Below are 57,671 nucleotides of genomic sequence, written 5' to 3' on the forward strand. Positions count from 1 at the left end.
CAGTATTGAATTTGCTAAGGAGGATGACAATGGGAATTTTAAGCGGTAATCCGCAAGAAGAACCGATGCATTATGGTGAGGTATTCAGCTTGTGGAGTTATGTGATGGCGGGAAATAAAATGATCGGCAATTATCAGATGTTATTGCATCATGTTGGTGATGCCGACTTAAAGAAGCTGCTTCATGAGTCCATTGAGAAGTGTCAAGATGAAATCAAACAGGTCAGCAATATCCTGAAAGAAAACGGCGTGGGGCTTCCGCCCGCTTCTCCTGAGCCGCCGGATGCAGATCTTAACGACATCCCGCCGGGCGCGCGGTTTCTCGATCCGGATGTGGCCGCATCTGCAGCGGCGCAGAATGCTGCGGGTCTTGTAACATGCAGCAAAATTATGGGGCAGTCGATCCGCGAAGACATTGCCATGATGTTTGGGCAATTTCATATGAGCAAGGCAGCAACAGGAGCAAAATACTTAAGGCTGCTGAAAAACAAGGGCTGGCTGATCCCGCCGCCGCTTCACCTTCATAAACATCAAGATGATGAGTAAAAGATAAAAGGCATATACAGCTATCTGTATATGCCTTTTATGATTAAGACGTAAGACGCAGGCCGATGACACCGGCAAGGATCAGGCAAAGAGAAATCAACTGAGAAAGCTGAAACCGTTCCTTAAACCAAATCAGGCTGACTGCTGTTACGCCTATGCTGCCTATACCGGTCCAAACGGCATAAGCAACACCGGATGGCAGGATTTGCATGGCCTGTGAAAGGCAGTAAAAAGATAAAGCAAATCCGGCAGTCATCACAATAATCGGCCATTTTTTCTTTGTGCCGTCTATATATTTCATGGCGATGGCAGCTATAATTTCTTCTATACCCGCAATGAATAATAAAAACCACGCCATTATTTTTCACCTCTCGGCTGAGTTTTACTTTCTTTTGTGAAAAGCTTCATTCCTAAAATGCCGGCTAGCAGCAGCATTAAAAAGAAGATTTGGGCTGCTGAGAAGGATTCGCCTAAGTAGATTCCGGTCGTGTAGGTTCCGACCGTTCCAATTCCGACAAATACAGTATACGCTGCGGCCATAGGGATTTTTCGATAAGAGCGGATTAACAGTATAAAGCTTATCGCTATTAATAGAAATACGATGATCCAATCAAAAAGCGTATCCGCATGTTTGAGGGAGGAGGCCCAAACCACTTCTAGAAGCCCTGCTATTAAAACAAGCATCCAATACAACATAAACACCTCTTTTTATGAATGAACGTCAGTCATTTTTAGAAATTAAAAAATGAGCGGTGTCACCCAGTCATTTTTTAAGCTTTATCTAAGCTCCGTTTTAAGAATGTAAAAATTTCTTTTTTAGATACTTCAAGATTTTCATCTTGTTCAAACCCGATATAAAACCGTTCTGCTGTGTTCTCAACTAAATTGATGATGGTTCTTGCCGTCCACTTTGCATTGATGCTTTCAATCACATCTTGGTTTTCAACCGCCATATTAATGATGTTCTCCAGCCAGGAATAATAAGGCTGATAAATGGTCTCCCATTTTTCCATGGAATGGTCGATGGCAAGCCCCGAGTAGCAGAGGACAATAATATCTTTATGGCGCTCTGTGATGTGAAACGTCTCATCAATTAAGGTTTGTAAGACGGTCCAAAAATCTTCCTCGCCATTCAGTCTTCCTTTGATTTGCTCTAGCGTGTGAGTGAGAAGGTTTTCCGCTATGGCCGGAATCAAAGCATTTTTGGATGAAAAATATAAATAAAACGTTCCTTGGGCAGTCCCGGCTTTTTTTACGATATCTGAGATGGAGGCCTTATCGAGTCCCTTTTCAGAAATGACTTCAATTGCCGCCTGCAAAATCTTTTCATATTTTCCTGATGTTTGTTTTGGCATGAGGAGCACCTCCTATAATGACTGACTATCATTCATTTTATCTTGAGTGATGGCGTTTGTAAAGCGAAAAAAGAAGCAAGAGAAACTCCTGCTTCTTTATTTATCATAATCAATCGCGGCTTTCGGGAGCCCGGTATACTTTGCCCAATAATAAATCGCAAGCGAGCCGACAGCAACCAAAATGAGATCGATGGGATTGCTGATCAAGCCTAGGCCATGCCCGAAAGAGCCGATATAGGAAAAAATCAGCATCATGACATAAAATCCGACGAGCCACCAGGCTGATTTCAGCTGCTGGGCAAGGCTTACATCTTCTTTAGGCGCGTATTTGCTGAAGCAGAGATAGATCAAAAACATGACGAGCTGTGAGCCGAGAAGCCAGGAAACGGTTGTCCATCCTGACCAGTACACAATAAACGCCGTAAAAATAAATGAAAGCGGCCCGATAATGCTCATTCCTTTTAAATAAAACGGCCTGTTTAAGTCCTTCGCATTTACTCTCAGTGCGGCTGAAGAAATCGGCGCAATCGCATAAGAAAGGATTAAGGCAACAGAACAAACATTGACGAGCGCATTCCATGAAGGAAAGGGAAGCGTCCAGAATATCGAGAGACCGAACGAAAGCCATAGAGACGCCCGGGGGGTACCGGTTTCTTGATTGACCTTTGAAAATACACGGAATAACGTGCCGTTCCGTGCCCAGGCGTAAACGAGACGAGACGTCGTATTCATAAATATATTCCCATTTCCTCCGGGGGACAGGATCGCATCCAGAATGACAAGCGTTGCAAGCCATCCTAAACCGAGCATGACCGCAATATCTTTAAACGGCAATGAAAACTCACGGCCGATTGCCGGCCAACCGTTTTTCAGCGTTTCTGTCGGAATCGCACCGATAAAGGTAACTTGCAAAATAGTATAAATGATGGTGGAGACGATAATACAGATAATTAATGCGATTGGGATGTTACGCTTCGGGTTTTGCACCTCACCGGCAACAGATACGATAGGGTGCAGCCCGAGATATGCAAACATGACACCCCCGGTCGAAATGGCGGCCTGTATGCCTGTAAAACCAAAAGGCGCAAACCCTTCAACCGATAAGTTCCCCGGCTGAAAATGAAAAATCAGCACAATAATGATCGTGACCGGAACGATATATTTAAAAATAGAAATAATGAAATTGGCCTTAGCAAAGGTTTTGACGCTCCAATAATTCAGCAGGAAAAACAAGCAGAGCAAGGCAAACTGCAAAATCCAGCCTGCGATAGTCGGGGAGTCAGAGCCCTCTTTGGTCAGGCCCGGAAACCAATAGGCCACATATTGCCGGACAGCTGTGACTTCAATCGAAATCAGGCTTGTGTAAGCGACAATTGTGACAAATGAAATTAAATAGCCGACCAGATGGCCGTGTGAATAAACGGGATACCTGATGATGCCTCCAGTGCGGGGCAAAGCGGCTCCGAGCTCCGCGTACACCAGTCCGATTAACAGAATAATGGCTCCTCCCATAATCCAGGAAAAAGCGCCGGAGGGTCCTGCTTTTGAAGCGACATTACTGACAGCGAACAGCCATGCTGATCCAAAGATAGCTCCCATCCCGATCAAAATCAGATCAAACAGCGACATCGATTTTTGAAAATTTCCTTGTTTAGACATCCGCTTCCTCCTTAGAAACAAGCCTTATATTTCTTACAATGCCCAATATGAAACAGACAATACACACCTGCTGATGGCTTTCGGCTCTCACAAAAAAAAACAGATGCAGCAAGCGCTGCATCTGTTTTTATTGATGAATCGTATCAAAATGTTTCACTTTTATATTCTTAAAGGAAGCTGAGCCGCCTTCAGAAAAAAGTGTAATGCCTTTATCCTCGGATTTTGGGAACACTTCATTTGAGAAAACGGTTTTCCCGTCACCGACAAACACTTCTATCGTTGTTTTATCAACGAGTATTTTTAAGTGCACATTTTGTTTGCTGCTGTCATAGGGCGCTTTGCTTTCAACGAACCTTTTGCTTTTATCAGGCTGGTCTGTGAAAGCTCTGTTGACATACGCATAGCCGCCTTCAGCAAATATGCCGACATCAATATGGCGTTTTTTGTCTGCCGATTCTCTCAGCCGGACGCCGGCGTTTTTCATGTCTGACCAAGAAAGATCCATATCCAGTTGATACGTATCGCCTGTTATGGACAGGGTTTTGGAGCCGCTGACACTCAGTTCTTTCACTTCGTTAGTGGAAGCGGAAAGCTGCTGCAATGCTTCAACAGGCTGTGAGACGAGGCTGTATGTGCCGTCCTGCTGCTGGAGCCGGATTTCACGCACGATTGAGTCTGTGCCGTTAAAGCCATTTTTTCGGGTCGGCGTGTTATTCGCGTAATCCCAATTATTCATCCAAGCCAGCGCGTAACGCTTATTCAATTGATCTGTGTCTTTCCCGTCCTCAAACGTTACGCCCCCGTACCAGTCAAATCCGTAATCAAGCCATTGGGGTTCGGTTTGATCCGCAGAAAATTCTTTTCCGTCAAAGCCACCGGTCCAGTAGGCGTACGTATTGGGTTTGCCCCACGGTTTCCCGTTTGCGCTTGCGCCGAGAATCCACTTCGTCGTCCCGTCACTTGCCCGCATCATGTATAGGTCGGGGCATTCGATCATGCCTGCCTGCTTCGTAATAAAACCGCTTGTGTACTGCCAATTCTTTAAATTATTGGATTCATAAAAGCCGATTTTTGTTCCTTCGGCCATGACCATTACCCATTTATGATCCTGATCATCCCAAATGACTTTAGGGTCTCTAAAATCATTTGTCCCCGGATTGGGCATAATGGGATCAGCAGTGTAGGGCTTAAATGTCTTCCCTTTGTCTGTGCTGTACCATAAATGCTGCTCCTGCTTTTTGTCTTTGGCTGAAGGCTGAGTCACAATGGCGACAAGTGCATTTTTGCCAAAGCCGGCTGTATTTTCTTTATCGATGACGAATGATCCGGTCCAGATGTCGCCGTTTGGATTTGTGTATTTGGGAATCGCCACGCCTTCATCTGTCCAATGCACCAAATCCTCTGATACGGCATGCCGCCATTCCGTGCCGTTGCCGTTTGGATAATCCCCGTTATACAGATAATAGTAATGATACTTTCCATCGAAATAGATGGGTTTTTGTGGGTCGTTTTTCCATTTGTCAGGAGCCGTAAAATGATATGCCGCCCGGTAGTCCGGCTTATGGGTTGATTTTGATTTTTTGACCGGTTCCTCTTTTGGCCATAGGTCTATAAACAAAAGGATTCCTAAAAAGATAAGGAATACCGCTGACCATTTGCATGTTTTTTTATATGTCATTTCGGTTTCTCCGCTTTAGATTTTAATAAAGAAATAAAAGAAAATGCCAATAGGGTATCGGCATTTTCTTTTGCGTTTATTTGTTAACTGTTAGTTGGCCTTGTTCAAGGATGCTGTTTTTCACAACAGATGTCTTTTTGCCTTTGATGTTCAATAAGAAGCTTGGCGCGAACGTTGCCTGCTTGTCTGCATAGAAGCCTCTGTTTGTCATGTAGCTTGTAATAACGACATTGTTACCTTCAGCTTGCGGTACGGCAAAGTGTGAGTAAGTAAAGGTCACATCGTTAGGATCAAGATCCATTTTCAGCACAAGGCCGGTTTTGTTCAGCGGCTTGTACGGGCCTGTTAAGGAGTTGGAAACATAACCCAGCATGTAAATGTCGTTAGACGTAATGCCGTCGATTGTCATTTTTGATCCTCTAGAGTCAGTGAACAGATACCATTTGCCGTTCATTTTGAAGACATTTGCACGTTCGATTTCGTCAGTCACTGTGTTAGACGTGATCAGCGGCTTCATGACTTTCTTCAATGTGTAGTCATCGTTAAGCTCAATAATGCCAAGTGCGCCGTTAGCTAATTCTGCAGTGCGTTTCTTATCGCTTTGCAGAAGTTTTTGACTTTCTTGACGGAAGAATGATGAGCTTTTGCCATAATAAGCTTTGTTAAATAAAGATTCTTCGCCTTGGTAGCCGTCTTCAGTTCCTGTGTTTGCTTCAAATACTAGGTATTTGCGGCCGTGATCTTCCACATAGTGAGGATCTCTCAGCGTATGGTTATCGCCTGAACTATAGTTGCCCTCATCAATGAACTGTTGAACATTTTGATACGTTTTGCCGTCCCCGTCAAAAATTGATTTGTGATCTTCTACACCGTTAATCGTAAGAGAACTGTCTGAAGTTGACACGTTAACCTGCGCAGTTGTCAGTGTTTGTTTGCCGTAATGTTTACCGGAAAAGTCAGTGTAGAATAAACGGATTTTGCCATCAGATGTAAATGTAGCTGATCCTGACCATTCTTGTGTTTGATCTTTTAAGATGGGATCATTTGCGTCAAACTTGTCACTGTCTTTAAAGACACGGCCTGCGTTTTTCCAGCTGTCAATGGAAGTCTCGCCAACTTTTTGATAGAACATGTAAATTGATGTGTCATCCGCGTTTTTAGGGTCTCCGGCTAATGCAAAGACAATGTGATAGCCGTGATAGTTTGCGACTGTGCCGTCCGCGTTTTGCAATGGCCAGCTGTCCCACACGTCCAAACCTTTTGCGGAAGAGATGTTTTTAATCTTTGATTGGTCAAATTCAGGCACCTGATATTTTTCATTCTTTTGCTGTTCAGGGATTTGCAGCATGTCGTGGCGGGTAATATGGGAAATGCCGTATGTCTCTTTATACGGTTTGTGATCTGCTTCTTTCGCAAACGCTTGAGTCGCGCCTCCTGCCAGCAGTGCGGTTGTAAAGGTTAATGCTGTTGCCTGTTTGGCAAACTTTTTGATGTTCATCGTTCATGTCTCCTTTTTTATGTACTGTGTTAGCTGTCTGCTTTCTTCCAGCCCTCCTGTTGAGTGGCAAGTCGGTTACGTGCAATAAAAAAAGACCTAAAATATGTAAAGGGGTGACGCCAAAGAATACACTTTGCCCTTAACACATTTTAGGTCTTGCCTGCTTTATCAGTAACAAACCTGCGTAATTTACTTTTCGACATTATTCTATTAGACACTGGACCTTATTTCAACGGGTCTATTTTCCTCTTTTGTTTGATAGAAAATGAATAAAAAGATTTTAAGAGTACAGGTCTTATGGACTAATCTGGCTGATTGTTTCTTTGCATCTTCTACAGGTTATCACAAGCTTTCGCATGGGTATAAAGTTCCTTTTTATCAAGCCTAACCGAACAACACAAAAGTGATGAAAAATGTAAATTCATCAATAACGACAGTATAAATAAAGCCATTTCCGTAAAAAAATTTTTAAGCGGAGGTCCTATTTCTTCTATTATATAAGTATTGACTTATATATTCAGTGGATTATACAATGAACGCGGAAGGGAGCTGATGCTTTCATGAAGCATGCCTTGACATCTACTGAAATCAGTCGCTGCCTGAAGCTTCTTCATGATCAAACCAGGCTTTTGATCATGAAGAAGCTGGAGGAAAAAACATACTGTGTCTGCCAGTTTGTCGAGATGTTTGACATGAGCCAGCCAGCTATCAGCCAGCATTTGCGGAAGCTGAAACAGGCTGGATTTGTGAATGAAGAGAAAAAGGGACAGTGGCGGTTTTATTCAATTAATTCGGCTTGTCCTGAATATGGATTGATTCAATCGATTCTCGGTCACATCAGATCAAATGATGACGTGTTGCAGTCTATTCAGAAAAAAGAAACTCAAGTTTCTTGTAAGTAGGAGGTTCTCGTTTGAGTTCAGCGGTTTTAGCAGCAATGATCTTTATTCTTACACTTATTTTTGTTATTTGGCAGCCGAAACACCTGTCTATTGGCTGGTCAGCCTGCGGGGGAGCGGTTTTGGCTTTGCTTGCGGGGGTTGTGAGCGTGAAGGATGTGGCGGACGTTACTGGCATTGTATGGAATGCCACTCTGGCGTTTGTGGCGATCATTCTCATCTCGCTCATTTTAGACCACATTGGCTTTTTTGAATGGGCTGCTTTGCATATGGCAAAGGCGGCTAAAGGAAGCGGCCTGCGTATGTTTATTTATATTTCCGTTTTAGGCGCTGTCGTGGCGGCGTTTTTTGCCAATGACGGTGCGGCGCTTATTTTAACGCCAATTGTGCTTGCGATGATGCGGGCTTTGCGTTTTGAAGAAAAGCTGGTGTTCCCATTTATTATCGCGAGCGGGTTTATTGCTGATACAACATCGCTTCCGCTTGTGGTCAGCAATTTGGTCAATATCGTGTCGGCCGATTTCTTTCACGTCGGGTTCATTGAATATGCGGCACGGATGATTGTCCCGAATCTCTTTTCTCTTGCGGCAAGCATACTCGTTTTATACTTATTTTTCAGAAAAGGGATTCCGAAACATTATGATCTCAGTCAGGTGAAGAGACCGGCTGACGCCATTAAAGATATAAACATGTTTCGTATGTCTTGGCTTGTGCTGGGCATGTTATTAATCGGTTATTTTGTAAGCGAAATATGGTCCATCCCCGTATCCTTTATCGCCGGTGCGGTGGCTGTTTTCTTTCTTATTATGGCGAAGAAAAGCCCGGCCGTTCATACGAAGCAGGTGGTCAAAGGGGCACCGTGGGCGATTGTGTTTTTTTCCATTGGGATGTATGTCGTCGTGTACGGGTTAAGAAACGCCGGCTTAACAGACCTTCTGTCCAGCCTTATACAGACAGCCGCAGATCAGGGGCTATTGGCGGGGACCATTGGAATGGGTTTTATCGCAGCTATTTTATCATCGATAATGAATAACATGCCGACCGTCATGATTGATGCTATTGCGATAGCCGGTACAGATACACATGGAATAATGAGAGAAGCCTTAATTTATGCAAATGTCATCGGTTCTGATCTGGGACCGAAAATCACGCCGATTGGGTCGCTGGCGACGCTGTTATGGCTTCATGTTCTCGCCCAAAAAGGAGTGAAAATCTCTTGGGGGACATACGTGAAAACAGGGATTATCCTGACGGTTCCGACCCTGCTGATTACTCTATTCGGCCTTTATATCTGGTTATTGATCATTCACTAAAACATTTGGGAGATGAACAAACATGCCTACAAAAACCATCTACTTTTTATGTACGGGCAACTCCTGCCGCAGCCAAATGGCTGAAGGCTGGGCGAAACAATATCTAAAAGATGAATGGAATGTATACAGCGCGGGGATTGAAGCGCATGGGCTCAATCCGAATGCTGTAAAAGCGATGAAGGAAGCGGGGATCGACATATCCGGCCAAACATCAGATATCATCGATCCGGCTATTTTAAACAGTGCTGATCTTGTCGTGACGCTTTGCGGAGACGCGGCTGATAAATGCCCGATGACGCCGCCTCACGTCAAGCGCGAGCACTGGGGCTTTGATGACCCTGCAAAAGCGGAAGGATCTGAAGCGGAAAAATGGGCGTTCTTTCAGCGTGTTCGTGACGAAATCGGTGAGCGGCTCAAACGTTTTGCGGAAACAGGTAAATAAGCTGGAAAAGCCGGGAGAATCGTCTTCCGGCTTTTTTATGATGGTGACCGGCAGACAACAGAGGGCGACCTAACGATATTGGCATTGCTGAATCTCGTAATGGCAATTTAAGTGTGGGTGGATCTTATATCTTTTTTATAAATCTTTTAATAGAAACAGTATTCTGTTTTGGAATAGCTGCTTTTATTTCTGTATTTGAGCTTTGTCGGGCAGATACCGTTTCAAAGCCTGTAACGATCAATATAATAATGTATTGTGAAAGCAAATAAATGATAGAAGCGATAGAAAATGTATAGGGAGGAAAAAGTCATGCCGCCAAAGCCAACTAAATGGATTAAGAGGAACGATCGGCCGGAACCTCTTTTATCACCAAGTGTCATGCAAGGAAGAAATGGAAATTTCTCATCCGCTCAACAAAACCAGGGCTTTGCACCAGCTACAGCAAATACGAACCAGCCTATTTCCGCTTTCAGAGCCACCAGCAATACAAATCTGTCAGTGGCTGCAAATGCAGCTAGCGGAGTCTTATTTCAAAATGTAGAATTTGATTTGGCGAATGAATATAACCCCAACACTTCTACATTTTCACCGAGAACAGCAGGCGTATATTCTCTTAACGCATCAGTTGAGTTTCAAACGAATGCGATTGTTGACTTCAACTTAGAAGTCGTATTTCTTGTGAATCAAGATGTGATAGGCGGAAATAACACATTTCAAGCAGGGAATCTCCCGGCTGTCGTAGCCATTACGGAAATTCTTCAGTTAAACGCCGGAGATACGGTGACAGTTGCAATGAGAAGTACTGCCGCCGGAGTCATTCAAGTAACTCCGAGAACCCGTTTTGCAGCCGCCAGAGTTCCTTCTCCGACTGCGTAAAAAGGGATTTTTGATTCGTGTAAATCTAAAGTTGATTTTTCCTGTTTGAGGATTGATCAGCTTTTTTTATATTTTCAAAATAATTGAAACATTAATAGCTCAGTATCGTACAAAAAAGGGGAGGTGAAACAATGAAGCAGGATAAAAGGAATGACCTTAAGATTTTATTTGAAACATTAGGCGAAAGAAATCATTTCAACGGGGCGGTTTTAGCTGCAGAGGATGGCGGCATCTTATACCATCACGCTTTCGGTTATGCGGATTTGCCGGAAAAACGGCTTTTGCAAGAAAATTCTTTGTTTGAGCTGGCATCACTATCAAAGCCTTTTACAGCGCTGGCAGTTGTTTTATTGGAGGAGAAAGGGATGCTTGGTTATGAGGATAAGGTGGAGCGTTGGATTCCCGGATTTCCATATGAAGGCGTTACGATACGGCACTTATTGAACCATACATCCGGGCTTCCGGAATATATAGAGTGGTTTTTTGTCAATTGGGATAAAAGCAGGGTCGCAGTGAATCAGGATGTAGTGGATATGCTGATGAATGAGCAGCCCCCTTGCTATTTTGCTCCGAATGAAGGCTGGCTGTACAGCAATACGGGGTATGTGCTGCTGGCAGTTTTGATTGAGAAGGCATCCGGCATGAGTTATGCGGATTTTTTGAAACAGCATATTTTCACCCCAGTCGGTATGGCGAACACGAGAGTATATAACAGGAGGCTGCGTCCTGAGCAGATCGATGACTATGCGTATGGATATGTGTATGATGTGCATTCCGGCCAGTACGTTCTTCCAGATGACCTGGAGGAAACGAGCTATGTTGTGTATCTGGATGGAATACAGGGAGACGGTACAGTGAATTCTGTCACAAGCGATTTATTTCGATTTGATCAGGCTTTATATCAGGACAAATTGATCAGCAAGGCTTCTAAGGAAGCCGCATTTTCTCCTGTACAACTGAGCAATGGGGAAACGGTTGACTACGGATTTGGCTGGGTGCTGCAAAACAGTCCTGAAAAAGGGCGGATTGTCAGCCATAGCGGAGGGTGGCCCGGCTATTCGACGATGATGATCCGATATATAGATCATGGTAAAACGCTGATCTATTTGAGCAATATGGAACAGGATGCTGATTATGAACAAGCGATACTGAAGGCAGCGGAGAATATTTTATTTGACCAGCCTTATAAGATCCCTGAACGCCCAGCTGATAAAAAGAAAAAAGAAATTGATACAGCGATTTACAGCCGCTATGTTGGCAGCTACTCCTTTCACGATGGTACCGCTGCGACGGTGACAGCTGAGAATGAGCGGCTTTATCTGCAAATCACCGGACAGATGAGGTTTGAATTATTTCCTTCCTCGGAAACCCGTTTCTTTCTGCAATCATTGCCTGTTGAAGTTGAATTTATGTTAGGGGATGATACTGCGAAAAGTTTTATCGTTTATCAGGACGGAACAGAGGGAGAAGCGGTCCGGACGAATTAGAAAGGAATGAATTTGATGATTGGGATATTAGCTGGAATGGGCCCGAAATCGACCTCTCCATTTTTAGATAAGGTCATTGATTACTGTCAGAAGCTATATGGCGCTTCACATGATATCGATTACCCGCAAATGATGATTTATTCCTGTCCGACCCCTTTTTATGTCGATCGCCCTATCGATCATAATGAAATGAAAAAAGCGATTATCGATGGGGCCGTCAAGCTGGAGAAGACCGGTGCGGACTTTATTTCTCTTCCTTGTAATACGGCGCATGTCTATTTTGAAGACATCCAGCAAGCATTGTCGATTCCTTTGTTACATATCATTGAGGAAACGATGAAGGCGCTCCCGGGTTCAGCGCAAAAAGTGTCTGTTTTAGGAACGGACTCAACCATACAATCCTGTATTTATCAAAAAGGCCTGAAGGCGGGCGGATATGAGTTTATTCATGAGGCACATTGGCAGCGGGAAGTCAATCAGCTCATCGCCGCGATCAAACAGCCGAATCATGTTCAGAAAACTCAGGACATATGGCGTGAGTTATACTTGGAAATCAGTAAAAGAGCGGATCTCATCATTTCGGCTTGCACAGATTTAAACACGGTGTTAGATCATGTTCACAGTGATATTCCGATTATCGATTCCTCTGATTGCCTCGCAAAAAGCACGGTCAGCACGTATCTTACCTATCAAAATGAACTATTCAACAAGGGCTGTATGTAATCGGCTCTTGTTTTTTTGAGTTCTTATCGTTTGACAGCCTCATGCAGTGGTGTTAAAGTAAACATGTAAATAGTTACATGATTTCTTCTGAAGATCAGGTGGTGCTTATGAAGAAGCCAGTTTTAAAGAAATTCGTCTCCCTAGACATTAAGGTTGATCCTCCAATCACCATTGGTGAGACAGGTTTAGGGCTGAGACGATGGATTCCGATTCGATCGGGAACAGTAACCGGAGAAGTGGAAGGACGTATTTTGCCTGGCGGAGCTGATTCGCAAATCATTCGCACTGACGGCAGAACAGATTTATCTGCCAGATATGTCATAGAAACAGCAGATCATGAGCTGATTTACATTGAAAACAATGGAATACGGCAAGTCAGCGAGCCGTTCCGAACACGAGCAGCGGCCGGGGAAATGATTGACACCGAGCATGTTTATTTCCGCACGGTGCCGACATTTGAGACAGGCAGTGAAACCTATCAATGGCTGCATGACCGCTTGTTTATCGGTTCCGCAGAAAGAACCCCTGATTACGTTCGATTAGACATTTATGAAGTAGAGTAAAAGACTAAGGAGAGTGTGAAATATGGAAAACTTTATCGGAAGCCACATGATTTATACTTACGAAAACGGTTGGGAATACGAGATTTATATTAAAAATGACCATACAATTGATTATAGAATTCATAGCGGAATGGTGGCCGGACGCTGGGTTCGGGATCAGGAAGTGAACATTGTCAAACTGACAGAGGGCGTATATAAAGTGTCTTGGACAGAGCCGACAGGTACAGATGTTTCATTAAACTTTATGCCGAATGAAAAACGGATGCACGGCATTATTTTCTTCCCGAAATGGGTGCATGAACATCCTGAAATTACGGTCTGCTACCAAAATGACCACATTGACCTGATGAAAGAATCACGCGAAAAATACGAAACCTATCCAAAATACGTAGTGCCCGAATTTGCTGACATTACATTTCTGAAAAATGAGGGCGCCGATAATGAGGAAGTCATTTCTAAGGCTCCTTATGAAGGAATGACTGACGATATTCGCGCAGGGAAATTGTAAGAAAACAAAAACCCGGTAAAGAGAGAATTACTTCTCTTTACCGGGTTTTCTTTTTGCTGAGTATGTGGGCACCATCACAATTCCCGCGAAAAACAGTAGGATCCCAATCCAGCGGATGGGCTGGTAATAGGCGGTGTCTTGTAAATAAACGACTGCTGATAAAATGAAGATACATGCTGCCACAACAATGACGGCACCCATGCAGCCTGTTTTTCCCATGTGATTCTCCTTATGAGTGTAATAGTTTTTTCCGCTTCTCACCATCAGGATCGTGCTCAATAGAAAGTTCGGAATCCAAAATCAAGGTTTCTCGTTTGTCTTCAGTATAAGCCGGCCATTGTACCTCTTTGCAGCTTGGACTTCCTGTTTTTGCGAAGGCAAGCCACGCTGATTGTATCGTGTGTGAAAGCTGTTTGACCTCATCCGTAATGTCTGCTTGTACCATTCGTTTCAGTCCGTTTAGATTGCCGAACACAAACGGCAGTTCCAGTGCGTGAACCGCTTTATTGTACGGCGGCTTGTCCGGGTGCCAATCGAATCGGTACATCCAGACAGGTGCGTAACGGGATTGGGCGGAAGCGCAGGCGACGGCCGGGCGCCAAAACAGCAAATCCGTCATGATATGAATTTGGCTTTCGAGAGAGCGCGGATACAGATCGGCCGCTTTCTTTGCCAGCGGCTGACCCAATAGATACTCAAGCGCTTCATCAATTGTTTCCTGAGAGTGAACTTCTGAATCCGGCGTAAAAAATAAATACCCTTCATCACGATTTGTTCCGATTAACAGCGGAATGCCGTCAGCAGCCCCTTCAGCGATGGCTTTTTCCGGCTCAGCAGGCAGTGTTTTCGGATCAAGGGCAGGCTGGAATAACAGCTGAAAGATATTTTCATTTTCGGTTTTTCGCAGCTGGTCGGCGGCTTTAAGCAAATCTTCCGCAGACATAGTATGAAGCCTGTCCAAATGGTGACCGTCAATTCCAAGGGTTCGTAAAAAAGCATGCGCGGTGCTTGCCGCTTTTTCTTCTGTCATGGTTCGGGAAGAGCCGCTTTCTAAGATTGCTTTCTGGAACAGGCCTTTTGCAGCAGGCATGGCTAGCAGCGCGGCAATGCTCATACCGCCCGCTGATTCTCCAAACACCGTTACATTTTCCGGATCGCCGCCAAACGCAGAAATATTGTCCTTGACCCATTTCAGAGCCGCGGTTTGGTCAAGCAGTCCAAGGTTGTTGGAATACGCTTCATCAATGGAAGACAAATGCAAAAAGCCGAATGGCCCCAGCCGATAGTTCAGTGTGACGACAATGACATCTCCCTGAGCTGCCAGGTTCGAGCTCTCGTATAAAGGCTCACTGCCCGCGCCGAGATAAAATGTGCCGCCATGAATCCACACCATGACAGGACGATTTTTGCCCGGAGTGTCAGGTGAAAATACATTTACATACAGGCAGTCCTCAGACTGGCGGGGGAGTTCAGGGTATGAATATGACAGTAAATCAGGCGGCTGCGGGCAAACCGGGCCGTACGCAGTTGCGTCCAGTACGCCTTCCCAGGTCGCCGGCGGCTCAGGTGCTTTAAACCGCAATTGTCCGACGGGCGGCTTTGCGTAAGGGATGCCTTTCCATATGTGGACACCGTTTTTTGAAATGCCTTTCACTGTGCCGTATTGCGTTTTGACCATTGATTCAGACATAGCATTCTCTCCCTTTTTCCCCCATTATAAACAGATTTGTCCTGATGATGCGAACCTCAGCCCTTCTACGATATTCATTTTCCCATCGTTTTTAAAAAGGATTTGACTTCCTGAACCGTCAGGCCGATTTCTCTCGCTTCCGCCATCAGCGCTTTCCACTCTTCTATATTCGATTCTGTCAGCTTTCGGTTTCGGTAGGAGGCGGTTTCAGGCTCCCCTTTCTTTAGCTTGTTCGTAAAAGTGAACAATTCTTCCTTTTCCATTCCGGCTTGAACAGCTTGTACAAGATGCACACGCCATTCTTCCTCTCCGCCGCTGATTTTTTGATACATCATCGTTTCGGCGTCAAATAATTCTGTTAATTCGACATCCAGGGTTGCTGATACTTTTTTCAAAAATTGAACGGATGGATTCGTATGAACGCCTCTTTCAATCTTGCTTAAATAAGATTTAGAAACGCCTGACTCAATAGCCAGCTGATTAATAGAATAGCCTTTTCTTTTGCGGTACAAGCGGATAATTCTTCCAATCATAATATGAAATTCTCCTCTATTCCTGTCGTTATTTCGTTCATTATAAGGAATTATTCGTTCTTTATAAAATTTAAAATAATAAGGGAAGTGCAGTAAATAAGAGGAAAATCATGATTTTGTTCTCTAAAGAGAACTTATTGGCTTATTTTGCAATTTTTAAATAATAAAGTTTTCTTTTATAATCCAATCATTAACAGAAAGGGGCGCGGGAAGCCAGCCGTGAGAAGGCTGAAGGCTATGAATATATGAATGAGAATATGAGTTTTAAAGAGTTATACGCAATTGTCAGACATAGATTCGTGCTGATTCTGCTCATCACAATAGGCGTCACCTTTATTACAGGTTTTGTCCAATTTAAGGTCATTTCACCGACTTATCAGGCGTCGACTCAAGTGCTGATTCATGAATCAGACGGTGAAGAAAACTCGAATCTCAGTGACATTCAGAGAAATCTTCAATACAGCAGCACGTTTCAATCGATTATCAAAAGCACGGCCTTGATGGAAGAGGTCAAGGCGGAGTTGCATCTTTCTGAATCGGCTTCCTCGCTGAAAGGAAAAGTGATGACCAGCAGTGAAAATGAATCGGAAATCATCACCGTTGCCGTTCAGGATCACAATCCGGAGAGAGCGGCTAAGATTGCAAACACGTTAGTGAACAAGTTTGAAAAAGAAGTAGATGAAAGAATGAATGTGCAAGGCGTACATATTCTTTCAGAGGCGAAGGCTTCTGAAAGCCCAATGATTAAGCCGTCCCGGATGAGAAATATGGTCATGGCTTTTGGAGCGGCCGTGATGGGCGGCATTACACTGGCATTTTTTCTGCATTTTCTCGATGATACGTGCAAAAGCGCACGGCAGCTCAGCGAGAAAACCGGATTGCCCTGCTTGGGCTCTGTCCCTGATGTCAAAAAGAAACGGAATCGCAGGGTTGGATAAAACATTTCGAGGAGTGAAGTGAGTGGTCTTTAGAAAAAAGAAAGCAAGGCGAGGTTTGGCTCAAATATCCGTTTTACATCATAAATCAATTGTTGCGGAACAATATCGCACCATTCGGACAAACATTGAGTTTTCATCCGTACAGACCAACTTGCGGTCCATTCTCGTCACCTCCTCTGTGCCTGGTGAAGGAAAATCGTTCAGTGCAGCGAATCTTGCGGCAGTCTTTGCGCAGCAGCAGGAAAAGAAAGTGCTGCTGGTGGATGCCGATTTAAGAAAACCGACAATTAACCAGACGTTTCAGGTTGAAAATTTGACCGGGCTGACAAATGTGCTGGTCGGCAATGCTTCTCTCAGTGAAACGGTGCAAAAGACACCGATCGATAACTTATATGTGCTGACAAGCGGACCGACGCCGCCGAATCCGGCTGAACTGTTATCCTCGAAAGCAATGGGAGATTTGATATCAGATATCTATGACCAATTCAGTCTGGTGATCTTTGATTCTCCTCCGCTTTTAGCTGTCGCGGACGCTCAAATTTTAGCGAACCAGACAGATGGAAGCGTGCTCGTTGTCTTAAGCGGAAAAACAAAAACCGATACCGTCCTGAAAGCGAAGGACGCACTGGAGCAATCCAATGCAAAGCTGTTAGGTGCTCTTTTAAATAAAAAGAAAATGAAAAAATCAGAACACTATTCCTATTAATTTGTGCTTTTAGGTGATGTCTCCTTACCTGTATCAATGGAGGCACTCGGCTCCGCTGTGGGCAGCTTGAACAGGCTGCCTTAGATGCTGGTCGTCGCTGGCGGGGCGTGAGGACGGGTTAAATGCCCACTTATTTGATATACATAGGAAATGTTATCGGTTTAGCTGCTGTCGATTTTTTAGAAGACGAAAACCGCCGCAGCTAAACCGATAAAAGTATTAGGGGGGAAAAGGTTGAGTTACCGGAGAAGACTGTCAATGATTATCGCGCTGGATACTTATCTCGTTTTAAATTCAGTTATTGCAGGATATCAATTTTTAAAAGATTCTTATCAATTTTATGACTCCGGAGCATTATTGCTTACCGCAGTCAGCTTGCTCCTCAGCTATCATGTATGTGCTATCCTGTTCCATCAGTATAAACAGGTCTGGACATACACCGGACTCGGCGAACTGATTGCTCTGCTTAAGGTCATTACGATTTCAGCCGCTGTGACCGGCATCATACAGTACGCTGTGTATCATACGATGTTTTTCCGGCTGTTAACAGCGTGCTGGGTGCTTCAGCTTCTGTTCATTGGGGGAACCCGCGTTTTATCGAGAATCTTAAAAGAAAGCATCAGAAAAAAACGCAGCACATCGGCCCGCGCATTGATTATCGGAGCGGGATCAGGCGGAACCCTGATGGTCAGGCAGCTGCTGCAAAAAGATGATCCCGACATTACACCTGTCGCTTTTATTGATGACGATCAAACGAAACATAAGCTGGAAATGATGGGGCTGCCCGTCATCGGCGGAAAAGAAAGTATCATGCCTGCGGTACAAAAGCTCAAAATTAACTATATCATTATTGCGATTCCTTCTCTCCGTACCCATGAACTGCAGGCGCTGTACAAAGAATGCGTGCGAACCGGAGTGAACATCAAAATCATGCCTCATTTTGATGAAATGCTGCTTGGAACGCGCACTGCCGGTCAAATCAGAGATGTAAAGGCCGAGGATCTGCTAGGCAGGAAGCCGGTAACCCTCGACACAAGCGAAATTTCAAACCGCATCAAAGGAAAAACAGTTCTCGTCACCGGAGCGGGCGGTTCAATCGGCTCGGAAATCTGCCGGCAGATCAGTGCGTTCCAGCCTAAGGAAATCGTTCTTCTCGGCCATGGGGAAAACAGCATTCATTCTATTTATTCTGAACTGAATGGACGATTCGGAAAACACATCGTGTTCCACACGGAAATTGCGGATGTGCAAGACCGTGACAAAATGTTTACCTTAATGAAAAAATACGAACCGCACGTCGTCTATCACGCGGCTGCCCATAAGCACGTGCCTTTAATGGAACACAACCCTGAAGAGGCAGTCAAAAACAACATCATCGGAACAAAAAACGTGGCGGAAGCGGCAGATATGTGCGGGACAGAGACGTTTGTGCTCATTTCATCGGATAAAGCGGTGAACCCGGCCAATGTAATGGGAGCAACGAAACGATTTGCCGAAATGATTATTATGAATCTGGGGAAATTCAGCAGAACGAAATTCGTTGCGGTTCGCTTTGGCAATGTTCTCGGCAGCAGGGGCAGCGTCATTCCGATTTTTAAGAAACAGATTGAAAAAGGCGGTCCCGTTACAGTGACACATCCGGCGATGACCCGCTATTTTATGACCATTCCCGAAGCGTCACGGCTTGTCATCCAAGCTGGAGCGCTGGCGAAAGGCCGGCAGATTTTTGTTCTTGATATGGGAGAGCCCGTGAAGATTGTCGATCTCGCCAAAAACCTCATTCATTTATCTGGCTACACGACGGAGCAGATTCCAATTGAGTTCACAGGTATTCGCCCGGGTGAAAAAATGTATGAGGAGCTACTGAACAAAAATGAAGTTCATGCCGAGCAAGTTTTCCCGAAAATCCATATCGGCATAGCGGTGGACGGCGACTGGCCATTGCTGATGCGTTTTATAGAAGATTTCAATCAGCTGCCGGAAGCCGAGCTCAGAGAGCGGCTGTTTGCGGCAATAGACACATCAAACGAAATGACGGCTGCCGGCATTCGTTAGGGGGAGTGAAGATGACGAAAAAAATATTATTTTGTGCCACTGTCGATTATCATTTTAAAGCCTTTCATCTTCCTTACTTTAAATGGTTTAAACAATTGGGCTGGGAGGTTCACGTTGCTGCGAGCGGGCAGACGCGGCTGCCGTATGTCGATGAGAAATTCTCCATTCCGATCCGAAGGTCACCCTTCCATCCTCAGAACCTTACCGTTTACAGACAGCTGAAGAAAGTGATCGAAACCAACGAGTACGACATCGTCCATTGCCATACGCCGGTCGGCGGCGTTCTCGCACGGCTTGCGTCAAGGCAAGCGAGACGAAACGGAACAAAGGTGCTCTACACCGCACACGGATTTCATTTTTGCAGCGGAGCGCCGATGAAAAATTGGGTCCTTTATTATCCGGTTGAAAAATGGCTTTCTGCCTATACAGACTGCCTGATCACCATAAATGAAGAAGATTATACGCGAGCGAAAGGGCTTCAAAGACCGGGCGGGATGACAGAAAAAATTCACGGCATCGGCGTTAATACAGACAGGTTTAGGCCAGCCAGCCTTGAAGAGCAGCATAGGCTGAGAAAAAAGCACGGCTTCCAAAAAGACGACTTTATATTGATCTATCCGGCAGAATTGAACCTCAATAAAAATCAGAAGCTGTTAATTGAAGCTGCAGCACTGCTGAAAGATAAGATACCTGAGCTCCGTCTTGTTTTTGCCGGAGAAGGAGCGATGGAACAAACGTATCGGGACTTAGCTGAAAAGCTAGGAGCTTCCCGCAATGTTTGCTTTTACGGCTTTTGCCGCGATATTCACGAGCTGATCCAGCTTGCGGATGTTTCTGTCGCATCCAGCATCAGAGAAGGCCTCGGCATGAATGTGCTTGAGGGCATGGCGGCGGAAAAGCCGGCAATTGCCACTGATAACCGCGGACACCGGGAAATCATCCGTGACGGAAAAAACGGTTTCCTCATCAAAATGGGCGACAGCGCTGCTTTTGCTGACCGGATTGAACAGCTCTACCTTGAGCCGGAACTGCGCAGATCACTTGGACAGGAAGGCCGCCAAACAGCCTTGCGCTTTTCTGAAGCGCGAACGGTAGAAGAAATGGCAGATATTTATTCCGTGTACATGGATAAAAAGGAGAAAAGCGTATGAATTCAGGACCGAAAGTTTCTGTCATTATGGGCATTTATAATTGTGAATCCACTTTGGCGGAAAGCATTGAATCCATTCTCAGCCAATCCTATAAAAATTGGGAGCTGATCATGTGCGATGATGCGTCAACAGACGGCACGCTCCGTATCGCGAAGCAGTATGCCGCTCATTACAGCGACCGCATCAAGCTCATTCACAATCAAACAAACAAGCGGCTTGCCGCTTCATTAAATCACTGTCTTTCTTATGCGACAGGCGAGTATATCGCCCGCCAGGACGGAGATGATCTGTCCTTTCCGCGCCGTCTGGAGAAGCAGGTTGCCTTTTTAGAGAAGCATCGGCACTACCAGGTGGTCGGCACCGGCATGCTTGTGTTTGATGAATTTGGCGTAAGGGGCACACGGATGCTGCCTTCTGTTCCGGATCCGGCCATTATGGCGAAAGGGACGCCGTTTTGCCATGGGACAATCATGATGAGAGCCAGCGCTTACCAGACGCTGAAAGGCTATCGTTCGGTGCGGCGGACAAGGCGAATGGAGGATATCGATTTGTGGCTCCGCTTTTTTGAAGAGGGCTTTCGAGGCTATAACCTCCAAGAAGCGCTGTATAAAGTAAGGGAAGACAGCGACGCATTCAAGAGGCGGTCTTTTACCTACTCAATCGACAACGCCATTCTTGTATACCAGGCTTGCAGACGCCTGAAGCTTCCTTTTTCCGCTTACATATATATCGCAAAACCGCTCATTCGCGCGTTTATGCCTCCTGCTGTGATGAATCGTTACCATAAAAAAAGAGTGATGAATCAGAAGGAAGGGCTTGTGAAGCATGAATAACAGCCAACAGCGCGTGCTCCATGTTCTCAGCGGCATGAACAGGGGCGGCGCGGAAACCATGGTCATGAATTTATATCGGAAAATGGATAGAAGCAAGGTGCAATTTGATTTTTTAACCTATCGAAATGATCCGTGCGCTTATGATGAAGAAATTTTATCGCTAGGCGGACGGCTTTTTTATGTCCCGAGTATCGGACAAAGCAATCCCATCACATTTGTGAAGAATGTAAGAAACACAATAAAAGAAAACGGGCCGTTCAGCGCGGTTCATGCGCACACAGATTTTCAAACTGGCTTTATCGCGCTTGCGGCAAGGCTAGCTGGAGTGCAGGTCAGAGTATGCCATTCCCATAACACCTCGTGGAAGACCGCCTTCAATTGGAAGGACCGCCTGCAGCTGATGGTGTTCAGACGCCTCATTTTGTCATATGCGACTGAATTGTGCGCTTGCGGAGAGGATGCGGGACGGTTTTTATTCGGGCGATCCAATATGGAGCGGAAGCGGGTTCATCTGCTGCCGAACGGAATAGACCTTGATCTGTTCTCTCCAGCCGGGCAGGCGCCCGATGACGAAAAAAAAGCACGCGGCATAGCGTCTGACCGGCTGATCATTGGTCATGTGGCCCGATTTCATGAAGTGAAAAATCACGCGTTTTTGCTGAAGCTTGCCGTTCACCTGAAAAAACGGGGAGTTCGCTTTCAGATGGTTCTTGCAGGAGACGGTCCGCTGCGGGAGCAGATGGAGGAGGAAGCGCGGCGGCTGAATCTGCTTTCCGATGTTCTCTTTTTAGGAACTGAAGAACACATTCATGAGCTCATGCGCACCTTTGATGTATTTGTCATGCCGTCATTGTACGAAGGCTTGCCTGTTGTGCTTGTGGAAGCGCAAGCTTCGGGTCTTCCGTGTATTATTTCAGACACGATCACAGAAAAAGTCGATACGGGGCTCGGACTTGTGAAAAGGGTGAGTCTCTCTAAGCCGATGGACATTTGGGCTGAAACGATTGTAAGAGCGGCCGCCGCAGGCAGGCCGAAGCGGGAGCTCGTTAAAAGCACCCTTGCAAAACTCGGCTATGATGCGCAGCAAAATGTAGGTGCATTGATGAATTTATATCAGATTAGCACTGAAAAAGGACAATAAAAAATGATTGTGTATGTCGTCAATATGGGAATTGTATATATTTGGTCTTGGTTTGCTAAAATGTGCGGCGGCCGGGATGGGTCACTTGCTACGGGCTATCGACCGAACAAGCTTCTCATTTGGATTCCGCTTGCCTCACTTGTGCTTGTTTCAGGGCTGCGTTACAGGGTCGGTACAGATTTTCAGACGTATACGCTGCTGTATCAAATGGCAGGAGACTATCAAAGCATTTGGCAGATATTCGGTTTTGGCACAGCGAAAACGGCAACAGATCCGGGCTTTACCGCGCTGTTATGGCTGATGAATTTCATCACGAAGGACCCGCAAATCATGTATGTCACTGTTGCGGCCGTGACCTATATCTTTATTATCAAGACGCTGGCAGACTACGGCAGACCGTTTGAGCTGAGCGTCTTTTTATTTTTAGGAACCTTTCATTATTACGCATCCTTTAACGGAATCAGACAATACATGGTGGCAGCCGCTTTGTTTTGGGCGATTCGCTATATCATCAATGGAAACTGGAAGCGTTACTTTCTGATTGTGCTGGTCAGTTCGCTCTTTCACTCCTCGGCGCTGGTGATGATTCCGGTCTATTTTATTGTCAGAAGAAAAGCCTGGTCACCGGCAATATTCGGTCTCTCAGCTTTATTTCTTGGCATGACCTTTTTATACCAGAAATTTATTTCGGTATTTGTCGTTGTGCTTGAAAACAGTTCATACAGCCATTATGAAAAGTGGCTAATGACCAATACAAACGGAATGAATGTGGTCAAAATCGCTGTTTTGGTCCTGCCGCTGTTTCTGGCCTTTTGTTACAGAGAGCGTCTCCGAAAGCTGTGGCCGCAAATCGATATTGTCGTTAATTTGTGCCTTCTCGGGTTTTTATTCGGTCTCTTGGCCACAAAGGACGTGATCTTTGCCAGATTTAATATTTACTTCGGGCTGTATCAAATGATCTTAGTTCCTTATTTTGTCAGAATATTTGATGAGAAATCGAATGCGTTGATCTATATCGCCATTGTGGTTTGTTATTTTTTATACAGTTATTTGCTTATGCCGGTTGATTCATCTGTTCTGCCGTACAGAACGATTTTTTCCCGGTAATTTATGCAAGAGGAGCCGGTCATTATGGAAACACCTGCGGTTAGTCTGTTAGTCGCTGTTTATAATACAGAAACCTATATCAGAAACTGTCTTGAGTCGTTAAAGAACCAGACATTGGACAATATTGAAATTATCATCGTCAATGACGGTTCGGCAGACGCCAGCCCGGACATCGCGGAAGAATATGCGCAAAAGGATGAACGATTCAGAGTCATTCACCAGGAAAACCAAGGGCTCGGTGCTGTTCGGAACAAAGGGATCGAGGCGGCCCGCGGAGAATTTGTGGCATTTATAGATTCAGACGATTGGATCGAGCCTGATTATTGCTTGCAAATGGTTCAGGCAGCATCAGAGGAAACCGATCTGGTGATTTGCAACTACGCCGCAGAGTTTGAGGACACTGAAAAAACCGTTGTCTCAGACATTGCAGAAACCTATCGGGATCAGCCCAAGGAGTCCTATATCAAGGCGTTATTCGAAGGGAAGGTCAGGGGATTTTCGTGGAATAAACTGTATCGAAGAAGTATGATTGACGCGCACCGGCTTTCGTTCCCGCTCAGAGGTGAGCTGGAGCATGTCGAGGATCAGTTTTTCAGCTTCAGGGCACATTTTTTCGCCCGCTCGGTTTCCTATGTAGAAGCGCCTCTCTACCATTACCGAATTCACCTTTCCTCCATCGTGCAGGGTTATCAGAAAAAACTGTTTGAATCAGGACTGGCGCTGTATCAGGCGAACGCAGCGTTTTTACAGGAGAACAACAAGCTGGAGGAGTACCGTAAGGAGCTTGATTTCTTTATCGTTCTCCATAGCACCATCTGTCTGCTGAACGAATGGAAAACAAGCGGCAGCCGGCGCCTTTTGGAAAGGCTCAAAACGGTCGGCGTGATTTGCGCTGATCCGGTGTTTCAAGGCAGCTTGTCGAAAACGGGGACAGCGCCTTTTGACGCAAAACGGTCATGCTTGCTGCTGATGGCGAAATACAGAATGATTCCGTTCGTTGCCATGGCGTCCGCCGTGTATCAGCGAGTGATCGAGTACAAAATGAAAATCAGAGGGTGAAGAGATGTCGTTACATTCATTGAAAATCAATCTTGCAGAATGGCTGCTGCTAAAGGTTAAGTACCCGTCCCAATTTTTGCTGGGTGCGGCCGATCAGCCGGTAAAGGCTGCCGCACATAAGAAGAAAATCATACTGACCCTGCTGCCTTCCCATGATAATTTGGGGGATCATGCCATTGCTTATGCCAGCAAAGCGTTTCTTGAGCAGGAATACTCCGATTTTGAAATCGTTGAGGTCGATATGAAGGACATATACAAATCAGCAAAAGCGCTGATTCGCTCCCGCCACCCGGAGGATATGGTCTTTATCATCGGCGGCGGAAACATGGGGGATTTATACCGGTATGAAGAGTGGACGCGCCGCTTTATCATTAAAACGTTTCATGATTATCAAATCGTCCAGCTTCCGGCAACCGTTCATTTTTCTGATACGAAAAAGGGACGAAAAGAGCTGAAACGGGCGCAGAAAATTTATAACGCGCACCCCGGTTTATTGCTGATGGCGCGTGATGAAACTACGTACCAATTTATGAAGCAGCATTTTAAAGAAAAAAAGATTCTGAAGCAGCCCGATATGGTGCTGTATTTAGATAGAAGCAATGCCTCTGCGGAACGCGAAGGGGTGTATATATGTTTGCGCGAGGATCAGGAAAGCGTGCTTCAGAAGGAACAGAGAAACCGTGTGAAGACCGCTCTTTTTGATGAATTTGGCGAGATCAAAGCTTTTACGACAACGGTCGGGCGCCGGGTCAGCCGCGATACACGGGAACAGGAGCTGGAAGCGCTTTGGTCTATGCTGCAGAGTGCTGAAGCCGTTGTCACTGACAGGCTGCACGGCATGATTTTTTGTGCATTGACAGGAACGCCATGTGTCGTGATTCGTTCTTTTGATCACAAAGTCATGGAAGGCTACCAATGGCTGAAAGAGATTCCAATGATGAAGCTGATTGAACAGCCGGAGCCGGAACGTGTGACAGCCGCAGTGAAAGAGCTGCTGACAAAAGAAACAAACCGTGCCGGCTTTCCGCGGGACATGTATTTTAAAGGGCTGCGCGATAAAATCAGCGGTGAAGCACGATGACACCGCTCGTCAGCATTATTGTCCCAATGTATAACGTTGAACCTTTTATTGAAGATTGCATCGATTCGCTGCTGACCCAAACGCTTTCTGATATAGAAGTTATCCTGGTTAATGATGGAACACCCGATCGATCTGGTGAGATGGCAGAGGCATACGCGAAACGGGATACAAGAGTTCAAGTCATTCATAAAAAAAATGGCGGCTTGAGTTCGGCTCGAAACGCGGGAATCAAAGCGGCGCGGGGTACGTATATCGGGTTTGTAGACGGAGACGATTATGTCTCTCCCGCCATGTTTCAAAGGCTTGCAGACGAAGCAGAGCAGCACCGGCTCGATATTGCTGGCTGCGGATTTTATAAACAGTCCGAAGACAGGCAGGTATACGTGCCGCCGCAGCTCGAAACAGGCCGTGTGCTGACAAAAGCGGATATAGCTGAGCAGCTCCAACAAGCCCACGAAACGAGATTTATCTGGTATGTATGGCGGTATGTGTATCGCCGTGAGCTTTTGGAAAGGGCGAGCCTGTGGTTTGATGAAGACATCCGTTTTGCTGAAGACTCGCCCTTTAATTTATCTGCTTTTTATGAAGCCGAGCGGGTAAAAATGCTGGATGAAGGCTTGTACATATACCGTGAAAATCCGAACAGCCTGACGGAAATTCCTTATAAACCTGCGATGGATGAAAATATCCAAAAACAATATCAAGCCAAAATCGCATTTTATAATCAGCGCGGCTTATCGGCTGTGTGCAAAGAAGATTTGGATGTGTATATTTGCAAGCACCAGCTTCCGATGCTTCTGGCAAACGCCTGTGCCTCACCGCAGCCGCCGAAAGACATCAAAAAACAGATCAGACAGATTTTATCCTATGACATGGTGCGGCAGGCTGTCAGACACACACCGTTCCAGCATGAGAAATTAGGCAGAGGCGAGCGATTGGTCTTAGCGCTGTGCAAATGGCGGCTGATCTTTCTCATCAAGCTGTTTTTTGAGACTCGCGGAACCATGAAAGGCAGTGCAAAGCAGGCATGAAATTCACCATAAACTTCAGCGCCAATCTCACAGCTTTTCTTTTGTCCGTCTTCCTGTCTGTCTGGATGACGCCTTTTATTGTCAAAACGCTTGGTGTGGAGGCTTTCGGCTTTGTGAATTTAACACAAAATGTGATTAATTATTTTTCCATTATCACGGTGGCGCTCAGCTCCGTGGTTGTGCGTTTTTTTTCTGTCGCAGCCCACAGGGGAGAGCAGGAAAAAGCAAATGCGTATATCAGCAATTATTTGGCTGCGTCTATTTTGATTTCATTGCTGCTTCTGCTGCCTCTTATGAGTGCGGCTTTTTTTATTGACCGCGTCATGAACGTCCCACAGGATCTTTTGGCTGATGTTCGGCTGTCGATTTTGATTGGAAGTCTGCTGTTTCTTTTAACTTTTTTGATGGCGGGGTTTGGAGCGGCGCCGTTTTATGCAAACAAACTGTATATCACCAGTTCCATTCAGGCGGTGCAAATGCTCATCCGCGTGCTGTGTGTGCTGGCGCTGTTTGCCTGCTTCACGCCAAAAATCTGGCAGATTCAGCTTGCTGCTTTAGCCGGTGCCGTCATAGCGTCTATCCTGTCTTTCCACTTTTTTAGAAAACTGATTCCATGGTTTTCATTTAAGCTGAAAGACTTGTCATTTCGCGTAAGCAAGGAACTGTTTCAGGCAGGAACCTGGAACTCAGTCAATCAGATCGGCGTGCTGCTTTTTTTGCAGATCGACCTATTAACCGCCAACTTGGTGCTGGGTGCGTCTGAAGCGGGAAAATATGCGGCGATTATCCAGTTTCCGCTGCTGCTGCGCAGTTTGGCAGGAACAGTCGCATCTCTATTTGCGCCTGTCATTACTTCTTATTATTCAAAAGGCGATATGGACGGCTTGGTCAAGTACGCCAATCAGGCAGTGAGACTGAACGGGCTTTTGCTTGCGCTTCCGGCTGCATTATTGGGGGGGTTGGCCGGGCCTTTTCTGACGATCTGGCTTGGACCGTCCTTTTCCTCTGTAGCGCCGCTATTATATATTCACGCCGGATATTTGGCGGTCAGCCTTGCCTTTATGCCGCTGTTTTATATATGGACCGCCTTTAATCAACAAAAAACACCGGCGCTCGTCACTCTGCTGTTAGGCGCAGTGAATGTTGTGCTGGCGGTCACATTAAGCGGGCCGGCTCATCTTGGGCTTTACGGCATTACGCTTGCCGGGGCAATATCGCTTGTGCTGAAAAATGTTATCTTTACGCCGCTTTATGTCTCACGCATTACCGGTTACAAAAAACATGTGTTTTTTACAGGCATGTTCGGTCCGGTCTTTGCCGCTTTGTTTGCATGGGCGGTTTGTGAGGCCATCCAGTTATGTATCACCATTGAAAGCTGGACATCACTGATTGCTGCAGGTGCCGCTGTCAGCTGCTGCTACGCGGTTTTCGCTTTTATGCTTGTTTGTACGAAAGAAGAACGACAGATGGTGCTGAAACGGTTTAGAAAAACGAAAGGAGCTGTAAATATTTGATCCTGAAACGTCTTTTTGATCTGACGGCCGCTATTCTTTTATTGTGCTGCACGAGTGTCATCATTCTCTTCACCATCGCCATTGTCAGGCTGAAAATAGGATCGCCTGTCTTTTTTAAACAAGTACGGCCCGGCCTGGGGGGGAAGCCGTTCACCCTCTATAAATTCAGAACGATGACGGATGAACGGGACAGTGAGGGCAACCTGCTGCCGGATGCAGTCCGGCTTACGAAAACAGGCAGGCTGATCAGAAAGCTGAGCATTGATGAGCTCCCGCAGCTGCTGAATGTAGTGAAAGGAGACCTCAGTCTCGTCGGCCCTCGGCCGCTGCTGATGGATTATCTGCCGCTTTACACAAAACAGCAGGCACGGCGCCACGAGGTGAAGCCCGGGATTACAGGCTGGGCGCAGGTCAACGGCAGAAACGCGATTTCCTGGGAAAAGAAGTTTGAACTGGATGTTTGGTACGTTGACAACCGTTCATTCTTGCTCGATTTGAAAATTTTATGTCTGACGGTACGCAAAGTTCTTGTTTCAGAAGGCATTCAGCAAACCAATCATGTGACGGCAGAACGCTTCACAGGAAGCGGAGATGTGTCTTCATGAGAAACGTGGCCATTGTGGGAGACGGCGGTCACGGAAAGGTGATCAGAGAACTCATAAGCGCCCGTTCAGACACGCGCTTAGCTGCGGTGCTGGACGATAAATTCAGCACATTTGTTGCCGGGAGTGAGCTGTACACAGGCCCCTCGGAAGCCATTTCTGAAGTGCGCAGGCTGATCCCTGACGTCATGTTTGTGATTGCAATTGGAAACAACAGCGTCAGAAAACAGCTGGCGGAGCGGCTGGGATTATATAAAGAAGATTTCATCACATTAATCCACCCGTCAGCCATCATCAGCAAATCGGCTGTCATCGGGGAAGGAACGGTTATTATGGCCGGTGCGATTATTCAGGCGGATGTTCGGATCGGCGCCCACTGTATCATCAATACGGGCGCGATCGCAGAGCACGACAATCAGATCGGCGACTTCGTCCATCTTTCTCCGCGCGCCACGCTTTCTGGAGGTATTGCGGTTCAAGAAGGGGCTCATGTGGGCACCGGGGCCTCCGTCATTCCGCAGATCACAATCGGCTCCTGGAGCATCGTCGGCGCAGGCTCTGCGGTGATCCGCTCCATCCCTGACGGCGTAACGGCTGTAGGCACCCCGGCGCGCGTGATTTCTTCTATTCAAACCTAAAGCAAAGGATGATTACATGCATAAAAAAATCTACTTATCAGCCCCTCATATGAGCGGCAGGGAGCAGCATTATATTTCAGAAGCCTTTCACTCAAACTGGATTGCGCCGCTTGGGCCGCTTGTGAATACTTTTGAAGAAAAATTGGCTGAACGAGTCGGCGCCAAAGGGGCGGCTGCGGTCAGCTCAGGCACCGCCGCAATTCATTTGGCGCTACGTTTGCTGGATGTCAAAGCGGGAGATACCGTGTTTTGTCCGTCTTTTACATTTGTGGCAACGGCAAACCCGATTTTATACGAAAAAGCGGTGCCTGTCTTTATCGATTCTGAGCCAGATACGTGGAATATGTCTCCGAAAGCCCTTGAAAGAGCACTGGAGGAAGCGAAACGAAATGGAAATCCGCCAAAAGCGGTCATTGCCGTCAACCTGTACGGACAAAGCGCGAAAATGGATGACATTGTAAGCCTGTGCGATTCATACGGAGTGCCGGTCATTGAGGATGCGGCTGAATCCCTCGGTGCTGTCTATAAAGGGAAGCAGAGCGGGACATTCGGCCGTTTCGGCATTTATTCATTTAACGGAAATAAAATCATCACGACTTCAGGAGGCGGGATGCTTGTGTCAGACGATGAAGCCGCCATTGAAAAAGCAAGATTTCTCGCTTCACAGGCCCGCGATCCCGCTGTTCATTATCAGCACAGTGAAATCGGGCACAACTACAGATTGAGCAATATCCTTGCAGGAGTCGGTATTGCCCAGCTTGAGGTGCTGGATGAGCGGGTGGAGAAAAGACGGGAGATTTTTGCGAGGTACGAAAAAGCGCTTGGCAGCATAGATGGCGTTTGCTTTATGCCGGAATACTCGGAAGGCGTGTCCAACCGCTGGCTTACTGCACTCACGCTCGATAACGGGCTGACTCCATATGACGTGGTTCAGCATCTTGCTGAAGAACAGATTGAAGCGAGACCGCTTTGGAAGCCGCTGCATACCCAGCCGCTGTTTGCGTCATCTGCATTTTATTCCCATACAGATTCTGAAAGTGTGTGCGACACCTTATTCAGGCGAGGGATCTGCCTCCCATCCGGAACAAATATGACCGAAGAAGATCAAGACCGAGTAATCGATGTGTTGTTACACTTATTCCAAACAACAGAGGTGAAGAGATGGACAGCAAGCATTCAATGATCAGCCTGAAGAAAAAACTGGCCGGGCTGCTCGATATGATACCGAAGCAATCCGAAATCATTTACGCCGACTATCCTCTATACGGAAATGTAGGGGATTTGTTTATTATGAAAGGAACGGAAGCCTTCTTTAAAGAAAATGACATTCGGGTCAGAAAACGCTGGAACCCAGACAATTTTCCAATCGGACGAAAGCTTGATCCGAATCTGATCATCGTCTGTCAGGGAGGCGGCAACTTCGGGGATTTATATCCGTACTATCAAGGATTTAGAGAGAAAATCGTTCAAACTTATCCGGACCACAAAATCGTTATCCTGCCGCAATCGATTTATTATCAGAATGAAGATAACTTAAAACGGACAGCTGACATTTTCTCTGCCCATTCAAATCTGCATATTATCACAAGGGAAAAAGCCTCCTATGCCACGGCACAGGCGTACTTTCAAAACAATCATATCAAGCTCTTGCCTGATATGGCCCACCAGCTGTTTCCCATCATTCCGACACAGCAGCCGACCGGTCAAAAGTTGAGATTTATCAGAACAGATCATGAAGCAAATGATGAGCTTCAAAGACATGCGCAAGCGGAAAGCTATGACTGGCGCACCGTGCTATCAGCTTCAGACCGCCGGACAATCGCTTTTCTCCAAACGCTGAACGTCCTGAACAAAAAAGCGGGCAATCCTCTGCCAATCGCATTTATATGGAGAAAATATTCAGATTACATCATCAATAAAGCCATTCGTTTTTTCAGCCGTTACAAATCGGTGGAAACGTCAAGGCTGCACGGCCACATTTTGTCTTCACTTCTTCAAAAAGAAAACACGGTCATTGATAATTCCTACGGAAAAAACGCCAACTACTATCATACTTGGATGGAGGGAGTGCCAAACACTCAAATCATTCGGGACGCCTCAAAGAAGGAAAACCTTCCTGCTCATATGTGAGCGGAAGGTTTATTTTGTTTCTCCGCGTTTTACCTTGTTGTAGGCTTCATCTAAATGCTGAATCCGCTTCAGGACAACTGAGTTTTTTGTCAGCTGATCCTGCACAAGTGTTGAGACCACAGAACGGTAGTAGCTGTTCATTGCGTGGATCTTATCCTCAGACGGGTTCATTTCAATATGCTGCTTTAAGTTTTCAATAAAATACGGTACAGAAAAAAGTTCAGACATTTCTTTGGCAGCTCCTTTTTCATAAATGTATACGGTGTCATCCCAATCATGTACAATGAAGAAAGGGGAGTGAGCAAGATGGATATGAAACTTCAGCAAGTACAAGTACTAAAGCCTCAACTGACACAGGAGCTCAGGCAGGCCATCACGCTGCTTAGCTATCATTCGGCGGAACTGGCCGAATACATTGATGAGCTCTCACTGGAAAACCCTCTTATTGAACGAAAGGAAACAGACACACCGCCACTATCTTACCATAAAACAAACAAAAACAGGATCAGCAGGCAGGAGGCGGGCCTTCAATTAAGCAATCCGCAAAAAACACTGCAGGATGTCCTCAAACAGCAATCGTTGGATATGAATCTGTCAAACACTGAAAAAAAGATTTTTAATTATCTGATACATTCGCTAGATTCAAACGGATATCTGGAGGAAGATGTGGAGGAGGCAGCCCGGCGCCTGTCTGTTTCGGCAGAGGAAGCGGAAGCGGTTCTGAGAAAACTTCAGTCGCTTGAACCAGCGGGCATCGGCGCAAGATCTCTTCAAGAGTGTATCTTGCTGCAATTACAGCGTCTCCCGAGCAGAAATGAACAGGCAGAACTGCTTGTTTCAGAACACTTTGATGTATTTGCGCAAAAAAACTGGAAAGCGCTTTCAAAAGAAACTGGAATGCCGCTTCACACGATTCAGGATATTTCTGATAAAATTGCTGCGCTTCACCCAAGACCCGGCCTTCTGTTTGCCAGTCCGGAGCATGATATGTATATTGAACCCGACATTTTCATCACCGTTAAAAACGGCCACATTACAGCGGAACTGAACAGCCGCTCGTTCCCGGAGATTGAGCTGCATCCGCAGTACAGGCCGCTTCTATCGTCGGGCGCCTGTCAGGATACGGTTTCCTATTTATCTACTAAATATCAGGAGTGGCGCTGGCTGAGCCGCGCGCTGAGGCAGCGGAAGCAGACGATCACCAGAATTGTAAATGAGCTGACCGCGCGTCAAAAAGATTTTTTCTTGAAAGGCCGGAGCGCCATGAAGCCGCTGACACTGAGAGAGGTGGCGGATTGTCTAAGCCTGCATGAATCAACCATCAGCCGGGCCATTAAAGGAAAAACGATACAAACGCCTTACGGATTGTTTGAGATGAAGATGTTCTTCTCAGGAAAAGCGGAGGCCTCTGGGGATGGCGATACATCCAACTATGCGGTTAAAACGCATCTTGAAGCATTGATTCAGCACGAGGATAAAACAAAACCCCTCTCAGATCAAAAGCTTGCCGACCTGTTATATGAACAGCACCGCATCCAAATCTCCAGACGCACAGTGGCGAAATACCGCGATCAATTGAACATTCCGTCATCGGCAGCCAGAAAACGGTACAAATAAAATCCTCCCTGTAAGGAGGATTTTTTTACGGAATCATCCAGCTGAAGAACTGGTGCTGCAAAAAGGTGATGATACAGACGAGCAGCAGCAAAAACAAGCTGTGCTTAATTGTAAAGCGGAAAAGATCCGACTCCTTCCCGGCGAGCCCGACTGCCGCACACGCGACCGCGATCGATTGCGGAGAAATCATTTTGCCGGTGACGCCGCCTGATGAATTGGCCGCGACCGATAGAACAGGGTCCATTCCGACCGATAAGGCCGTTACTTTCTGCAGGTTGCCAAACAGCAGGTTAGCTGACGTATCCGAGCCGGTAATAAAGACGCCGAGCCAGCCGAGAACCGGCGAAAAGAAGGTAAACATCGAGCCTGTCAGCGCAAGCGTCATGCCGAGCGTCGTGCTCATCCCCGAGGAGTTGGTGACATATGCAAAACCAACGACCGAGGCGATTGTCAAAATCGGAAATTTCAATTCCTGCAGTGTTTCGCTAAAAACAGCTCCCCAGTCTTTCCACGGGATCGACGTGATGAATTTTGACAGCAATGCGGCAATTAAAATTGCGGTGCCTGCCGAACCGAGGACCTCAAGCTTATACACCGCTTCAATCGGAGTGCCGTCAGCATTGACGATCTGATTGTTCAAAAAAGGCACCCCAGGAGCAAAAGTCAGCTTTTCTCCAATCACATTCAGCCAATTCAAGAAAACGGCTGTGCCTTCGTAATGCCCTGTCAGCGCGGATTTGACCGACGGAATGCCCCAAACAGAAATCATCACCGTCAGCAGCAGAAACGGCGACCAGGCCTTAAAAATCTGCCCGCCGGTGTAAGCCGGTGCATCAGGGTGCAGTTTTGCCGTTTCAATCGCGGCTGCCGATTCCTGTTCCCCCGCAAACCGGAATGTTTTCTTCGGCTTCCACCATTTTAAAAACACAGCTAGCGCAGCCATCGACACTAGCGCCGACAAAACATCCGGCAGCTCTGGCCCCAGAAAGTTGGAGCTGAGATACTGAACAGCGGCAAAGGAAACACCGGAAACGAGAATCGCCGGCCACACCTCAAAGGCTTTCTTGAACCCGCTCATAATGATAATTAAATAAAGAGGAATAAATACAGATAAAAACGGCAGCTGCCGCCCAACCATCTGAGAAATCTCCATCGCCGGAATTCCGGTAGGCCCTTCAACGGCTGTAATCGGAATCCCAATCGCCCCGAAGGCTACTGGTGCCGTATTGGCAATCAAACAGATTCCCGCCGCATAAAGAGGGTTAAAACCGAGGCCGACAAGCAACGCGGCTGAAATCGCGACCGGCGCCCCAAAGCCCGCCGCCCCTTCTAAAAAAGCCCCGAATGAGAAAGCGATCAGCAGCGCCTGAAGCCGTCGGTCATCGGTAATCGAGAGAACAGAGCTGCGAATGATATCAAACTGTCCCGTTTTTACGGTGATTTTATACAAAAAAACAGACGTCACAATGATCCAGCCGATCGGCAGAATGCCGTATACGGCTCCTTGTGTAGCGGACATCAGAGCTTTTTCCGCCGGCATTCCGTAAACCAATACCGCAATCAGCAGCGCGATTCCCAAGGTGGACAATCCCGCGGTATACCCCTTCATTCGTTTAATGGCGAGTGCCCAAAAAAAGAAAATAATCGGTACAAGTGCGGCAAGCGCAGATAAAAGCAAATTTCCCCCTATAGGCGTATAGGCCTGTGTCCATTGCATCCCAAACCCCTCCTTCAAACATAACCGGCTTTTTGTAAGCGGTTTCTAAAGATGATATGATCATCTGATGACTGGATAATAAGACCAGTTACCTAGCATTATATTTTGAAAAAAATCAAAGTACAAGACTTTTTAACGAAATTGTCTAAATCTTTTGGCGGCGCCCAAAAGGGAGTATAATAGATCGTAAACAGCCAGACCTACAAGTTGCGGGGTGAATTGCATTGAAATATAAACAGATTAAAACAAAGAAGATATATGAAGAAGTAGCAGATGCATTATTAGAAATGATCAAAAACGGCCAACTGAAGCCAGGGGATAAATTAGACTCCGTTCAGGCACTTTCCGAAAGCTTTCAAGTCAGCCGTTCAGCGGTGCGCGAAGCGCTTTCCGCATTAAAAGCGATGGGACTTGTTGAAATGAAGCAGGGCGAAGGCACTTACCTGAAGGAGTTTGAACCCGATCAAATTTCTCAGCCTCTGTCAGCCGCACTTTTAATGAAAAAAGAAGATGTCAAACAGCTGCTCGAGGTCAGAAAACTGCTTGAAATCGGCGTGGCTTCATTAGCTGCCGAAAAACGGACAGAAGAGGATCTCCAAAGCATTTATGCGGCGTTAAAGGAAATGAGTGAGATTGAAACAGACGGGGAGCTCGGTGAAAAAGCAGACTTCGCTTTTCATTTGGCACTTGCTGACGCTTCACAAAACGATCTGCTCAAACATTTGATGAATCACGTATCATCATTGCTTCTGGAAACCATGAGAGAAACGCGGAAAATCTGGCTGTTTTCCAAGAAGACCTCGGTGAAGCGGCTTTACGAGGAGCATGAACGGATTTATAATGCCGTGGCTGCCCAGGACGGAGCAAAGGCGGAAGAAGCGATGCTGGCACACTTGACGAATGTGGAAGATGTCCTTTCGAGATATTTTGAGGAAAACGTCCAATAACCGACTCATTTCCCGGGCAATGCTGCTCGTGCATACAAACAATCAAGACTGAGCTGCAATGGTTCAGTCTTATTTACTTTGTGCAGCTTACACTGCTTGACATTTAAGAAAAAGGAAGTAAAATGTTTTACTAAAATGGCCACTGGCATGCTTAAAAATGGAGGCAGATATAATGGCGACAATTAAAGATATCGCACAAGCCGCGGGATTCTCGATTTCAACCGTTTCCCGCGTTTTAAATAACGATGAGAGCCTTTCTGTACCGGACGAGACGCGTGAAAAGATCTATGAAGCCGCAGAGAAACTTAATTATCGCAAGAAAACTGTAAGGCCGCTGGTGAAACACATTGCTTTTTTATATTGGCTGACAGATCAAGAGGAGCTGGAAGATGTCTATTTCAAAACAATGAGATTAGAAGTAGAGAATTTGGCGAAAACCTTCAATGTCGACATGACGACCTATAAAATAACGGACGGTATTGAATGCATTCCAGCTCATACAGAAGGTTTTATTGCCGTGGGTACCTTTTCTGATAAAGAATTAGCGTTTCTCAGAAATCTGACGGAGAACGGCGTTTTTATTGACTCTTCCCCTGATCCTGACCATTTTGATTCGGTCAGGCCGGACTTAGCGCAAATGACGAAGAAAACGGTAAACATCCTGCTTGAAAAAGGGCATAAGAATATCGGATTTATTGGCGGCACGTACAAAAATCCGAACACGAATCAGGATGAAATGGATATTCGTGAAAAAACGTTCCGATCCTATATGCAGGAAAAAGGGATGCTGGACGAGCGCTATATTTTATGCCACCGCGGCTTCTCCGTCGAAAATGGCTACCGCCTGATGACTAAAGCGATTGAAGCATTGGGCGATCAGCTTCCGACCGCCTTTTTTATCGCGGCAGACCCGATCGCGGTCGGCTGTCTGCAAGCCCTGAATGAAAAAGGCATCGCGATACCAAACAGAGTGAGCGTCGTGAGTATCAATAACATCAGCTTTGCCAAGTACGTCTCTCCGCCGTTGACAACCTTTCATATTGATATCAAGGAACTATGTAAAAACGCTGTGGAATTATTGCTTGAGCGAGTGCTGGAAAAACGGAAAACGGTTAAAACGTTATATATGGGGGCTGAATTAATCGTTAGAAAGAGCCTAAATTAAATCATATTTCAAAATGGCTTAGGAGTCTAAGTCATTTTTTATTTGGTGAAAAAATTTACCGATGTGAGTAAATAGTTTGTTTACACATTTTCTCAGCCGTGCTATATTATTTTTAAAGCGCTTTCATTAAGAGCGAAAGGGTGACAATTGATGAAAATGGTAAAAAAGTACACCGGTGTCATGCTCTGCGTGGCTGTCAGTTTATCTTTAACCGCCTGCGGCCCGCAGGAAAGCAGCAGCGAAAAAACAAGTTCAAAGGGCTCGGAGCTTGTTGTGTGGGAGGATAAAGAAAAAAGCATCGGCATTAAAGACGCCGTTGCCGAATTTGAAAAAGAGCATGATGTAAAGGTCAAGGTTGTTGAAAAACCTTATGCCCAGCAGATTGAAGATTTGCGTATGGACGGCCCGGCCGGCACAGGGCCTGACGTGTTGACAATGCCCGGTGACCAGATCGGAACGGCTGTCACAGAGGGATTAATCAAAGAATTAAACGTCGAAAAGGATGTTCAATCGCTCTACACAGACGCATCCATTCAGTCTCAAATGGTGGATCAAAAGCTTTATGGCCTGCCTAAAGCCGTCGAAACAACTGTGCTTTTTTATAACAAAGATCTCATCTCAGAGGACGAATTGCCGCAAACGCTGGAAGAGTGGTACGACTACTCTAAAAAAACGGCTGATGGCAGCAAATTTGGATTTTTAGCCTTATTTGATCAAATTTATTACGCGCAAAGTGTCATGGGCGGGTACGGCGGATATATCTTTGGAAAGGATAAGGACGGAAACGATGACCCGTCTGATCTTGGAATCAATAATGAAGGCGCTGTCAAAGGTGCTGAGCTGATTCAGAAGTTTTATCAAGACGGCTTATTCCCGGCCGGCATTGTCGGAGAGCAGGGAATCAATGTACTCGAATCGCTGTTTACAGAAGGAAAGGCTGCCGCGATAATCTCAGGCCCGTGGAATGTAGAAGCCTTTTCAAAAGCGGGAATTGATTATGGCATCACAAAGCTTCCTAAGCTGGAAAACGGCAAAAACATGAGCTCGTTTATCGGCGTCAAAAGCTACAATGTCAGCGCATTTTCAAAACATGCAGAGCTGGCACAAGAGTTAGCCGTTTTTCTGGCTAATGAAAAGAATTCTAAAAAACGATATGAACAAACGAAAGAAGTTCCGGCCGTTCAATCATTAGCGAGTGACAAGGCGATCATGAAAAGCGAAGCGGCACGGGCGGTCACCGAGCAATCCCGCTTCTCAGAGCAGACGCCGAATATACCGGAAATGAACGAAATATGGACCCCGGCGGATTCAGCATTACAAACGATTGCAACAGGAAAAGCGAACCCAAAAAAAGCCTTAGATCAGGCTGCTGAAACGGCCAAAGGGCAGATGAAGGCAAAGCATAGCGGAAAATAAAGAGAAAAGAAGATTTGTATTGTAAGAGAGGTGAAAACGGTGCAGCATCGTAAAGTCGCTTTGTTACTGTCAATCATTCCGGGCCTTGGGCAATTCTACAACAAACAATGGATAAAAGGCCTCTTGTTTCTCCTACTGGGCGCATCGTTTTTTGCGGTATTTGGAGATTTGCTGAATATGGGGCTTTGGGGAATTTTTACGCTGGGAACAGAAGTGCCGCGGGATAACTCGGTCTTTTTGCTGGCGGAAGGCATTATCGCTGTCATTGTGACATGCTTTGGACTCGCGGTATATTATGTGAATTTGCGAGACGCTTATCAAAGCGGAAAACGGCGAGATGAAAAGAAGCCTATGAGCTCTCTCAAAGAACAATATCAAAATATTATTGCTCAAGGCTATCCATATGTTGTCAGCGGACCATCTCTGTTTATTTTAATTTTCGCAGTGATCTTTCCCATCTTATTCAGCTTTGCCTTAGCTTTTACAAACTATGATTTATATCATTCCCCTCCTGCTAAATTAGTAGATTGGGTTGGTTTTCAAACATTCACTGATATTTTCACTGTTGATATTTGGCGCTCGACCTTTTTTGATGTGCTGGCTTGGACAGTGATGTGGACACTTTGTGCCTCCACTCTGCAAGTCAGTCTGGGGATATGTCTGGCGATCATTGTGAATCAGAAAGACATCCGGTTTAAACGGTTTTTCCGGACCATTTTGATTTTGCCATGGGCTGTTCCCGGCTTTGTCACGATTTTAATTTTTGCCGGTTTGTTTAACGATAGTTTCGGCGCAATGAATCAAGACATTTTGGCTTTCTTTGGCATTGAGCCGCTTCCGTGGATGACAGATGCGAATTGGTCGAGGCTGGCGCTGATCCTCATGCAGGGCTGGCTTGGTTTTCCGTATATCTTCCTTGTTTCAACAGGTGTTTTGCAATCGATCCCTGAAGATCTTTACGAAGCGGCGACAATTGATGGCGCTTCCATCTTCTCAAAGCTGAGATACATCACGCTCCCGATGGTGTTCATTGCGATGTCTCCGATTATCATTACACAGTTCACATTTAATTTTAATAACTTTAATATTATTTATCTTTTCAATGGTGGCGGTCCGGCTGTAGCCGGATCAACAGCCGGCGGAACAGATATCCTTGTATCGTGGATTTATAAATTGACGATGCAGTCGAGCCAATATTCCCTTGCGGCTGCTTTAACCATTTTATTGTCTGTGTTTGTGATTGCCATTGCATTGTGGCAATTCAGACAGACGAAGTCTTTTAAAGAGGAGGCATAAGACATGCTGGCAGATATGAAGGTCAGAAAATTTGTGCGGCTCCTTTTCTCTTACTTGTTTTTAGCCTGCATGGCGGTCATCATTGTGTATCCTCTCCTTTGGACGGCAGGCGCCAGCTTTAATCCCGGCAACAGTTTAATCAGTACATCCCTCATTCCGAAGAATCCGACATTTGACCACTACAAAGAATTATTTGCGGGCAAGGAAAGCCTTCAATATGTGCAGTGGTATATCAACTCGATAAAAATCAGCCTGTTTACGATGGCTGGCTCACTGATCTGTGTGACGTTTACGGCTTATGCATTTTCCCGCTTTCGGTTTAAAGGAAGGAAATACGCATTAACACTCTTTTTATTGCTGCAAATGATCCCTCAGTTTTCTGCTTTGATTGCCCTGTTTGTGCTGGCTCAAATATTAGGAATGGTCAATAGCCATTGGCTGCTGATCCTGCTTTATATCGGCGGCCTGATCCCGATGAATACGTACTTGATGAAAGGATATATGGATTCCATTCCGATTGATTTAGACGAAAGTGCAAAAATGGACGGAGCAAGCAGCACGAGGATCTTTTTGCAGATCATCCTGCCTTTATCAAAACCGATGGCGGCAGTGGTTGCGATGAATGGCTTTACCGGTCCGCTCGGAGATTTTGTTTTGTCATCAACGATATTGAGAACACCGGAATCATATACATTGCCCGTAGGCTTATTCAATTTAGTCAATGATGTCATGGGAGCAAGTTATACGACATTTGCGGCGGGTGCCTTGCTCATCAGTATACCGGTTGCCGTCATCTTTATCATGCTGCAAAAGAACTTTGTGTCCGGATTAACCGCAGGCGGAACGAAAGGATAAGAGAATAAGGGGGAAAAAATCATGTCAAAGCTTGAAAAAACGCACGTTACAAAAGCGAAGTTTATGCTCCACGGAGGAGACTACAATCCTGATCAATGGCTGGATCGGCCGGATATTTTAGCCGACGATATAAAGCTGATGAAGCTTTCGCATACCAATACGTTTTCTGTCGGCATTTTTGCATGGAGTGCGCTTGAGCCGGAGGAAGGTGTATATCAATTTGAATGGCTTGATGATGTTTTTGACCGTATTCACAGCATCGGCGGCCGTGTCATTTTAGCAACGCCGAGCGGAGCGCGTCCTGCCTGGCTGTCGCAAACCTATCCTGAAGTGCTGCGGGTCAATGCCTCCAGGGTGAAACAGCTGCACGGCGGACGGCACAACCACTGTCTGACGTCCAAGGTCTATCGTGAAAAAACGCGGCACATCAACCGTTTATTAGCAGAAAGATACGGCGGTCATCCGGCGCTTTTGATGTGGCATATTTCCAATGAATATGGAGGAGAATGCCACTGTGACCTATGCCAGAACGCTTTCAGAGAGTGGCTGAGAATGAAATATGATAATAGTCTCAAGGCATTGAATAACGCGTGGTGGACACCGTTTTGGAGCCATACATTTAATGACTGGTCTCAAATTGAAAGCCCTTCCCCGATTGGAGAAAATGGCTTGCATGGACTGAACTTAGACTGGCGCCGGTTTGTCACGGATCAAACCATTTCGTTTTATGAAAATGAAATCATTCCGCTGAAAGAACTGACGCCTGATATTCCTATCACAACGAACTTTATGGCTGACACACCGGATTTGATTCCGTATCAAGGCCTGGACTACAGCAAATTTGCAAAGCATGTGGATGTCATCAGCTGGGACGCTTATCCTGTGTGGCACAATGATTGGGAAAGCACAGCAGATTTGGCGATGAAGGTCGGCTTTATCAATGATCTTTACCGAAGCCTGAAGCAGCAGCCCTTTTTACTTATGGAGTGTACGCCCAGCGCTGTCAATTGGCATAACGTCAATAAAGCAAAGCGCCCCGGCATGAACCTGCTTTCATCTATGCAAATGATTGCCCACGGATCAGACAGCATTCTCTATTTCCAATTTCGAAAATCACGGGGATCGTCGGAAAAACTGCATGGGGCGATTGTGGATCATGACAACAGCCCAAAGAACCGTGTCTTTCAAGAAGTGGCAAAAGTCGGGGAGACATTGGAGCAGCTTGCTGAAGTCGTTGGAACGAAGAGGCCGTCTGAAGCTGCTATTTTGTATGATTGGGAAAATGACTGGGCGCTTCAGGACGCTCAGGGGTTTGCAAAAGCGACAAAGCGTTATCCGCAAACACTGCAGCAGCATTACCGCACTTTCTGGGAACAGGATATCCCGGTCGACGTGATTACAAAAGAACATGATTTTTCAGCGTATAAGCTGCTGATCGTACCCATGCTGTATGTAATCAGTGAAGAAACCATTTCGCGATTAAAGAAGTTTACGGCTAACGGAGGCACCTTGGTGATGACGTATATCAGCGGAATCGTCAATGAGCATGATTTAACGTACACAGGCGGTTGGCATCCAGACTTGCAAACGATATTTGGAATTGAGACGCTCGAAACAGATACGCTGTATCCGAAAGATCGAAATGCTGTCAGCTATCGCAATCAAACGTATGAAATGAAAGATTATGCAACGGTGATCGAATTGAAAGCCGCAACGGCAGAGGGTGTGTATCAGGATGACTTTTATGCGCATACCCCCGCGGTTACAAGCCATCAATATGAACAAGGAAAAGCGTATTTTATCGGCGCGCGTTTAGAGGATCAATTTCACCGAGATTTTTATTTAAGTTTGATAAAAGAACTGTCTTTATCTCCGGTTTTTCCGGTTAAGCATGGAAAAGGCGTCTCCGTACAGGCGAGACAGGATCAGCACAATGATTATATTTTCATCATGAATTTTACGGAACAACAGCAGCTGGTTTCGTTTGATAAGCGTGTGAAGGATATCGTTACTGGTGAAATGCTTTCAGGTGACTTGATCTTGGAAAAATATGAAGTGAGAATTGTCGTGAACTCACATTAAGGTGTGCCTCCGCTCGATATGGGCGGGGTCTTTTTTGAAATCGCTTACGTGAGAGGGTGGAAATATGAAAAGCAGAATCATCATGCTGTTAGCGGCTGTCATCGTCTGGAGCGGAATCGGAAGTTCGACTGGATATGCTGCGACAGAGGGGAAGAAATATGTATCGGAGCTTCGTGCGGATGACTTATTTGTTAAAAAGGTAGCGGGCATGAACAAGGACTTTATCAAAGGAGTTGACGTGTCGAGCATAATTGCTTTAGAGAACAGCGGTGTGACCTTTTACAATGCAAGCGGGAAACGTCAGGACATCTTTACAACCTTAAAGCAAGCAGGTGTCAACTATGTCCGCGTCCGCATCTGGAATGACCCGTATAACGCTCATGGCAATGGTTATGGAGGAGGCAATAATGATGTTCAAAAAGCCATCCAAATCGGAAAAAGGGCAACCGCGAACGGGATGAAGCTGCTGGCAGACTTTCATTATTCGGATTTCTGGGCTGATCCTGCAAAACAGAAGGTGCCAAAAGCTTGGGTGAACTTAAGCTTCGAAGCAAAGAAAGCAAAGCTCTATGCATTTACAAAACAAAGTCTGCAGGCCATGGTCAGGGAAGGCATTGATATCGGTATGGTACAGGTCGGAAACGAAACAACAGGAGCAATTGCCGGTGAAACGGATTGGAGGAAGATGAGTCAATTATTCAATGAAGGTAGCCGGGCAGTCAGGGAAATAAATCGAGACATATTGGTCGCGCTGCATTTCACCAACCCAGAAACGCCAGGACGATATTCATATATTGCTGAAACCCTCAACAAAAACAAAGTCGATTATGATGTATTTGCCAGCTCGTATTATCCATTCTGGCACGGTACGTTACACAATTTGTCCTCCGTACTGAAAGCTGTTGCGGATACGTACGGCAAAAAAGTCATGGTGGCGGAAACGTCATACACCTATACGGCTGAGGACGGAGACGGACATGAAAACACAGCGCCTAAAAGCAGTCAGACGCTGCCATACCCGATTTCAGTGCAAGGCCAGGCAAATGCCGTAAGAGATGTGATGGACGCAGTGGCAAAAACAGGACCGGCCGGACTGGGTGTTTTTTATTGGGAGCCTGCATGGGTTCCTGTCGGCCCGAAGACGCAATTGGAGAGAAATAAAACGATATGGGAAACATACGGTTCCGGCTGGGCCGCCAGCTATGCAGCCGAATACGATCCTGAAGACGCAGGTAAGTGGTACGGGGGAAGTGCAGTGGATAATCAAGCTTTGTTTGATTTCAACGGACACCCGCTGCCGTCCTTACAGGTATTCAAATACGCGGAAACAGGCCATATCCCGAAAAATCACTGAAAAAATGAAAATCCATGAGGCGTAACAATGCATTGTTATCTCTCATGGATTCTTTTATTTTACATCTATTAAAATAAAACACTCATCATCATTTTTAGGCTCAGCTTGAAGAGATGAGAGGATTTTGTTTTTCAGTTCAGTTATAGGCAAAACAGGATGATCCTTTAATAAATGGACTAAATAACATGAAGCCGTCGGGTCCATCACACCGTCTGTATACAGAAGCAGCCTTCCGCCGTGTGTATAGTGAAGGGTGCTTGACTGAAACACCGCTTCTTCAAACATCCCGATTGGCGGAGCGGTTGTGTCCAGCGTTGATTGGGTTCCCTTAGCATCCTGCCATAATGCGGGCGGATGGCCCGCGTTGACATATTCAATTCTTTGCCGGTCTGTATCAATGATAAGACAAATAGCTGTGCAATAATGCCTTGCCTCCTCATCGTTTTGAAACAAGCTGTGAAGATGGTAGTCTAACTCTTTCATGACTTTGTCGGGACTGAGCCCCTGCGTCATTAATCGTTGGAACAAAGGATGGAGGGACATCGTAACTAATGCAGAAGAAATGCCGTGTCCCATTACATCAAGGATGATCAAGCCGTAGCGGTGCTCATCGATTTGATAAAATCCATATAAGTCGCCTGATAAGTCACTGGATGCTTTATAATACGATTCAATTTGAATATGATCCGTCATCATCGGTTCGGTCAATGAATTTTCTTGAATCTTTCTGGCGAGTTCAAGCTCTCTTTTTGTATTCGATCTGAATTGCTGATTTTCCTTATTGATCGCGAGGAGCTCTTCTTGTTTCTCCTTCAGCATCCGCAAAGCATTTTCTAACTCCGCATTTGCTTTCTGTTTGGCGAGCAGTGCTTCCTCGACCTCGTTTCTGGCAATCAGCAGCTCATTTTCATATTCGTTTCGCTTCCGCATCGGAATGACAACGCATTCTGTTACAGCAGCTTCCTGATCCGTTCTCTGAACAGCGTTTACTAGGACCGGGATTTCTTCCCCATTGTTTGTTTCCAGGGAGATGTACATTTCTTCAATGTGTTGCTCCAGCTGCAAAAGCGGAACAAAATAAAGCTGATAAAAAAGCTTTGCAGGAACGGTTAAAAGAGCATTGATATGCTGGCCGATCACCTGTTCCGGTTCATAATCAAGAATCTTAAGCAAGGTGTGATTGACAGCTAAAATTGTACCCTCTTCAGATAAAGTAAGGAAACCGCATGGTGCATAATTCAATTGTTGATCCATTCAGAGGGTCACCTCTATCCCTTTCGTTCCTAAATCACGTATGCATTCAAATAATCCCTGATCAGCTGTACTGTCTCTTCGGGATGGCTCATATGCGGGCAGTGCCCGTTGGCTTTCATCTGTATGAGTGTGCTGTAAGGGAGATGCTTTTGCATATACTCACCTACTGCTGACGGTGCAATGACATCATTCGAACATTGCAGGATAAGCGAAGGCACGGTCACCTTTGGAAGATCTTTTCGATGATCTGAAAAAAACGCCGCCTTCGCGAATTGCCGTGCGATGATAGGATCAGTAGAACAAAAACGGCTTTCCAGCTCTTCCTTAATTTCTGGACGATCCGGCTGATTCACTACGGTCGCCGCAAAAACGGTTGCCCAGCCAATGTAATTTTTCTCCATCATCTCGATTAACCCAAGGAGCTGCTCTTCCTCAAAACCTCCGTAATACTCAGGCGGATCATTTAAATAGCAAGGAGAAGGCCCCACCATAATCAGCTGTGAAAAAAGCTCAGGACGGCGTAATGATGCAAGCATGCCAATGACAGCCCCGACAGAATGCCCCACAAACACAATTTTTGACAGATCTAAGGCTTCGCAAACATCGATAACATCTTGTGCATAGCCGTCAAGTGTGCTGTAACGATTCATATCATATGCCCGCAAATCAGAATTCCCCGCACCCACGTAATCAAATAAAATCAGCTGATATTCGTCTTCAAAGGCAGGAACTACGGCATCCCACACACTTTGATCACACCCGAATCCAGGTGCAAATACAATTGGTGTTGTGCCATTCCCCCTCACCTTCACATGATTCCTAGTCAAAATTGATTGATTCATAGTCTGCTCCTTTCAGCCAAAACGACATGAAGATTACTATGTATATCATACCACTTCGGGGTGTGAATTGCGGTCATTCTATGAAAGTAAATAGGAGTCTTGCAGATAGAGGACATGCGGCATGGAGAGCAGGAATGATGGAAGATGTAGCGGGAGGATTGCCTGGGTGCCGGAAATAATATAAGGCGGTCATATCACCTGAATGAGACAAATGACATTTGTCATCTCATAATCATGACACCCCTTACTAAAAATCATCTGTTCCGGTATTTTACAATTGATGTAAGCAATCAGGAGGTGCTCATGTGATGAATGAGGTTGTGTCAGTAAGAAATGTCACAAAATATTTTCAGCAAAAAACAGCAGTGAAGAACATTCAATTCAGCATAGGAAAAGGAGAGATTGTCGCCATCCTCGGCCCGAATGGCGCAGGGAAGACAACAGCGATCTCTATGATGCTGGGATTGCTGAAGCCAAGTGAGGGTGAAATCAAATTATTTAACCGTCAGCCTGATGAAAAGCAGGTGCGTCAAAAAATCGGCACCATGCTGCAGGAGGTGAGTGTTATGCCGGGATTAAAGGTCTGCGAAACCCTCGAGCTTATCCGCAGTTATTATCCCCATCCATTATCCATGAAAGAGCTTGTTTCGCTGACAGCACTCACAAAAGAAGATTTGAAAACACCGGCAGAGAAATTATCCGGCGGACAAAAACGCCGTCTGAGCTTTGCTTTGGCACTTGCCGGCAATCCGGAGTTACTAGTATTTGATGAACCGACTGTCGGAATGGACACGACATCCAGACACCAGTTTTGGAAGACAGTGAATAGCTTGGCGGATCAAGGAAAGACCATTATTTTTTCAACCCATTATTTACAGGAAGCAGATGATGCCGCACAGCGCATTTTGTTTTTTGCTGAAGGACGGCTTGCCGCAGACGAAACGCCGAAACAAATCAGGGCAAGGATTCAGAAACAGTCTGTCTCCTTTAAGGTTCCATCGGATGAATCATTGGAAAAGCTTTATCGGCATCCGGAAGTAGAACGAGTGACGCAAAAACATCAGCGAGTCAGTATTCAAACGTCAAATACTGATAAAGTGTTGGCGCTCATCTTTCAAGAACACATCAATGCACGTGATATTCGAATCGAACAAGGAACACTTGATGAGGCATTTCGACAGCTTGCTGACGGGAACAGGGAGGCGATGTGAGATGAACATGCTGCGGAAACAGTGCATAGCTGAAATGAAAAGGGTGCTCAGGAATAAATATTTTGTGTTTTGGTCGCTTGTTATGCCGATTGCCTTTTACTATCTCTTTACAAACGTAGTGAATACCAATGTCGCTGACAAAGGCGCCTGGAATGCCCATTACCTAATGTCTATGACAACCTTCAGCGTAATGGGCTCGTCTATGATGACGCTTGGAATCCGTTTGGTACAAGAACAGGCGCAAGGCTGGTCAGTTTTTATCCGCATCACGCCTCTTCCGGATCATATTTATTTGGCGGCTCAGATGATCGGGCAAAGTGTCATTCATCTTTTATCTATTACTGTCATTTTTCTTGCGGGCGCCATCATAAACAGCATTGACTTGTCACTGTTTGAATGGGTGATGAGCGGGCTTTGGATTTTAATTGGCGCATTTCCGTTCTTAGCGTTAGGAACATTAATCGGTCTCATGAGAAAAGTAGAAACGGCAGCCGGGGTCAGTAATGTGCTTTACATGCTGCTGGCGATAAGCGGGGGCATGTGGATGCCGATCGAGGTCATGCCGGACATATTGAAAAACATAGGGCAGTGGCTCCCGTCTTATCATTTTGGGAGCGGAGCGTGGGCTCTTGTTCAAGGCGAGCTTCCAACCTGGAAAAATGTTCTGATGTTAATCGCTTATTTACTGATCTTCATGCTACTATTTAAGTATATAAGAAGAAAACAAGAAGCGGTGTAATACATGAAACTTATAAAATCCATATTCCCCAAGCAATTCGGTTTTTTCCCTTATATCTTTTTGGTGTATACCATTATGCCGTTTCTTTCTTTATTGAGGGAATCGGGCAGCAAACAAGTGCTGGGATATGGCATGCTGCTCCTATTTGTTGTGACATATCGTCAATTGTTTGTCAGTGCGGACAGACCTTCATTTACGTATTGGTTATGCGCGCAAATGGCCATTATTTTTATTTATAGTTTGTTTTATCATATCAGCTATATTTATTTAGGCTTTTTCCCGGCAAACTTTGTGGGCTATTACCGTGAGAAAACGAAGTTCAACCGTGCTTTCTTTGGTCTTGTCTTCATGCTGATATTTCCTTGCGTGTATCATTTTCTGGCGGATTCGGCCTCGATCAGAGAGCTGTTTTCTGTTCTGCCGTTTCTGGTCATTATGCTGATTTCTCCCTTCGGAATTCGTTCCATGTTTCGAAGAATAGAGCTTGAAAAAAAGCTTGACCAAGCCAACGAACATATAAAGGAACTCACCAAAAGGGAGGAACGTGTTCGGATAGCACGCGATCTTCATGATACACTCGGCCATACCCTCTCGCTCCTCACGTTAAAAAGCCAGCTGATTCAGCGGCTGGCGGCAGCAGATGCAGAACGGACCAAGCTTGAAGCGAAAGAAATGGAAACAAGCTCGCGTGCGGCACTCAAACAAGTTCGTGAGCTTGTTGCGGATATGAGAACGGTCACCATGACGGAAGAGCTAGCCAACATTCGGCACATTTTAAGAGCGGGTAATATTACCTTTCAATACGAAGGGACCGAAGATTTTTCAGACATCTCTCCCGTCACTCAAAATATTGTCAGTATGTGTATGCGGGAGGCAGTGACAAATATCATCAAGCACAGCAAAGCGACCCATTGTGCAGTCACCATTTCTCAATATGCCGACAAAATGACCGTTGTGATACGGGACGACGGAACAGGAGCGGTGAAGGAGAAGATGTTTGGGAATGGATTGCGGGGAATGGAAGAGCGGCTGATGTTTATTGACGGAGGACTGACTCTTTCAGCCCAAAACGGAACGGTGTTGACACTGACGATTCCGCTCATTAGAAAAGCAGAATGATAGGAGGAGGACGAAATAGATGATTCGTCTATTTATTGCCGAGGACCAGCGAATGCTTTTAGGCGCTCTGGGATCCTTGCTTGACCTGGAAGAGGATATGAAGGTCATCGGACAAGCGTTAAATGGAGAAGAGGCGCTGAAAGCCATTCTCAAGCTGGAGCCGGATGTCTGCATCATGGACATTGAAATGCCGGTTTACAGCGGGCTGGAGGTTGCAGAGGAGCTAATGAAAAAAGGCTGTAAAAGCAAGGTCATTATTCTGACAACCTTTGCCCGCCCCGGATATTTTGAACGCGCCGTCAAAGCCGGCGTACACGGGTATCTTTTGAAGGATGGGGAAATCGACGATCTGGCAGATGCCATACGAAAGTGTGTAAAGGGAAAACGGATGTTCAGCCCGGAATTAACCTTCAACATGATTCGTGATGAAAATCCGCTGACTGTAAGAGAACAACAAATACTGCGGCTGGCTGCTTTAGGCAAGACAACAAAAGACATCACACTTGAACTCTATTTATCTCAAGGCACAGTCCGAAACTATATCTCAGAAATCATCCAAAAACTGAATGCAAAAAATCGGACAGAAGCGGCTAGTATAGCTGAGGAGAAAGGATGGATTTAATGAGGAACCTGGTGAATCGTACAGAACCAGGTTCCTTTTTATTTACATGGTTATTTTCTGGTTTTCTTATCTGTCCGTCCGCAAAGCTTGTACTATACATCGGGGTTATGGATATGTCAGGTTCAGCGGTCGTCGGTGCTTTTTTGTTTGAAATGCTTTTGCGCTCATGAGGTCTTTCGTTCCTTTACCTCTTTGTGAAAACATATAAGAAATACAGAAAGTGTGTGCAAGAACATGAAAAAGCAGTATCGCTTTTTTAAACGTGCTGTCCTATGTACAGGCGTTATTTTATTGCTGAAATCATTAGAAAATGCTTTCAATTTTGTGTCCAAATAGTGTACGATATTGGTAAATGCTTTAACTTCAGGTCATCAGATGACCAGATCATATATTGGGGATGAGAGAGGGGTTCATCATGAAAGTCTCACTTTTTGTCACTTGTCTTGTTGATATGTTTCAAACAAACGTAGGAAAAGCAACGGTAGAGCTGCTTGAGCGGCTCGGATGTGAGGTTGATTTTCCGGAGGGGCAGATCTGCTGCGGCCAGCCGGCTTACAACAGCGGTTACGTAAATGACGCCAAAAAAGCAATGAAACGAATGATCGAAACGTTTCAGGAGTCAGATTATGTCGTCAGTCCATCCGGTTCCTGCACCACAATGTTCAGGGAGTATCCGCACCTGTTTAAAGATGATCCGAAATGGGCGGATAAAGCGCAGAAGCTGGCCGATAAAACGTATGAATTAACCGATTTTATCGTCAATGTCCTTGGGGTAGAGGATGTCGGCGCAACCCTTCATAAAAGAGCGACCTTACATACGTCATGCCATATGACAAGGCTGCTCGGCGTATCGGAGGAGCCGATGAAACTGCTGAGCCATGTAAATGGGCTTGAATTCACGTCACTTCCGGGGAAACACAACTGCTGCGGATTCGGAGGAACATTCTCTGTCAAAATGGCGCAGATTTCTGAGCAGATGGTTGATGAGAAAGTCGCATGTGTGGAGGATACGGGAGCAGAGGTGCTCATCGGCGCTGACTGCGGCTGTTTGATGAATATCGGAGGTCGGCTTGATCGTAAGGACAAGAATGTCAAAGTGATGCACATCGCCGAAGTGCTCAACAGCAGATAACACTGGATACAGAGGGGGAAAAGGATCATGGCGATGAAAATCGGTACTGACGCTTTTAAAGAGCGGGTATCACAGGGGATCGATAATGAATTTATGAGAGGCGCTGTCTCGGGTGCGCAGGAGCGTCTGCGGACGAGACGGCTGGAAGCGGCCGAAGAGCTGGGAAACTGGGAAGAATGGCGTTCGTTATCTGAGGAGATCAGGCAGCATGTCCTTGAAAATCTTGATTTTTATTTGGAACAGCTAGCATCCAATGTATCAAACAGAGGAGGACACGTTTATTTTGCTGAAACAGCTGAAGAAGCTTCCTCTTATATCCGCAGCGTGATTCAAAAGAAAAACGGCAAAAAAATCGTAAAGTCTAAATCTATGGTGACAGAAGAAATCAATCTGAATGAAGTGCTGGAGAAGGAAGGCTGCGAAGTGGTCGAAACCGACCTCGGCGAATATATTTTGCAGATTGATGATCACGACCCGCCGTCACATATTGTGGCGCCGGCTCTTCATAAAAATAAAGAGCAGATTCGCGATGTGTTTAAAGAAAGACTGGATTATAAACAGACAGAGAAACCGGAAGAGCTCGTCATGCATGCGCGCGGCATCCTGCGGCAAAAATTTCTGGAAGCCGACATCGGCATTACCGGCTGCAACTTTGCCATTGCCGACACGGGTTCAGTCAGCCTTGTAACCAATGAAGGAAACGGGCGGCTTGTCACGACATTGCCGAAAACACAAATCACTGTCATGGGAATGGAACGCATTGTCCCGTCATTTTCCGAATTTGAAGTGCTTGTCGGCATGCTGACAAGAAGCGCTGTCGGACAGCGGCTGACGAGTTATATTACGGCCTTAACCGGCCCAAAACTGGAAGACGAAATAGACGGCCCGGAGGAATTCCACCTTGTCATCGTGGATAACGGCCGGTCCAACATTCTGGGCACCGAATTTCAGTCTGTGCTGCAATGTATCCGCTGTGCGGCCTGTATCAATGTCTGCCCTGTGTACCGCCATGTCGGCGGACACTCATACGGCTCGATTTACTCGGGGCCGATTGGAGCCGTTTTATCGCCGCTGCTCGGCGGTTATGACGATTACAAGGAGCTGCCGTACGCGTCTACACTGTGCGCGGCTTGTTCAGAAGCCTGCCCGGTCAAAATTCCGCTTCATGAGCTGCTTCTCAAGCATCGTCAGAACATCGTCGAAAAAGAAGGCAGAGCGCCGATCAGTGAAAAGCTTGCGATGAAAGCGTTCGGTCTTGGGTCTTCCTCTTTGTCGCTTTATAAAATGAGCTCAAAATGGGCGCCTGCCGCCATGACGCCTTTTACAGAGGATGACAAAATTTCGAAAGGACCCGGTCCGCTAAAAGGCTGGACGCAAATCCGCGATTTCCCGGCACCGCATAAATCAAGATTCAGAGACTGGTTTACAGACAGAGAGACAGTTGAGCACACAAAGGAGGAGCAGTGATGACGAAGGGAACCATTCAGAATCAAGAAAGCTTTTTAAACCGGATCGCGTCACGCCTTGGCCGTGAAAGAAGAACAGGCGGCGTGGCCGTCCCTGAGTGGGCGCATCAGCCGCAATATAAAACATTTGAAGGGTATTCGCCCGATGATTTAGTCACGGTGCTCAAAAACCATTGTGTCAAAATCCATACTGAGCTGATTGAGACGGATTCAACCGGTCTGTACGATGCCTTGCGTGAACAAGTCAGCCGGTTTTCCGGAGGGCCTGTCATCATTCCCAAGGATCCCCGGTTTGAGGCTTACGGTTTAAAAAGCCTGCTCACCAAAGACTGGCCTGGTGAAGGAACGCAAGTCTGGGAATGGGATGCTGACAAAGGTGAAGAAAATATCAAAATAGCGGAGCAAGCCAATGTGGGGATTACATTCAGTGAAATCACACTGGCCGAGTCGGGTACGGTTGTCCTTTATTCTTCAAAAGACATCGGCCGCTCTGTCAGCCTTCTGCCGACAACCTATATCGCCATTGTGCCAAAATCAAGCATCGTGCCGAGAATGACACAAGCCAGTGATATCATCCGGCAAAATATTGCTGACGGCATCACCGTTCCCTCATGCATTAACTACATTACAGGACCGAGCAACTCCGCCGACATCGAAATGGATTTGGTGGTCGGTGTTCACGGTCCGGTAAAAGCAGCTTATATTCTCGTATCTGACCGATGATCCAGAAAGCCCGGCTACCTATGCCGGGCTTTCTGCTTGAAAAAACTTCATTTTCCAAAAATTTGGCCGATGAGAAGAGTATGACGTGAAAAAGGAGGAAACGAAATGAAAAAATGGCTGATCATAGCTGTTTCACTAGCGATAGCGATCGTTCTGTTTATGTATACAAAAACAGAAGCAAAGGCGGCCGGTATGACATTAGGCTATACAACTGGGGATACGGCATCATACAATTCTCTTACGAAGTATCATAAATATATCAACTCTATTGCCACTGATACGTTTGCGTTTGATAAAAACGGACGTGTGATTGGCGATGTCCCGAGCAAGCAGCTTACATACGCGAAGAAAAATAAAATCAAAACGTGGGCCGTCATTTCCAATTATAATGACGCTATTTATGATTTTGACGGAAACTTAGCGCATCGGGTCATGACTGACAAAACAGCGAGAAAACGATTCACTGACCAGCTTATTTCTTTGGCAAAAAAGCACCACTATTACGGAGTCAATATTGACTTTGAGGCAGTTAATCCGAAAGACCGTTCTGCATACTCAAGCTTCATTCAATATGTCTCACAAGCTCTGAAAAAGAAACATATCAAAACAATGGTATCCGTTCCGGCCAAAAGCGCCGATAATAAAAACGATGACTGGAGTTGGCCGTATGATTATGCGAAAATCGGAAAATATGCGGACTATGTACAAGTCATGACTTACGACGAACACGGCATTTGGGGCGAACCTGGCTCAGTGGCAAGCACAAGCTGGATCAAGCGCTCGCTGCAGTTTTCTGTCAAAAAAATCAAAGCAAATAAAGTGATCATGGGGGTCCCTGCGTACGGCTATGATTGGGATCTGAAAGACGGGAGCGGCAGCTCAGCGAGGGAATGGAATGACATCAAGTCCCTCATTAAAAAGCAGAAAGCAAAGCCGGCATTCAATAAAAAAACAGGTTCTATGACGTTTTCTTACATTGACAAAAAGAAACATAAACATGTTGTTTGGTATGAAAATGAAAAAACAATCGAAACAAAAAGCCGCCTGGCGAAACAATATAAAATAGCCGGTGTCTCTGTCTACGCTTTAGGACACGAATCGGAATCCTTCTGGAAGGCCGTTCAAAAAGGGACAAAATAACAGTTTGTTTTTTCTCGCAAGTTATTGACAGAGAAAACAGAAGCACGTATATTATGTTAATATATTCAGAACGTAAAATTTGAGTTTTTCAGAAAACTAAAACACATAGAATGGGAGCAGTAAAAGAAAGGAATCAGTAACAGAGAGCTGCGGGGTGGTGCGACGCAGTCTGATTCTTCTTTGAACTCGCCCGGGAGTGGTAGGACGAAACGGAATAGATTGAATATTCCTTATGTTTTAACGGCTAACCTTCGTTACAGGGTCAAAAAGCTGGATTCTTCTAGGAAGAATCAACAAGAGTGGTACCGCGGTCAGCCGAAGGCTCGTCGTCTCTTTATCTATTCGTATAGATAGGAGACGGCGGGCTTTTTTGTTTTTGAAGACGAGAAGGAGAGGGAAAAAAGGATGGAAAAGGACAATCAGACGTTAAAACGCACGATGACATCCCGTCATATTATGATGATGGCGCTGGGCGGAGCAATCGGTGCAGGTTTATTTAAAGGAAGCAGCTCGGCAATCGATGTGGCAGGGCCATCGGTCATTATTGCATACCTGCTCGGCGGCATTATTTTGCTGTTTATTATGCAGGGGCTTGCAGAAATGGCTGTGCGCAACCGAAACGCGAGAACCTTCCGTGATCTTGTGCAGCAGGTGCTAGGAAATTACGCTGCATATTTCTTGGACTGGATCTACTGGAAAATGTGGGTGCTTAACATTGCAGCTGAAGCTGTTGTAGCTGCAATTTTTATTCAATATTGGCTGCCGGGCTGCCCGATCTGGGTGCTGGCATTAGCAATTTCTCTTGTTGTTACGATTGTGAACTTGCTTTCTGTAAAAATCTTCGCCGAAACTGAGTATTGGCTGGCTATGATCAAGATTACCGTTATTGTTATCTTTATTTTATTAGGATTGCTGCTCTTATTTGTTTCATTCGGTGACCATACAGCGGCCGGTTTTTCGAATCTGACAGAGCACGGCGGATTTTTCCCGCACGGAGGCACTGGGCTGATTACGGCGATGCTTGTCGTGATCTACTCTTACGGCGGTACAGAAATTATCGGAGTGACGCTTGCTGAAACAAAGAACCCGGAAAAGGTTGTCCCGAAAGCAGTCCGCAGCACATTAACACGGATTGTCGCGTTCTACCTGCTTCCGTTTTTCATCATTGTCAGCCTGATCCCATGGAATCAAGTGAATTCTGTTCCTGAAAGTCCTTTTGTGATGGTCTTTAAAATGGTAGGCATTCCGGGGGCAGACCATATCATGAATGCAGTCATCCTGCTTGCCATCATTTCCTCTATGAATTCAGGTTTATACGGATCGTCCCGCATTTTGTATACACAGGCAACTGACGGAAGATTGCCGCGGGTCTTTTCTAAGCTTTCATCGAAAAACGTCCCGATGTTTGCGATCCTGATGTGCACTTCTTCTTTATATATTGGTGTATTGATTTCTCTGTTCGCCGGAAGCCAGACGTTTAATTACTTAATGGGATCACTGGGATATACAGTCTTATTTATTTGGCTGATCATCGGATTCGCTCATTTGAAATCGAGAAAAGGGCAAACAGAAACACCAGCCTATTATGTAAAATGGTTCCCGTACACCACATGGTTTGCGATTCTGGCGTTACTCGCCATTCTGATCGGGGTCATCATGACAACGTCAATTGTCATTACCAGCATTACTGCGGCGATCTACCTTTTGATTACAGTTGCATATTTGGTCAAAGGCCGCAAGCACCAGTAAATAAGAAACCCTCTTGTCACATCCGACAAGAGGGTTTTATTATTGTGAAGCCTTCTCATTTACACAGATCAACGCAGCTTTCTGTGCTTTTGATTTTGAATTCACGAGGCAGATGCTTGTGACAATCAGCAGCAGACCCGCCAAGAGGCTTAAGGTAAGCGGTTCATGCAGAAAAATGGAGCTGGCTACGATTGAAATGAGCGGAATCAAGAAGGTGTAGGACGCGACCTTGCTTGCTTCTCCTGAACCGACAAGCGTAAAAAAAACAAGCCAGCCAAGCGCGATGACAAACACTGAGATGAACATTAGACTGGCGACAAATGGGACTGTCCATTGGATCGCGGAAAAGCTCTCTGTCCAGAAGCCGGATACGAGCAAAAATACGCTGCCAATCGTCAGCTGCAAGGCGACCATCCAGATGGAATCGACGCGGCTGCCTGTTCTTTTCATAAATACTGTTCCGAATGCCCAGCTGAGCGCGGAACCTAGAGCCAGCAGAACCCCTATGACAGAAATATGCCCGCCAAAGCCCGCGGCACTGATGACAGCAACCCCGGCAAAACCGAGCACAAGCCCGATCACTTTCAACGTAAACATGGATTCGCCGAGCCACATCCAAGAAAAGACACCCATCAGCACCGGCTGAAAGAATACGATAGCGGAAAACAGACCAGCCGGAAGATAATTCAGCCCGATCGTTTGCAGTCCGTAGAATAACGTAATATTTAAAAGAGCAGAAACAAGATAAATCGGCCACGTCTCTTTAAAACGCAGTTTATGAATACGCGGCAGTGCAACAATCACTAATAAAAGCCCGCCGATCAGCGTCCGGATGCCCGCAAACAATAAAGGCGGCGAAAAGGCGAGCGCGGCTTTCGACAGCGGCCAATTGATGCCCCACATGATAACGAGAAAGGCGAGAAGGAGCGCTGTCCGCGTTTTTGATAGCTGTTTCACTTTTTTGATCACTCCTTGTAGATCATTTCTTTCATATGATACGGTAGAACATAAGATAAATAAAATGAATCTTTTTTATGAGGAGCATAAGTGAATAGTTATGACCATTACACAATTAAGAGTTTTCGTCAAAGTAGCTGAAACGGGGAGTTTTACAAAAGCGGGACAGTTGCTGAACATGACACAGCCGGCTGTCAGCCATGCTATTTCTGCGATTGAAGCCGAGCTTGATGTGAAATTGATCATCCGTGACCGCCGAAACGGCCTGATGCTGACAGATACAGGAAAAAAGATCTTAGTCCATATCAGAGAAGTGTTAAAAGGAATCGAAAAAGTTGAGCAGGTCGCAGCGGCAGAAAAAGGGCTTGAGCTGGGGACGATTCATATCGGCACATTTCCAACCGCCTCCGCTTATTTTATGCCGAAGCTGATCAGCGAGTTTAAACAAAGGTATCCGAAATTGGAGCTTGTTTTGCATGAAGGAACCGTAGACGAAGTCAAGGAGTGGCTCCA

The 57,671-nt window shown here is 45.9% G+C and carries 57 protein-coding genes and 1 other annotated feature (1 of these 58 cut by a window edge); of the genes, 43 read left to right on the forward strand and 14 right to left on the reverse strand.

Annotated features, from left to right (window positions below; all coding sequences use genetic code 11):
* Window positions 1-29: 29 nt before the first annotated feature.
* Window positions 30-545, forward strand: coding sequence for a DUF3231 family protein (locus NST16_RS00810; protein WP_229149350.1), 516 nt, complete (start codon window positions 30-32; stop codon window positions 543-545).
* Window positions 546-588: 43 nt separating this feature from the next.
* Here the strand turns inward: NST16_RS00810 and NST16_RS00815 are convergent, their stop codons facing one another.
* The 6 genes from NST16_RS00815 to sacB form a co-directional block, all read right to left on the reverse strand.
* Entirely contained in the window at window positions 589-903 is a 315-nt protein-coding gene (locus tag NST16_RS00815) for a DMT family transporter (protein WP_029441074.1), read from the reverse strand.
* Window positions 903-1,238, reverse strand: a complete 336-nt coding sequence (locus NST16_RS00820; RefSeq protein ID WP_010331974.1) for a DMT family transporter — start codon at window positions 1,236-1,238, stop codon at window positions 903-905. The genes NST16_RS00815 and NST16_RS00820 overlap by 1 nt, the downstream gene beginning before the upstream one ends.
* 77 nt (window positions 1,239-1,315) lie before the next feature.
* On the reverse strand, window positions 1,316-1,900 hold the full coding sequence (locus NST16_RS00825; protein ID WP_340883532.1) for a TetR family transcriptional regulator: 585 nt from the start codon (window positions 1,898-1,900) through the stop codon (window positions 1,316-1,318).
* Window positions 1,901-1,996: 96 nt separating this feature from the next.
* Entirely contained in the window at window positions 1,997-3,559 is a 1,563-nt protein-coding gene (aspP, locus tag NST16_RS00830) for an aspartate/proton symporter AspP (protein WP_229149345.1), read from the reverse strand.
* Between the two features lie 127 nt (window positions 3,560-3,686).
* Window positions 3,687-5,237 carry a glycoside hydrolase family 32 protein gene (locus NST16_RS00835; protein WP_340883535.1) on the reverse strand — a complete coding sequence of 517 codons (1,551 nt, stop codon included), beginning with the start codon at window positions 5,235-5,237 and terminating at the stop codon, window positions 3,687-3,689.
* A gap of 76 nt (window positions 5,238-5,313) precedes the next feature.
* Entirely contained in the window at window positions 5,314-6,735 is a 1,422-nt protein-coding gene (gene sacB / locus NST16_RS00840) for a levansucrase (RefSeq protein WP_010331970.1), read from the reverse strand.
* Between the two features lie 560 nt (window positions 6,736-7,295).
* Between sacB and NST16_RS00845 the strand changes: the two genes are divergently transcribed.
* The 8 genes from NST16_RS00845 to padC all read left to right on the forward strand — a co-directional run bounded on the left by NST16_RS00845 (window position 7,296) and on the right by padC (window position 13,546).
* The gene (locus NST16_RS00845; RefSeq protein WP_010331969.1) at window positions 7,296-7,637 is read left to right on the forward strand and encodes an ArsR/SmtB family transcription factor; all 342 of its coding nucleotides are present in this window, start codon (window positions 7,296-7,298) and stop codon (window positions 7,635-7,637) included.
* A gap of 11 nt (window positions 7,638-7,648) precedes the next feature.
* Window positions 7,649-8,947, forward strand: a complete 1,299-nt coding sequence (locus NST16_RS00850) for an arsenic transporter (protein WP_268447111.1) — start codon at window positions 7,649-7,651, stop codon at window positions 8,945-8,947.
* Window positions 8,948-8,969: 22 nt separating this feature from the next.
* Window positions 8,970-9,389 carry an arsenate reductase (thioredoxin) gene (gene arsC, locus NST16_RS00855; protein ID WP_340883539.1) on the forward strand — a complete coding sequence of 140 codons (420 nt, stop codon included), beginning with the start codon at window positions 8,970-8,972 and terminating at the stop codon, window positions 9,387-9,389.
* 309 nt (window positions 9,390-9,698) lie between these two features.
* Window positions 9,699-10,265 carry a C1q-like domain-containing protein gene (locus NST16_RS00860; RefSeq protein WP_340883541.1) on the forward strand — a complete coding sequence of 189 codons (567 nt, stop codon included), beginning with the start codon at window positions 9,699-9,701 and terminating at the stop codon, window positions 10,263-10,265.
* 131 nt (window positions 10,266-10,396) lie between these two features.
* Window positions 10,397-11,752, forward strand: coding sequence for a serine hydrolase (locus tag NST16_RS00865; RefSeq protein WP_340883543.1), 1,356 nt, complete (start codon window positions 10,397-10,399; stop codon window positions 11,750-11,752).
* 15 nt (window positions 11,753-11,767) lie between these two features.
* On the forward strand, window positions 11,768-12,475 hold the full coding sequence (locus NST16_RS00870; RefSeq protein ID WP_340883545.1) for an aspartate/glutamate racemase family protein: 708 nt from the start codon (window positions 11,768-11,770) through the stop codon (window positions 12,473-12,475).
* 107 nt (window positions 12,476-12,582) lie between these two features.
* Window positions 12,583-13,038 (forward strand): DUF3237 domain-containing protein, encoded by a 456-nt coding sequence (locus NST16_RS00875; protein ID WP_340883547.1) that lies wholly within the window; start codon window positions 12,583-12,585, stop codon window positions 13,036-13,038.
* Window positions 13,039-13,060: 22 nt separating this feature from the next.
* Complete coding sequence (gene padC, locus NST16_RS00880) at window positions 13,061-13,546, forward strand: phenolic acid decarboxylase (protein WP_010331962.1); 486 nt, start codon at window positions 13,061-13,063, stop codon at window positions 13,544-13,546.
* A 27-nt stretch (window positions 13,547-13,573) separates the two neighbouring features.
* Here padC and NST16_RS00885 read toward each other — a convergent pair whose 3' ends face one another.
* From NST16_RS00885 to slrR, 3 genes are all read right to left on the reverse strand, one after another.
* Window positions 13,574-13,765 (reverse strand): hypothetical protein, encoded by a 192-nt coding sequence (locus NST16_RS00885; RefSeq protein WP_010331961.1) that lies wholly within the window; start codon window positions 13,763-13,765, stop codon window positions 13,574-13,576.
* A gap of 10 nt (window positions 13,766-13,775) precedes the next feature.
* Window positions 13,776-15,236 carry a carboxylesterase/lipase family protein gene (locus NST16_RS00890; RefSeq protein ID WP_340883550.1) on the reverse strand — a complete coding sequence of 487 codons (1,461 nt, stop codon included), beginning with the start codon at window positions 15,234-15,236 and terminating at the stop codon, window positions 13,776-13,778.
* Between the two features lie 74 nt (window positions 15,237-15,310).
* Entirely contained in the window at window positions 15,311-15,769 is a 459-nt protein-coding gene (slrR, locus tag NST16_RS00895; protein ID WP_010331959.1) for an HTH-type transcriptional regulator SlrR, read from the reverse strand.
* A gap of 245 nt (window positions 15,770-16,014) precedes the next feature.
* Here slrR and NST16_RS00900 point away from each other — a divergent pair, with 245 nt between their 5' ends.
* The 15 genes from NST16_RS00900 (at window position 16,015) to NST16_RS00970 (ending at window position 31,755) form a co-directional block, all read left to right on the forward strand.
* Window positions 16,015-16,707, forward strand: a complete 693-nt coding sequence (locus NST16_RS00900) for a YveK family protein (protein ID WP_010331958.1) — start codon at window positions 16,015-16,017, stop codon at window positions 16,705-16,707.
* Window positions 16,708-16,729: 22 nt separating this feature from the next.
* Window positions 16,730-17,413 carry a protein tyrosine kinase EpsB gene (epsB, locus tag NST16_RS00905; protein ID WP_168748808.1) on the forward strand — a complete coding sequence of 228 codons (684 nt, stop codon included), beginning with the start codon at window positions 16,730-16,732 and terminating at the stop codon, window positions 17,411-17,413.
* Window positions 17,414-17,647: 234 nt separating this feature from the next.
* Window positions 17,648-19,468 (forward strand): polysaccharide biosynthesis protein, encoded by a 1,821-nt coding sequence (locus NST16_RS00910; RefSeq protein ID WP_340883554.1) that lies wholly within the window; start codon window positions 17,648-17,650, stop codon window positions 19,466-19,468.
* 11 nt (window positions 19,469-19,479) lie between these two features.
* Window positions 19,480-20,619: a glycosyltransferase family 4 protein gene (locus tag NST16_RS00915; protein WP_340883556.1), complete on the forward strand. Its 1,140-nt coding sequence runs from the start codon at window positions 19,480-19,482 to the stop codon at window positions 20,617-20,619.
* On the forward strand, window positions 20,616-21,452 hold the full coding sequence (gene epsE, locus NST16_RS00920; RefSeq protein WP_326196706.1) for a glycosyltransferase EpsE: 837 nt from the start codon (window positions 20,616-20,618) through the stop codon (window positions 21,450-21,452). The genes NST16_RS00915 and epsE overlap by 4 nt, the downstream gene beginning before the upstream one ends.
* Window positions 21,445-22,593 (forward strand): glycosyltransferase family 1 protein, encoded by a 1,149-nt coding sequence (locus NST16_RS00925; protein WP_326329895.1) that lies wholly within the window; start codon window positions 21,445-21,447, stop codon window positions 22,591-22,593. The genes epsE and NST16_RS00925 overlap by 8 nt, the downstream gene beginning before the upstream one ends.
* Window positions 22,594-22,596: 3 nt before the next feature.
* The gene (epsG, locus tag NST16_RS00930) at window positions 22,597-23,700 is read left to right on the forward strand and encodes a biofilm exopolysaccharide biosynthesis protein EpsG (RefSeq protein ID WP_010331952.1); all 1,104 of its coding nucleotides are present in this window, start codon (window positions 22,597-22,599) and stop codon (window positions 23,698-23,700) included.
* A gap of 24 nt (window positions 23,701-23,724) precedes the next feature.
* Complete coding sequence (locus NST16_RS00935) at window positions 23,725-24,759, forward strand: glycosyltransferase family 2 protein (RefSeq protein ID WP_340883561.1); 1,035 nt, start codon at window positions 23,725-23,727, stop codon at window positions 24,757-24,759.
* Window positions 24,760-24,763: 4 nt separating this feature from the next.
* Entirely contained in the window at window positions 24,764-25,840 is a 1,077-nt protein-coding gene (locus NST16_RS00940) for a polysaccharide pyruvyl transferase family protein (RefSeq protein WP_340883563.1), read from the forward strand.
* The gene (locus tag NST16_RS00945; protein WP_340883565.1) at window positions 25,837-26,871 is read left to right on the forward strand and encodes a glycosyltransferase; all 1,035 of its coding nucleotides are present in this window, start codon (window positions 25,837-25,839) and stop codon (window positions 26,869-26,871) included. Before NST16_RS00940 ends, NST16_RS00945 begins: the two co-directional genes overlap by 4 nt.
* Window positions 26,868-28,385: an MATE family efflux transporter gene (locus tag NST16_RS00950; protein ID WP_340883567.1), complete on the forward strand. Its 1,518-nt coding sequence runs from the start codon at window positions 26,868-26,870 to the stop codon at window positions 28,383-28,385. Before NST16_RS00945 ends, NST16_RS00950 begins: the two co-directional genes overlap by 4 nt.
* Window positions 28,382-28,990, forward strand: a complete 609-nt coding sequence (locus tag NST16_RS00955) for a sugar transferase (protein ID WP_010331947.1) — start codon at window positions 28,382-28,384, stop codon at window positions 28,988-28,990. The genes NST16_RS00950 and NST16_RS00955 overlap by 4 nt, the downstream gene beginning before the upstream one ends.
* Window positions 28,987-29,625, forward strand: a complete 639-nt coding sequence (locus NST16_RS00960; protein WP_326332027.1) for an acetyltransferase — start codon at window positions 28,987-28,989, stop codon at window positions 29,623-29,625. Before NST16_RS00955 ends, NST16_RS00960 begins: the two co-directional genes overlap by 4 nt.
* Window positions 29,626-29,641: 16 nt before the next feature.
* Window positions 29,642-30,808 (forward strand): DegT/DnrJ/EryC1/StrS family aminotransferase, encoded by a 1,167-nt coding sequence (locus tag NST16_RS00965; protein WP_326196711.1) that lies wholly within the window; start codon window positions 29,642-29,644, stop codon window positions 30,806-30,808.
* Entirely contained in the window at window positions 30,787-31,755 is a 969-nt protein-coding gene (locus NST16_RS00970; RefSeq protein ID WP_229149291.1) for a polysaccharide pyruvyl transferase family protein, read from the forward strand. The genes NST16_RS00965 and NST16_RS00970 overlap by 22 nt, the downstream gene beginning before the upstream one ends.
* Before the next feature lie 9 nt (window positions 31,756-31,764).
* Here the strand turns inward: NST16_RS00970 and yvfG are convergent, their stop codons facing one another.
* The gene (gene yvfG / locus NST16_RS00975; protein WP_010331943.1) at window positions 31,765-31,983 is read right to left on the reverse strand and encodes a protein YvfG; all 219 of its coding nucleotides are present in this window, start codon (window positions 31,981-31,983) and stop codon (window positions 31,765-31,767) included.
* Between the two features lie 78 nt (window positions 31,984-32,061).
* On the opposite strand from yvfG, the gene rpoN reads away from it, so the two are divergent.
* Window positions 32,062-33,372 (forward strand): RNA polymerase factor sigma-54, encoded by a 1,311-nt coding sequence (gene rpoN, locus NST16_RS00980; RefSeq protein ID WP_268504618.1) that lies wholly within the window; start codon window positions 32,062-32,064, stop codon window positions 33,370-33,372.
* A 25-nt stretch (window positions 33,373-33,397) separates the two neighbouring features.
* Here rpoN and lutP read toward each other — a convergent pair whose 3' ends face one another.
* The gene (gene lutP / locus NST16_RS00985; RefSeq protein ID WP_168748794.1) at window positions 33,398-35,089 is read right to left on the reverse strand and encodes an L-lactate permease LutP; all 1,692 of its coding nucleotides are present in this window, start codon (window positions 35,087-35,089) and stop codon (window positions 33,398-33,400) included.
* Window positions 35,090-35,313: 224 nt separating this feature from the next.
* Here lutP and lutR point away from each other — a divergent pair, with 224 nt between their 5' ends.
* From lutR to NST16_RS01020, 7 genes are all read left to right on the forward strand, one after another.
* Entirely contained in the window at window positions 35,314-36,036 is a 723-nt protein-coding gene (gene lutR, locus NST16_RS00990; protein WP_340883577.1) for an L-lactate utilization/bacilysin biosynthesis transcriptional regulator LutR, read from the forward strand.
* Window positions 36,037-36,208: 172 nt separating this feature from the next.
* Entirely contained in the window at window positions 36,209-37,201 is a 993-nt protein-coding gene (locus NST16_RS00995) for a LacI family DNA-binding transcriptional regulator (RefSeq protein ID WP_229149281.1), read from the forward strand.
* Window positions 37,202-37,351: 150 nt separating this feature from the next.
* Window positions 37,352-38,617 carry a sugar ABC transporter substrate-binding protein gene (locus NST16_RS01000; RefSeq protein WP_340883578.1) on the forward strand — a complete coding sequence of 422 codons (1,266 nt, stop codon included), beginning with the start codon at window positions 37,352-37,354 and terminating at the stop codon, window positions 38,615-38,617.
* Between the two features lie 39 nt (window positions 38,618-38,656).
* Entirely contained in the window at window positions 38,657-39,913 is a 1,257-nt protein-coding gene (locus NST16_RS01005; RefSeq protein ID WP_340883580.1) for a carbohydrate ABC transporter permease, read from the forward strand.
* Between the two features lie 3 nt (window positions 39,914-39,916).
* The gene (gene ganQ / locus NST16_RS01010) at window positions 39,917-40,768 is read left to right on the forward strand and encodes an arabinogalactan oligomer ABC transporter permease GanQ (RefSeq protein ID WP_010331936.1); all 852 of its coding nucleotides are present in this window, start codon (window positions 39,917-39,919) and stop codon (window positions 40,766-40,768) included.
* Between the two features lie 18 nt (window positions 40,769-40,786).
* Window positions 40,787-42,850: a beta-galactosidase gene (locus NST16_RS01015; RefSeq protein WP_340888242.1), complete on the forward strand. Its 2,064-nt coding sequence runs from the start codon at window positions 40,787-40,789 to the stop codon at window positions 42,848-42,850.
* A gap of 64 nt (window positions 42,851-42,914) precedes the next feature.
* The gene (locus NST16_RS01020; protein WP_340883582.1) at window positions 42,915-44,204 is read left to right on the forward strand and encodes an arabinogalactan endo-1,4-beta-galactosidase; all 1,290 of its coding nucleotides are present in this window, start codon (window positions 42,915-42,917) and stop codon (window positions 44,202-44,204) included.
* 54 nt (window positions 44,205-44,258) lie between these two features.
* Here the strand turns inward: NST16_RS01020 and NST16_RS01025 are convergent, their stop codons facing one another.
* Together NST16_RS01025 and NST16_RS01030 are read right to left on the reverse strand one after the other, a co-directional pair.
* Window positions 44,259-45,458 (reverse strand): SpoIIE family protein phosphatase, encoded by a 1,200-nt coding sequence (locus NST16_RS01025; protein ID WP_340883583.1) that lies wholly within the window; start codon window positions 45,456-45,458, stop codon window positions 44,259-44,261.
* 29 nt (window positions 45,459-45,487) lie between these two features.
* Window positions 45,488-46,300, reverse strand: a complete 813-nt coding sequence (locus NST16_RS01030; protein ID WP_026014611.1) for an alpha/beta fold hydrolase — start codon at window positions 46,298-46,300, stop codon at window positions 45,488-45,490.
* Window positions 46,301-46,605: 305 nt separating this feature from the next.
* On the opposite strand from NST16_RS01030, the gene NST16_RS01035 reads away from it, so the two are divergent.
* From NST16_RS01035 to NST16_RS01080, 10 genes are all read left to right on the forward strand, one after another.
* Window positions 46,606-47,511, forward strand: coding sequence for an ABC transporter ATP-binding protein (locus NST16_RS01035; protein ID WP_326127901.1), 906 nt, complete (start codon window positions 46,606-46,608; stop codon window positions 47,509-47,511).
* Between the two features lies 1 nt (window position 47,512).
* Window positions 47,513-48,250: an ABC transporter permease gene (locus tag NST16_RS01040; protein ID WP_340883591.1), complete on the forward strand. Its 738-nt coding sequence runs from the start codon at window positions 47,513-47,515 to the stop codon at window positions 48,248-48,250.
* A gap of 3 nt (window positions 48,251-48,253) precedes the next feature.
* Window positions 48,254-49,369, forward strand: a complete 1,116-nt coding sequence (locus NST16_RS01045; RefSeq protein WP_326191713.1) for a sensor histidine kinase — start codon at window positions 48,254-48,256, stop codon at window positions 49,367-49,369.
* Window positions 49,370-49,388: 19 nt separating this feature from the next.
* Window positions 49,389-49,991, forward strand: a complete 603-nt coding sequence (gene yvfU / locus NST16_RS01050; RefSeq protein ID WP_010331928.1) for a two-component system response regulator YvfU — start codon at window positions 49,389-49,391, stop codon at window positions 49,989-49,991.
* 11 nt (window positions 49,992-50,002) lie between these two features.
* Window positions 50,003-50,161 (forward strand): hypothetical protein, encoded by a 159-nt coding sequence (locus NST16_RS01055; RefSeq protein WP_154648865.1) that lies wholly within the window; start codon window positions 50,003-50,005, stop codon window positions 50,159-50,161.
* Window positions 50,162-50,406: 245 nt separating this feature from the next.
* Window positions 50,407-51,123, forward strand: coding sequence for a (Fe-S)-binding protein (locus tag NST16_RS01060; protein WP_010331927.1), 717 nt, complete (start codon window positions 50,407-50,409; stop codon window positions 51,121-51,123).
* Between the two features lie 27 nt (window positions 51,124-51,150).
* Complete coding sequence (gene lutB, locus NST16_RS01065) at window positions 51,151-52,590, forward strand: lactate utilization iron-sulfur protein LutB (RefSeq protein WP_340883598.1); 1,440 nt, start codon at window positions 51,151-51,153, stop codon at window positions 52,588-52,590.
* The gene (lutC, locus tag NST16_RS01070; RefSeq protein ID WP_340883600.1) at window positions 52,590-53,312 is read left to right on the forward strand and encodes a lactate utilization protein LutC; all 723 of its coding nucleotides are present in this window, start codon (window positions 52,590-52,592) and stop codon (window positions 53,310-53,312) included. Before lutB ends, lutC begins: the two co-directional genes overlap by 1 nt.
* A gap of 105 nt (window positions 53,313-53,417) precedes the next feature.
* Window positions 53,418-54,452: a glycosyl hydrolase family 18 protein gene (locus tag NST16_RS01075; RefSeq protein ID WP_340883602.1), complete on the forward strand. Its 1,035-nt coding sequence runs from the start codon at window positions 53,418-53,420 to the stop codon at window positions 54,450-54,452.
* A 97-nt stretch (window positions 54,453-54,549) separates the two neighbouring features.
* Window positions 54,550-54,789, forward strand: a binding site (T-box leader).
* A 68-nt stretch (window positions 54,790-54,857) separates the two neighbouring features.
* Entirely contained in the window at window positions 54,858-56,201 is a 1,344-nt protein-coding gene (locus NST16_RS01080) for an amino acid permease (RefSeq protein WP_268504627.1), read from the forward strand.
* A gap of 39 nt (window positions 56,202-56,240) precedes the next feature.
* Here NST16_RS01080 and NST16_RS01085 read toward each other — a convergent pair whose 3' ends face one another.
* Complete coding sequence (locus NST16_RS01085) at window positions 56,241-57,158, reverse strand: DMT family transporter (RefSeq protein ID WP_268447141.1); 918 nt, start codon at window positions 57,156-57,158, stop codon at window positions 56,241-56,243.
* 100 nt (window positions 57,159-57,258) lie between these two features.
* Here NST16_RS01085 and NST16_RS01090 point away from each other — a divergent pair, with 100 nt between their 5' ends.
* A protein-coding gene (locus NST16_RS01090) for a LysR family transcriptional regulator (protein WP_168748780.1) crosses the window boundary here: on the forward strand, window positions 57,259-57,671 show its start. It continues 460 nt past the right edge of the window; only the first 413 of its 873 coding nucleotides appear in the window; the start codon lies at window positions 57,259-57,261; the stop codon falls past the right edge of the window.

Origin of the sequence: Bacillus sp. FSL K6-1005, assembly GCF_038000225.1 — a bacterium.
Taxonomy (GTDB): domain Bacteria; phylum Bacillota; class Bacilli; order Bacillales; family Bacillaceae; genus Bacillus; species Bacillus mojavensis.

Excerpts from the sequence above, each read along its gene's own strand:
- NST16_RS01040 (WP_340883591.1), top strand. The coding sequence starts at position 47,513 with ATGAACATGCTGCGGAAACAGTGCATAGCTGAAATGAAAAGGGTGCTC.
- rpoN (WP_268504618.1), top strand. The coding sequence starts at position 32,062 with ATGGATATGAAACTTCAGCAAGTACAAGTACTAAAGCCTCAACTGACA.
- NST16_RS00845 (WP_010331969.1), top strand. The coding sequence starts at position 7,296 with ATGAAGCATGCCTTGACATCTACTGAAATCAGTCGCTGCCTGAAGCTT.
- NST16_RS01080 (WP_268504627.1), top strand. The coding sequence starts at position 54,858 with ATGGAAAAGGACAATCAGACGTTAAAACGCACGATGACATCCCGTCAT.
- yvfG (WP_010331943.1), bottom strand. The coding sequence starts at position 31,983 with ATGTCTGAACTTTTTTCTGTACCGTATTTTATTGAAAACTTAAAGCAG.
- NST16_RS01060 (WP_010331927.1), top strand. The coding sequence starts at position 50,407 with ATGAAAGTCTCACTTTTTGTCACTTGTCTTGTTGATATGTTTCAAACA.
- NST16_RS00995 (WP_229149281.1), top strand. The coding sequence starts at position 36,209 with ATGGCGACAATTAAAGATATCGCACAAGCCGCGGGATTCTCGATTTCA.
- NST16_RS00925 (WP_326329895.1), top strand. The coding sequence starts at position 21,445 with ATGAATAACAGCCAACAGCGCGTGCTCCATGTTCTCAGCGGCATGAAC.
- NST16_RS01045 (WP_326191713.1), top strand. The coding sequence starts at position 48,254 with ATGAAACTTATAAAATCCATATTCCCCAAGCAATTCGGTTTTTTCCCT.
- NST16_RS00825 (WP_340883532.1), bottom strand. The coding sequence starts at position 1,900 with ATGCCAAAACAAACATCAGGAAAATATGAAAAGATTTTGCAGGCGGCA.
- lutC (WP_340883600.1), top strand. The coding sequence starts at position 52,590 with ATGACGAAGGGAACCATTCAGAATCAAGAAAGCTTTTTAAACCGGATC.
- NST16_RS00885 (WP_010331961.1), bottom strand. The coding sequence starts at position 13,765 with ATGGGAAAAACAGGCTGCATGGGTGCCGTCATTGTTGTGGCAGCATGT.
- NST16_RS00860 (WP_340883541.1), top strand. The coding sequence starts at position 9,699 with ATGCCGCCAAAGCCAACTAAATGGATTAAGAGGAACGATCGGCCGGAA.
- lutP (WP_168748794.1), bottom strand. The coding sequence starts at position 35,089 with ATGCAATGGACACAGGCCTATACGCCTATAGGGGGAAATTTGCTTTTA.
- NST16_RS01025 (WP_340883583.1), bottom strand. The coding sequence starts at position 45,458 with ATGGATCAACAATTGAATTATGCACCATGCGGTTTCCTTACTTTATCT.
- NST16_RS00810 (WP_229149350.1), top strand. The coding sequence starts at position 30 with ATGGGAATTTTAAGCGGTAATCCGCAAGAAGAACCGATGCATTATGGT.
- aspP (WP_229149345.1), bottom strand. The coding sequence starts at position 3,559 with ATGTCTAAACAAGGAAATTTTCAAAAATCGATGTCGCTGTTTGATCTG.
- NST16_RS00835 (WP_340883535.1), bottom strand. The coding sequence starts at position 5,237 with ATGACATATAAAAAAACATGCAAATGGTCAGCGGTATTCCTTATCTTT.
- NST16_RS00950 (WP_340883567.1), top strand. The coding sequence starts at position 26,868 with ATGAAATTCACCATAAACTTCAGCGCCAATCTCACAGCTTTTCTTTTG.
- NST16_RS00870 (WP_340883545.1), top strand. The coding sequence starts at position 11,768 with ATGATTGGGATATTAGCTGGAATGGGCCCGAAATCGACCTCTCCATTT.
- epsE (WP_326196706.1), top strand. The coding sequence starts at position 20,616 with ATGAATTCAGGACCGAAAGTTTCTGTCATTATGGGCATTTATAATTGT.
- NST16_RS00900 (WP_010331958.1), top strand. The coding sequence starts at position 16,015 with ATGAATGAGAATATGAGTTTTAAAGAGTTATACGCAATTGTCAGACAT.
- NST16_RS01075 (WP_340883602.1), top strand. The coding sequence starts at position 53,418 with ATGAAAAAATGGCTGATCATAGCTGTTTCACTAGCGATAGCGATCGTT.
- ganQ (WP_010331936.1), top strand. The coding sequence starts at position 39,917 with ATGCTGGCAGATATGAAGGTCAGAAAATTTGTGCGGCTCCTTTTCTCT.
- NST16_RS00915 (WP_340883556.1), top strand. The coding sequence starts at position 19,480 with ATGACGAAAAAAATATTATTTTGTGCCACTGTCGATTATCATTTTAAA.
- NST16_RS00965 (WP_326196711.1), top strand. The coding sequence starts at position 29,642 with ATGCATAAAAAAATCTACTTATCAGCCCCTCATATGAGCGGCAGGGAG.
- NST16_RS01000 (WP_340883578.1), top strand. The coding sequence starts at position 37,352 with ATGAAAATGGTAAAAAAGTACACCGGTGTCATGCTCTGCGTGGCTGTC.
- NST16_RS00940 (WP_340883563.1), top strand. The coding sequence starts at position 24,764 with ATGTCGTTACATTCATTGAAAATCAATCTTGCAGAATGGCTGCTGCTA.
- NST16_RS00935 (WP_340883561.1), top strand. The coding sequence starts at position 23,725 with ATGGAAACACCTGCGGTTAGTCTGTTAGTCGCTGTTTATAATACAGAA.
- epsG (WP_010331952.1), top strand. The coding sequence starts at position 22,597 with ATGATTGTGTATGTCGTCAATATGGGAATTGTATATATTTGGTCTTGG.
- NST16_RS00865 (WP_340883543.1), top strand. The coding sequence starts at position 10,397 with ATGAAGCAGGATAAAAGGAATGACCTTAAGATTTTATTTGAAACATTA.
- NST16_RS00875 (WP_340883547.1), top strand. The coding sequence starts at position 12,583 with ATGAAGAAGCCAGTTTTAAAGAAATTCGTCTCCCTAGACATTAAGGTT.
- NST16_RS01030 (WP_026014611.1), bottom strand. The coding sequence starts at position 46,300 with ATGAATCAATCAATTTTGACTAGGAATCATGTGAAGGTGAGGGGGAAT.
- NST16_RS00970 (WP_229149291.1), top strand. The coding sequence starts at position 30,787 with ATGGACAGCAAGCATTCAATGATCAGCCTGAAGAAAAAACTGGCCGGG.
- NST16_RS00890 (WP_340883550.1), bottom strand. The coding sequence starts at position 15,236 with ATGTCTGAATCAATGGTCAAAACGCAATACGGCACAGTGAAAGGCATT.
- NST16_RS00945 (WP_340883565.1), top strand. The coding sequence starts at position 25,837 with ATGACACCGCTCGTCAGCATTATTGTCCCAATGTATAACGTTGAACCT.
- yvfU (WP_010331928.1), top strand. The coding sequence starts at position 49,389 with ATGATTCGTCTATTTATTGCCGAGGACCAGCGAATGCTTTTAGGCGCT.
- NST16_RS00960 (WP_326332027.1), top strand. The coding sequence starts at position 28,987 with ATGAGAAACGTGGCCATTGTGGGAGACGGCGGTCACGGAAAGGTGATC.
- NST16_RS01020 (WP_340883582.1), top strand. The coding sequence starts at position 42,915 with ATGAAAAGCAGAATCATCATGCTGTTAGCGGCTGTCATCGTCTGGAGC.
- lutB (WP_340883598.1), top strand. The coding sequence starts at position 51,151 with ATGGCGATGAAAATCGGTACTGACGCTTTTAAAGAGCGGGTATCACAG.
- padC (WP_010331962.1), top strand. The coding sequence starts at position 13,061 with ATGGAAAACTTTATCGGAAGCCACATGATTTATACTTACGAAAACGGT.
- sacB (WP_010331970.1), bottom strand. The coding sequence starts at position 6,735 with ATGAACATCAAAAAGTTTGCCAAACAGGCAACAGCATTAACCTTTACA.
- slrR (WP_010331959.1), bottom strand. The coding sequence starts at position 15,769 with ATGATTGGAAGAATTATCCGCTTGTACCGCAAAAGAAAAGGCTATTCT.
- arsC (WP_340883539.1), top strand. The coding sequence starts at position 8,970 with ATGCCTACAAAAACCATCTACTTTTTATGTACGGGCAACTCCTGCCGC.
- NST16_RS00815 (WP_029441074.1), bottom strand. The coding sequence starts at position 903 with ATGGCGTGGTTTTTATTATTCATTGCGGGTATAGAAGAAATTATAGCT.